The sequence below is a fragment of the Micromonospora sp. NPDC005252 genome (assembly GCF_042872475.1).
In the GTDB taxonomy this organism is placed as follows: domain Bacteria; phylum Actinomycetota; class Actinomycetes; order Mycobacteriales; family Micromonosporaceae; genus Micromonospora.
Genome location: NZ_JBIAKN010000001.1, coordinates 806,028 through 860,539 on the forward strand (window position 1 = coordinate 806,028; position 54,512 = coordinate 860,539).

Annotated in this window: 57 protein-coding genes and 3 pseudogenes (1 of these 60 only partly in view); 35 read left to right on the top strand and 25 right to left on the bottom strand. The window is 70.8% G+C overall.

Going from position 1 to position 54,512, the window contains the following annotated elements; all coding sequences use genetic code 11:
- Positions 1-145: 145 nt before the first annotated feature.
- Positions 146-268 carry a 50S ribosomal protein L36 gene (locus ACFYPH_RS03885; protein ID WP_030490864.1) on the bottom strand — a complete coding sequence of 41 codons (123 nt, stop codon included), beginning with the start codon at positions 266-268 and terminating at the stop codon, positions 146-148.
- Positions 269-408: 140 nt separating this feature from the next.
- Between ACFYPH_RS03885 and ACFYPH_RS03890 the strand changes: the two genes are divergently transcribed.
- A complete protein-coding gene (locus tag ACFYPH_RS03890) occupies positions 409-1,326 on the top strand; it encodes a lytic polysaccharide monooxygenase (protein WP_387178674.1) in 918 nt (305 codons plus the stop codon).
- Between the two features lie 28 nt (positions 1,327-1,354).
- On the opposite strand, the gene mgrA is transcribed toward ACFYPH_RS03890, so the two are convergent.
- Positions 1,355-2,350: an L-glyceraldehyde 3-phosphate reductase gene (gene mgrA / locus ACFYPH_RS03895; RefSeq protein ID WP_354860792.1), complete on the bottom strand. Its 996-nt coding sequence runs from the start codon at positions 2,348-2,350 to the stop codon at positions 1,355-1,357.
- A 70-nt stretch (positions 2,351-2,420) separates the two neighbouring features.
- Between mgrA and ACFYPH_RS03900 the strand changes: the two genes are divergently transcribed.
- From ACFYPH_RS03900 to ACFYPH_RS03935, 8 genes are all read left to right on the top strand, one after another.
- Positions 2,421-3,401 (top strand): aldo/keto reductase, encoded by a 981-nt coding sequence (locus ACFYPH_RS03900; RefSeq protein WP_387178679.1) that lies wholly within the window; start codon positions 2,421-2,423, stop codon positions 3,399-3,401.
- Positions 3,398-3,904: a hemerythrin domain-containing protein gene (locus tag ACFYPH_RS03905; RefSeq protein WP_354860788.1), complete on the top strand. Its 507-nt coding sequence runs from the start codon at positions 3,398-3,400 to the stop codon at positions 3,902-3,904. The genes ACFYPH_RS03900 and ACFYPH_RS03905 overlap by 4 nt, the downstream gene beginning before the upstream one ends.
- Positions 3,905-3,959: 55 nt before the next feature.
- Positions 3,960-5,204 carry a sensor histidine kinase gene (locus ACFYPH_RS03910; RefSeq protein ID WP_387178682.1) on the top strand — a complete coding sequence of 415 codons (1,245 nt, stop codon included), beginning with the start codon at positions 3,960-3,962 and terminating at the stop codon, positions 5,202-5,204.
- Positions 5,201-5,851, top strand: a complete 651-nt coding sequence (locus ACFYPH_RS03915; RefSeq protein WP_266249167.1) for a response regulator transcription factor — start codon at positions 5,201-5,203, stop codon at positions 5,849-5,851. Before ACFYPH_RS03910 ends, ACFYPH_RS03915 begins: the two co-directional genes overlap by 4 nt.
- 76 nt (positions 5,852-5,927) lie before the next feature.
- Complete coding sequence (locus ACFYPH_RS03920) at positions 5,928-7,007, top strand: hypothetical protein (RefSeq protein ID WP_387178686.1); 1,080 nt, start codon at positions 5,928-5,930, stop codon at positions 7,005-7,007.
- Between the two features lie 66 nt (positions 7,008-7,073).
- The gene (locus ACFYPH_RS03925; RefSeq protein ID WP_354860784.1) at positions 7,074-8,525 is read left to right on the top strand and encodes a sigma 54-interacting transcriptional regulator; all 1,452 of its coding nucleotides are present in this window, start codon (positions 7,074-7,076) and stop codon (positions 8,523-8,525) included.
- A 2-nt stretch (positions 8,526-8,527) separates the two neighbouring features.
- Positions 8,528-10,480, top strand: coding sequence for a VWA domain-containing protein (locus ACFYPH_RS03930; protein ID WP_387178689.1), 1,953 nt, complete (start codon positions 8,528-8,530; stop codon positions 10,478-10,480).
- A gap of 28 nt (positions 10,481-10,508) precedes the next feature.
- Positions 10,509-10,973, top strand: coding sequence for a hypothetical protein (locus tag ACFYPH_RS03935; protein WP_387178692.1), 465 nt, complete (start codon positions 10,509-10,511; stop codon positions 10,971-10,973).
- A 233-nt stretch (positions 10,974-11,206) separates the two neighbouring features.
- Here ACFYPH_RS03935 and ACFYPH_RS03940 read toward each other — a convergent pair whose 3' ends face one another.
- Positions 11,207-12,220 (bottom strand): DJ-1/PfpI family protein, encoded by a 1,014-nt coding sequence (locus tag ACFYPH_RS03940; protein ID WP_363938782.1) that lies wholly within the window; start codon positions 12,218-12,220, stop codon positions 11,207-11,209.
- Positions 12,221-12,291: 71 nt separating this feature from the next.
- On the opposite strand from ACFYPH_RS03940, the gene ACFYPH_RS03945 reads away from it, so the two are divergent.
- Positions 12,292-13,596, top strand: a complete 1,305-nt coding sequence (locus ACFYPH_RS03945; protein ID WP_387178696.1) for an MFS transporter — start codon at positions 12,292-12,294, stop codon at positions 13,594-13,596.
- A 1-nt stretch (position 13,597) separates the two neighbouring features.
- Here ACFYPH_RS03945 and ACFYPH_RS03950 read toward each other — a convergent pair whose 3' ends face one another.
- On the bottom strand, positions 13,598-14,308 hold the full coding sequence (locus tag ACFYPH_RS03950; protein ID WP_387179355.1) for an RICIN domain-containing protein: 711 nt from the start codon (positions 14,306-14,308) through the stop codon (positions 13,598-13,600).
- 76 nt (positions 14,309-14,384) lie between these two features.
- Positions 14,385-14,855, bottom strand: a complete 471-nt coding sequence (locus ACFYPH_RS03955) for a YbaK/EbsC family protein (protein WP_354860779.1) — start codon at positions 14,853-14,855, stop codon at positions 14,385-14,387.
- 93 nt (positions 14,856-14,948) lie between these two features.
- On the opposite strand from ACFYPH_RS03955, the gene ACFYPH_RS03960 reads away from it, so the two are divergent.
- The 4 genes from ACFYPH_RS03960 (at position 14,949) to ACFYPH_RS03975 (ending at position 19,205) form a co-directional block, all read left to right on the top strand.
- Entirely contained in the window at positions 14,949-16,346 is a 1,398-nt protein-coding gene (locus tag ACFYPH_RS03960) for an FAD-binding oxidoreductase (RefSeq protein WP_387178700.1), read from the top strand.
- Positions 16,343-17,686: a class I SAM-dependent methyltransferase gene (locus tag ACFYPH_RS03965; RefSeq protein WP_387178703.1), complete on the top strand. Its 1,344-nt coding sequence runs from the start codon at positions 16,343-16,345 to the stop codon at positions 17,684-17,686. The genes ACFYPH_RS03960 and ACFYPH_RS03965 overlap by 4 nt, the downstream gene beginning before the upstream one ends.
- Before the next feature lie 99 nt (positions 17,687-17,785).
- Positions 17,786-18,343 (top strand): helix-turn-helix domain-containing protein, encoded by a 558-nt coding sequence (locus tag ACFYPH_RS03970; RefSeq protein WP_354860773.1) that lies wholly within the window; start codon positions 17,786-17,788, stop codon positions 18,341-18,343.
- Positions 18,336-19,205, top strand: coding sequence for an SRPBCC family protein (locus tag ACFYPH_RS03975; RefSeq protein ID WP_355132983.1), 870 nt, complete (start codon positions 18,336-18,338; stop codon positions 19,203-19,205). Before ACFYPH_RS03970 ends, ACFYPH_RS03975 begins: the two co-directional genes overlap by 8 nt.
- 119 nt (positions 19,206-19,324) lie before the next feature.
- On the opposite strand, the gene ACFYPH_RS03980 is transcribed toward ACFYPH_RS03975, so the two are convergent.
- Both ACFYPH_RS03980 and ACFYPH_RS03985 read right to left on the bottom strand, forming a co-directional pair.
- Entirely contained in the window at positions 19,325-19,642 is a 318-nt protein-coding gene (locus ACFYPH_RS03980; RefSeq protein WP_354863257.1) for a helix-turn-helix transcriptional regulator, read from the bottom strand.
- On the bottom strand, positions 19,639-20,004 hold the full coding sequence (locus tag ACFYPH_RS03985) for a type II toxin-antitoxin system RelE/ParE family toxin (protein ID WP_387178707.1): 366 nt from the start codon (positions 20,002-20,004) through the stop codon (positions 19,639-19,641). The genes ACFYPH_RS03980 and ACFYPH_RS03985 overlap by 4 nt, the downstream gene beginning before the upstream one ends.
- A 102-nt stretch (positions 20,005-20,106) precedes the next feature.
- Here ACFYPH_RS03985 and ACFYPH_RS03990 point away from each other — a divergent pair, with 102 nt between their 5' ends.
- From ACFYPH_RS03990 to ACFYPH_RS04010, 5 genes are all read left to right on the top strand, one after another.
- Entirely contained in the window at positions 20,107-20,340 is a 234-nt protein-coding gene (locus ACFYPH_RS03990) for a zinc-ribbon domain-containing protein (RefSeq protein ID WP_007455911.1), read from the top strand.
- A gap of 7 nt (positions 20,341-20,347) precedes the next feature.
- The gene (locus ACFYPH_RS03995) at positions 20,348-20,521 is read left to right on the top strand and encodes a hypothetical protein (protein ID WP_354863255.1); all 174 of its coding nucleotides are present in this window, start codon (positions 20,348-20,350) and stop codon (positions 20,519-20,521) included.
- A 169-nt stretch (positions 20,522-20,690) separates the two neighbouring features.
- Positions 20,691-22,946, top strand: a complete 2,256-nt coding sequence (locus ACFYPH_RS04000) for a putative bifunctional diguanylate cyclase/phosphodiesterase (protein WP_387178711.1) — start codon at positions 20,691-20,693, stop codon at positions 22,944-22,946.
- Positions 22,947-22,996: 50 nt separating this feature from the next.
- Positions 22,997-23,755, top strand: a complete 759-nt coding sequence (locus ACFYPH_RS04005; RefSeq protein WP_387178714.1) for a MerR family transcriptional regulator — start codon at positions 22,997-22,999, stop codon at positions 23,753-23,755.
- 122 nt (positions 23,756-23,877) lie between these two features.
- On the top strand, positions 23,878-24,678 hold the full coding sequence (locus ACFYPH_RS04010) for a hypothetical protein (RefSeq protein WP_387178717.1): 801 nt from the start codon (positions 23,878-23,880) through the stop codon (positions 24,676-24,678).
- Between the two features lie 7 nt (positions 24,679-24,685).
- Here the strand turns inward: ACFYPH_RS04010 and ACFYPH_RS04015 are convergent, their stop codons facing one another.
- The gene (locus ACFYPH_RS04015; RefSeq protein ID WP_387178720.1) at positions 24,686-26,107 is read right to left on the bottom strand and encodes a serine hydrolase; all 1,422 of its coding nucleotides are present in this window, start codon (positions 26,105-26,107) and stop codon (positions 24,686-24,688) included.
- A 156-nt stretch (positions 26,108-26,263) separates the two neighbouring features.
- On the opposite strand from ACFYPH_RS04015, the gene ACFYPH_RS04020 reads away from it, so the two are divergent.
- Positions 26,264-26,548 carry a putative quinol monooxygenase gene (locus ACFYPH_RS04020; protein ID WP_387178723.1) on the top strand — a complete coding sequence of 95 codons (285 nt, stop codon included), beginning with the start codon at positions 26,264-26,266 and terminating at the stop codon, positions 26,546-26,548.
- Positions 26,549-26,563: 15 nt separating this feature from the next.
- Here ACFYPH_RS04020 and ACFYPH_RS04025 read toward each other — a convergent pair whose 3' ends face one another.
- Together ACFYPH_RS04025 and ACFYPH_RS04030 are read right to left on the bottom strand one after the other, a co-directional pair.
- Positions 26,564-28,126: an SLC13 family permease gene (locus ACFYPH_RS04025; protein WP_387179358.1), complete on the bottom strand. Its 1,563-nt coding sequence runs from the start codon at positions 28,124-28,126 to the stop codon at positions 26,564-26,566.
- A 171-nt stretch (positions 28,127-28,297) separates the two neighbouring features.
- Positions 28,298-29,851 (bottom strand): gluconokinase, encoded by a 1,554-nt coding sequence (locus ACFYPH_RS04030; protein WP_354855892.1) that lies wholly within the window; start codon positions 29,849-29,851, stop codon positions 28,298-28,300.
- 244 nt (positions 29,852-30,095) lie between these two features.
- Between ACFYPH_RS04030 and ACFYPH_RS04035 the strand changes: the two genes are divergently transcribed.
- The 4 genes from ACFYPH_RS04035 (at position 30,096) to ACFYPH_RS04050 (ending at position 34,484) form a co-directional block, all read left to right on the top strand.
- The gene (locus ACFYPH_RS04035; RefSeq protein ID WP_387178726.1) at positions 30,096-31,244 is read left to right on the top strand and encodes a hypothetical protein; all 1,149 of its coding nucleotides are present in this window, start codon (positions 30,096-30,098) and stop codon (positions 31,242-31,244) included.
- 46 nt (positions 31,245-31,290) lie between these two features.
- The gene (locus ACFYPH_RS04040) at positions 31,291-31,836 is read left to right on the top strand and encodes a hypothetical protein (protein ID WP_387178729.1); all 546 of its coding nucleotides are present in this window, start codon (positions 31,291-31,293) and stop codon (positions 31,834-31,836) included.
- Positions 31,837-31,979: 143 nt separating this feature from the next.
- Complete coding sequence (locus ACFYPH_RS04045) at positions 31,980-33,110, top strand: epoxide hydrolase family protein (RefSeq protein ID WP_387178732.1); 1,131 nt, start codon at positions 31,980-31,982, stop codon at positions 33,108-33,110.
- Between the two features lie 159 nt (positions 33,111-33,269).
- On the top strand, positions 33,270-34,484 hold the full coding sequence (locus ACFYPH_RS04050; protein WP_387178735.1) for a hypothetical protein: 1,215 nt from the start codon (positions 33,270-33,272) through the stop codon (positions 34,482-34,484).
- Between the two features lie 24 nt (positions 34,485-34,508).
- Here the strand turns inward: ACFYPH_RS04050 and ACFYPH_RS04055 are convergent, their stop codons facing one another.
- Positions 34,509-34,946, bottom strand: a complete 438-nt coding sequence (locus ACFYPH_RS04055; protein ID WP_387178738.1) for a VOC family protein — start codon at positions 34,944-34,946, stop codon at positions 34,509-34,511.
- A 287-nt stretch (positions 34,947-35,233) separates the two neighbouring features.
- Between ACFYPH_RS04055 and ACFYPH_RS04060 the strand changes: the two genes are divergently transcribed.
- From ACFYPH_RS04060 to ACFYPH_RS04070, 3 genes and pseudogenes are all read left to right on the top strand, one after another.
- Positions 35,234-36,349, top strand: a complete 1,116-nt coding sequence (locus ACFYPH_RS04060; RefSeq protein WP_387178741.1) for a ricin-type beta-trefoil lectin domain protein — start codon at positions 35,234-35,236, stop codon at positions 36,347-36,349.
- Positions 36,346-37,601: pseudogene (locus tag ACFYPH_RS04065) on the top strand (cellulose binding domain-containing protein). Before ACFYPH_RS04060 ends, ACFYPH_RS04065 begins: the two are co-directional and overlap by 4 nt.
- A gap of 473 nt (positions 37,602-38,074) precedes the next feature.
- Positions 38,075-38,323, top strand: a complete 249-nt coding sequence (locus tag ACFYPH_RS04070; protein ID WP_387178744.1) for a hypothetical protein — start codon at positions 38,075-38,077, stop codon at positions 38,321-38,323.
- Between the two features lie 898 nt (positions 38,324-39,221).
- Here the strand turns inward: ACFYPH_RS04070 and ACFYPH_RS04075 are convergent.
- The 6 genes from ACFYPH_RS04075 to ACFYPH_RS04100 all read right to left on the bottom strand — a co-directional run bounded on the left by ACFYPH_RS04075 (position 39,222) and on the right by ACFYPH_RS04100 (position 44,176).
- Positions 39,222-39,701, bottom strand: a complete 480-nt coding sequence (locus tag ACFYPH_RS04075; protein ID WP_387178747.1) for a very short patch repair endonuclease — start codon at positions 39,699-39,701, stop codon at positions 39,222-39,224.
- Positions 39,679-40,395, bottom strand: a complete 717-nt coding sequence (locus ACFYPH_RS04080; protein ID WP_387178750.1) for a GIY-YIG nuclease family protein — start codon at positions 40,393-40,395, stop codon at positions 39,679-39,681. Before ACFYPH_RS04080 ends, ACFYPH_RS04075 begins: the two co-directional genes overlap by 23 nt.
- Positions 40,396-40,440: 45 nt before the next feature.
- A complete protein-coding gene (locus ACFYPH_RS04085) occupies positions 40,441-41,571 on the bottom strand; it encodes a DNA cytosine methyltransferase (RefSeq protein ID WP_387178753.1) in 1,131 nt (376 codons plus the stop codon).
- Between the two features lie 297 nt (positions 41,572-41,868).
- A complete protein-coding gene (locus tag ACFYPH_RS04090) occupies positions 41,869-42,387 on the bottom strand; it encodes a flavoprotein (protein WP_387178756.1) in 519 nt (172 codons plus the stop codon).
- Between the two features lie 68 nt (positions 42,388-42,455).
- Entirely contained in the window at positions 42,456-42,995 is a 540-nt protein-coding gene (locus ACFYPH_RS04095; protein WP_387178760.1) for a cysteine hydrolase, read from the bottom strand.
- Entirely contained in the window at positions 42,992-44,176 is a 1,185-nt protein-coding gene (locus ACFYPH_RS04100; protein ID WP_387178763.1) for a helix-turn-helix domain-containing protein, read from the bottom strand. Before ACFYPH_RS04100 ends, ACFYPH_RS04095 begins: the two co-directional genes overlap by 4 nt.
- A gap of 209 nt (positions 44,177-44,385) precedes the next feature.
- Here ACFYPH_RS04100 and ACFYPH_RS04105 point away from each other — a divergent pair, with 209 nt between their 5' ends.
- The 5 genes from ACFYPH_RS04105 (at position 44,386) to ACFYPH_RS04125 (ending at position 47,399) form a co-directional block, all read left to right on the top strand.
- The gene (locus ACFYPH_RS04105; RefSeq protein ID WP_387178766.1) at positions 44,386-44,676 is read left to right on the top strand and encodes a hypothetical protein; all 291 of its coding nucleotides are present in this window, start codon (positions 44,386-44,388) and stop codon (positions 44,674-44,676) included.
- On the top strand, positions 44,673-45,734 hold the full coding sequence (locus tag ACFYPH_RS04110; protein WP_387178769.1) for an FAD-binding oxidoreductase: 1,062 nt from the start codon (positions 44,673-44,675) through the stop codon (positions 45,732-45,734). The genes ACFYPH_RS04105 and ACFYPH_RS04110 overlap by 4 nt, the downstream gene beginning before the upstream one ends.
- Positions 45,734-46,027, top strand: coding sequence for a hypothetical protein (locus ACFYPH_RS04115; RefSeq protein WP_387178772.1), 294 nt, complete (start codon positions 45,734-45,736; stop codon positions 46,025-46,027). Before ACFYPH_RS04110 ends, ACFYPH_RS04115 begins: the two co-directional genes overlap by 1 nt.
- A 270-nt stretch (positions 46,028-46,297) precedes the next feature.
- Positions 46,298-46,933: a hypothetical protein gene (locus ACFYPH_RS04120; RefSeq protein WP_387178775.1), complete on the top strand. Its 636-nt coding sequence runs from the start codon at positions 46,298-46,300 to the stop codon at positions 46,931-46,933.
- Between the two features lie 91 nt (positions 46,934-47,024).
- A complete protein-coding gene (locus tag ACFYPH_RS04125) occupies positions 47,025-47,399 on the top strand; it encodes a GIY-YIG nuclease family protein (RefSeq protein ID WP_387178778.1) in 375 nt (124 codons plus the stop codon).
- A 238-nt stretch (positions 47,400-47,637) separates the two neighbouring features.
- Here ACFYPH_RS04125 and ACFYPH_RS04130 read toward each other — a convergent pair whose 3' ends face one another.
- The 3 genes from ACFYPH_RS04130 to ACFYPH_RS04140 form a co-directional block, all read right to left on the bottom strand.
- Complete coding sequence (locus ACFYPH_RS04130; RefSeq protein ID WP_387178781.1) at positions 47,638-47,835, bottom strand: hypothetical protein; 198 nt, start codon at positions 47,833-47,835, stop codon at positions 47,638-47,640.
- A gap of 331 nt (positions 47,836-48,166) precedes the next feature.
- Positions 48,167-48,778, bottom strand: coding sequence for a hypothetical protein (locus ACFYPH_RS04135; RefSeq protein WP_363935081.1), 612 nt, complete (start codon positions 48,776-48,778; stop codon positions 48,167-48,169).
- Positions 48,775-49,866: a helix-turn-helix domain-containing protein gene (locus tag ACFYPH_RS04140; RefSeq protein ID WP_387178784.1), complete on the bottom strand. Its 1,092-nt coding sequence runs from the start codon at positions 49,864-49,866 to the stop codon at positions 48,775-48,777. The genes ACFYPH_RS04135 and ACFYPH_RS04140 overlap by 4 nt, the downstream gene beginning before the upstream one ends.
- 196 nt (positions 49,867-50,062) lie before the next feature.
- On the opposite strand from ACFYPH_RS04140, the gene ACFYPH_RS04145 reads away from it, so the two are divergent.
- Complete coding sequence (locus ACFYPH_RS04145) at positions 50,063-50,686, top strand: hypothetical protein (RefSeq protein ID WP_387178787.1); 624 nt, start codon at positions 50,063-50,065, stop codon at positions 50,684-50,686.
- Between the two features lie 5 nt (positions 50,687-50,691).
- Here the strand turns inward: ACFYPH_RS04145 and ACFYPH_RS04150 are convergent, their stop codons facing one another.
- Positions 50,692-51,060, bottom strand: coding sequence for a DUF4180 domain-containing protein (locus ACFYPH_RS04150; protein WP_354855861.1), 369 nt, complete (start codon positions 51,058-51,060; stop codon positions 50,692-50,694).
- The gene (locus ACFYPH_RS04155; RefSeq protein WP_355063159.1) at positions 51,053-51,502 is read right to left on the bottom strand and encodes a helix-turn-helix domain-containing protein; all 450 of its coding nucleotides are present in this window, start codon (positions 51,500-51,502) and stop codon (positions 51,053-51,055) included. Before ACFYPH_RS04155 ends, ACFYPH_RS04150 begins: the two co-directional genes overlap by 8 nt.
- 157 nt (positions 51,503-51,659) lie before the next feature.
- Between ACFYPH_RS04155 and ACFYPH_RS04160 the strand changes: the two are divergent.
- Positions 51,660-52,223: pseudogene (locus tag ACFYPH_RS04160) on the top strand (AAA family ATPase); the annotation flags it as partial.
- Here ACFYPH_RS04160 and ACFYPH_RS04165 read toward each other — a convergent pair.
- Positions 52,207-52,572: pseudogene (locus ACFYPH_RS04165) on the bottom strand (ATP-binding cassette domain-containing protein); the annotation flags it as partial. The pseudogenes ACFYPH_RS04160 and ACFYPH_RS04165 overlap by 17 nt on opposite strands.
- A gap of 174 nt (positions 52,573-52,746) precedes the next feature.
- Between ACFYPH_RS04165 and ACFYPH_RS04170 the strand changes: the two are divergent.
- Positions 52,747-53,265, top strand: coding sequence for a GNAT family N-acetyltransferase (locus ACFYPH_RS04170; protein ID WP_387178791.1), 519 nt, complete (start codon positions 52,747-52,749; stop codon positions 53,263-53,265).
- Positions 53,266-53,357: 92 nt separating this feature from the next.
- Here the strand turns inward: ACFYPH_RS04170 and ACFYPH_RS04175 are convergent, their stop codons facing one another.
- Both ACFYPH_RS04175 and ACFYPH_RS04180 read right to left on the bottom strand, forming a co-directional pair.
- Positions 53,358-54,209 carry an aldo/keto reductase gene (locus ACFYPH_RS04175; RefSeq protein ID WP_387178794.1) on the bottom strand — a complete coding sequence of 284 codons (852 nt, stop codon included), beginning with the start codon at positions 54,207-54,209 and terminating at the stop codon, positions 53,358-53,360.
- 97 nt (positions 54,210-54,306) lie between these two features.
- On the bottom strand, positions 54,307-54,512 hold the end of the coding sequence (locus ACFYPH_RS04180; RefSeq protein WP_354855853.1) for a LysR family transcriptional regulator. 754 nt of this gene lie beyond the right edge of the window; only the last 206 of its 960 coding nucleotides appear in the window; its start codon lies beyond the right edge, outside the window; it ends in the stop codon at positions 54,307-54,309.

Genomic DNA, 54,512 nt, shown 5'->3' on the forward strand with positions numbered 1-54,512 from the left:
GGGGGGGTACCCCCCCCCCCCGCCCGGCAAACCCCCCCCGGGGGCCGGGTCCCCGGGGGCCCCCCTCAAATTAACCCCGGGGGGGGGGGGGGGGGGCCCGGGCCCCCCCCCCCCCCCCGGCGGCGTATATCCGATAGGTCTGTTATCAGCCCTGACGGCTCTTCCACTGCGGGTTCGCGCGGTTCACCACGACCACCCGGCCGCGACGACGGACCACCACCGAACCCGGCTTCTGCTTCAGCGCACGCAACGAGCTACGTACCTTCATGTCTGCCTCCTCGGCCTGGGGGTCTGGCCTGAAATCCGTACCGCCTATCGAAACGCCGAGGCCCGCCGGGCGATTCCCGGGCCCCGGGCGGTCGAACCTTTGGCGTCCCGCGTCCGTACCACTGCGCGGGAGGTCAAGCCATGAGCGTGCGTCGAGTGCTCGCCGCTGTGCTGGTCGCGGTGGCGGCCGCACCGCTGGGCGCGGCGCCCGCCTGGGCGCACGGCGCCCCCACCGACCCGATCAGCCGGGCGGCGGCCTGTGGGCCCGAGGGCCGGCACGCCGCCAGTGCGGCCTGTCGGGCGGCGGTGGCGGCGGGCGCGGCGGTACGGGAATGGGACAACGTACGCGTCGCGGCCATCAACGGTCGGGACCGGGAACGGATCCCGGACGGTGAGTTGTGCAGCGGTGGGCTGTCCGCGTACCGGGGACTGGACCTGCCCCGCACCGACTGGCCGAGCACCGAGTTGACCACGGGCGCGACGTTCACCTTCCGATACCGGACGACGATCGAGCACCGGGGCACCTTCCGGCTCTACGTCACCAAGCCCGACTACGACCCCCGCAAGCCGCTGACCTGGTCGGATTTGGAGTCGCGTCCGTTTCTGACCCGGACCGACCCGCCGGTGCGGGGCGGGGCGTACCAGCTGGCGGGCCGGCTGCCGGCGGACCGCAGCGGCCGGCACCTGATCTACACGATCTGGCAGAACTCGAACACCCCGGACACCTACTACTCCTGCTCGGATGTCGTGTTCCGCACGGCGCGAAGCGGCGCGACGAAGAGTGCGACGAAGAGTGCGACGAAGGCGGCCCCGGCTGCTCCGCGTACCGCCGCGAGCCAGCCGGCCGCCACCGACCCGGCGGCGGTGGCGGCCGACCCGGGCGTGCCGGTGGCGTCGGTGACCGACCTCGGCGGGCGGTGGCCGGTGCTGGCCGGTGCGGCCGTCGTGCTGGTCCTGGCGCTGGTCGGCGTGGGCCGGCGACGACGCGGCGCGGCGGCACCGGTGGGACGGCAGTGCGAGGTCCGCAACCATCGGGCCGGGCGGCGCCGGATCTGGTGATCCGGCCCGCCGCTCGACCCGACGGCGCTCAGCTCAACAGCCGGTCGATCTCGGCCAGCTCCTCGGCGGTGAAGTCGAGGTTGTTCACGGCGGCGATGTTGGTCTCCAACTGCTCGACGCTGCTCGCACCGATGATGAGGCTGGTCATCCGTGGGTCGCGCAGCGCCCAGGCCAGCGCGAGCTGCGCGAGGGACTGGCCGCGCCGCTCGGCGACCGTGCCGAGCCCTCGGATGGTGGCCATCTTCTCGTCGCTGAGGTCGCTCTCGTTGAGGAAGACGCTGGTGCGCACCCGCGAGTCGGCCGGGATGCCACCCAGGTAGCGGTCGGTCAGCAGACCCTGAGCGAGGGGGCTGTACGCGATGCAGCCGGCCCCGACCTGCTCCAGCGTGTCGAGCAGGCGGTCGGCCTCGGTCCAGCGGTTGAGCATCGAGTACGACGGCTGGTTGATCAGCAGCGGCGTGCCCAGCTCGCGCAGGATCGCGGCGGCCCGCGCGGTCTGCTCCGAGTTGTAGTTCGAGACGCCCACGTAGAGCGCCTTGCCGGAGCGGACGATCGCGTCCAACGCACCCATCGTCTCTTCGAGGGGGGTGTCCGGGTCGAAGCGGTGCGAGTAGAAGATGTCGACGTAGTCCAGGCCCATCCGGCCCAGCGACTGATCCAGCGACGAGATCAGGTTCTTGCGCGAGCCCCACTCGCCGTACGGGCCGGGCCACATCAGGTAGCCGGCCTTGCTGGAGATGACCAGCTCGTCCCGGTACGGCTTGAGGTCCGTGGCGAGCAGCCGGCCGAAGTTCTCCTCGGCCGAACCGGGCGGCGGGCCGTAGTTGTTGGCCAGGTCGAAGTGGGTGACGCCCAGGTCGAAGGCGCGTCGCACGATGTCGCGCTGGCGGTCGAACGGGCGGTCCGGGCCGAAGTTGTGCCAGAGCCCGAGAGAGACGACGGGCAGCCGCAGGCCACTGCGTCCGCTGCGCCGGTAGGTCATGGTGTCGTAGCGGTCATCCGCGGCGAGGTAGGTCACGATCATGAGCGTAGCTCCGGCCGGTGGTGCCGGGGATCGGGCGTGGAAACCAGGACAACGGGGTAGTTTCGAGGCCATGCGGTTCATCGCCCTCGACACCCCGAAACCGCTCTCCAAGATCGGCCTCGGCACCTGGCAGTTCGGCTCCCGCGAGTGGGGCTACGGCCCCGACTTCGAGCAGCGGGCCGCCCAGATCGTCCGGCGGGCCGTCGAGCTGGGCGTGACCGTCTTCGACACCGCGGAGATCTACGGGTTCGGGCGCAGCGAGCGGATCCTCGGCGCGGCGCTCGGCGACGACCGGCCCACAGTCATGGTCGCCAGCAAGATCTTTCCCGTGCTGCCGGTGGCCGCGGTGGTGCAGCAGCGGGCGGTCGCCTCGGCGGCCCGCCTCGGCGTCACCAGCATCGACCTCTACCAGGTGCACCAGCCCAACCCGCTGGTCGCCGACCACACCACCATGCGCGGCATGCGGGCCCTGCAGGACGTCGGGCTGGTCGGTGAGGTGGGGGTGAGCAACTACGGGCTGCGCCGCTGGCAGGTCGCCGAGGCCGCACTCGGCCGGCGGGTGCTCAGCAACCAGGTCCGCTACAGCATGCTGGACCGCGCGCCCGAGCAGGACCTGCTGCCGTACGCGCGGCAGACCGGCCGGGTCGTCATCGCGTACAGCCCGCTGGCGCAGGGCTTCCTGTCCGGCCGGTACGACGCGAAGAATCCGCCGACCGGCGCGGTCCGCCGCGCCAACCCGTACTTCCTGCCGGAGAACCTGGAGCGGGGCGCCGTCCTGATCGACACGCTGCGCCAGGTCGCCGAGGCACACGACGCCACCCCCAGCCAGATCGCGCTGGCGTACCTCCTGCGTCACCCGAACGTGCTTGCCATTCCCGGCGCGTCGAGCGTGGAGCAGATGGAACGCAACGCCGCGGCGGCCGACCTCGACCTCACCGACGACGAGTACGCGGCGCTGGCCGAGGCCGCCAAGCGGTTCCGCCCGGTCACCGGGCTCGCCGCGCTGCCCCGGATGCTGCGTAACCGGATCGCCGGCCCGACGGAGAAATGAGCACAGTGGACGACATCACCGCACTGATCCTGGACGACCACGCCTCCTTCCGGCGCGGCTTCGCCCGCCTCGACGACGCCCGCGACGAGCAGGAGTTGCTGGCCATCTGGGAGGCACTCGCCCTGCACCTGGACATCCACGCCGAGGCGGAGGAGGCGATCCTCTACCCGCACCTGGTCAAGCACGGTGACGACGGCGAGGACGAGACCGCCGACGCGATCGGCGACCACAACAAGATCCGGGACGCCATCGCCGAGTCCAAGCTGCACCCGGTCGGCTCGAAGCCCTGGTGGGAGGCCGTCGGCACGGCCCGCCGGGAGAACAGCGAACACCTCGCCGAGGAGGAGGACGAGGCGCTGCCCGACTTCCGCCGGCACGCCAGCTTCGAACTGCGCGCCGAGCTGGGCCAGCGTTGGCTGATGTTCTACGGCGAGCACAAGAACGGCCGCGACCTGCGGTTCCGCGACAAGGACCCCCAGGGGTACGTCGCCGACCACCGCTGAGATCTCCCCGGTGCGGGGGAGTCGCACCTCGGGGTGACGGCAGCAGAATGACCGCATGACCTTCCGCGCGGCACTGGCCCCGCTGGTGGCCGGCAGCACCTGGCGACGCGGCGTGTTCCTGCTGCTCGGTGGTGTGCTGGCGCTGCCGTACGGGGTCCTCGCGGTGACCTTCGCGCAACTGCTCACCGACTCGACGATCCCCCGCCCACTGGTCTACGCCCTCCTGCTGATCGCGGCGCTGATCGCCGTGGTGCCGCTGCTGCTGGACGGCAGCCGGGCTCTGGAGATCGCCGCCGCACGGGCGCTGCTCGGCGTCGACCTGCCCGACCCCGCGCCGGGGCGCCGCGGCGACCGGGAGAGCCGCCTGCGCAGCGCGCTCTGGATCGCCACGCACCTCATCATCGGCGCTCTGGTGATGATCGCGCTGTTCGGTGCCCTGCCGATGGCGCTGGCGTTCATCGCCCAGCAGTTCGGTGTGGGCGCCGAGCTGACCAGCCAGGAGCGGTTCGGTCCGCTGGACGGACGGGACAGCGGCTGGCTGACGCTGACCGGGGTGGCCCTGCTGGTCGGCCTCGGCTACGCCGTCGCGGGGCTCGGCGCGCTCGCCGTCTCGATGGCGCCGGTGCTGCTCGGCCCCGCGCAGGCCGAGCGGATCGCCGCGCTGGAGGCGCGGGCCACCCGACTGGCCGAACGCAACCGGCTGGCCCGGGAACTGCACGACTCGGTCGGTCACGCGCTGACCGTGGCCACCCTCCAGGCCGGCGCGGCCCGCGAGGTGCTCGACAGCGATCCGGAGTTCGTCCGGCGGGCGCTCACCGCCATCGAGGAGGCCGGGCGGACCGCGATGGACGAGCTGGACCACGTGCTCGGGCTGCTCCGCGAGACCGGCGGCGACCGCCCCTCGGCGGCGCCGCAACGTACCCTCGCCGACCTGGACCGGCTGGTCGCCGACACCCGCGCGGCCGGGCTGACCGTGCACGCGCAGCGCGTCGGCGACCCGGCACGACTGCCAGCGATCGTCTCCCGGGAGGGCTACCGGATCGTCCAGGAGGGACTGACCAACGCCGCCCGCTACGGCCACGGGCCGGTGACACTGCGCCTGGACCTGCGGCCGGACGCGCTGGAGCTGGAACTGGTCAACACGATGAGCCGCCCCGACCGGGCCGACACGGGGCGGTCCGGTCGGGGTCTGGACGGCATGCGGGAACGGGTGCTGCTGCTCGGCGGCCGACTCACCGTGGGGCCGGACGGCGACCGCTGGCTGATCCGGGCCCGCCTGCCCTACGAGGATGCGCGATGACCACCGGTGTGCTGATCGTCGACGACGACGAGTTGATCCGGGTCGGGCTGCGGGCCATCATCGACGCCCAACCCGATCTGCGGGTGCTCGCCGAGGCCGCCGACGGCGCCGAGGTGCCGCCCCTGGTCGCCCGGCACCGCCCGGACGTGGTGCTGATGGACGTGCGGATGCCCGGCATCGACGGCATTCAGGCCACCCGGCACCTGCTGGCCACCTCCGCCGACCCGCCCCGGGTGCTGGTGGTCACCACGTTCGCCAACGACGAGTACGTCTACGAGGCGCTGCGCGCCGGCGCCTCCGGCTTCCTGCTCAAACGGGCCCGGCCGGCGGAGGTGGTCGAGGCGGTCCGGGTCGTCGCGGCAGGCGAGTCGCTGCTCTTCCCGGCCGCGATCCGCCAGCTTGTCGGGGCGTACGGGCCGGCGGGTGGCGACCGACTGCGTGCCGCCCGGCTCACCGAGCGGGAGGCCGAGGTGCTGCGGCTGATGACCACCGGCCGGTCCAACCCGGAGATCGCCGCGCACCTGGTGGTCGGGGTGGAGACGGTCAAGACGCACGTCGGCAACGTGCTGGCCAAGCTGGGTGTCCGGGACCGCACGCAGGCCGTGATCGCCGCCTACGAGTCCGGCTTCGTCACCCCGTCCGGCTGACCGGTCCCCCACCCGGGGGAGCGGGTTCACCGCCGGCCGGGAGGGATTCGACCGGCTGTCGGTCGAGGCTGGGAGCATGACGACGATCACTGCATCCCGACCCCGTTCCGACTCCCGCTGGCCGGACCGGCTCGCCCCACTGGCCGCCGGTTGGCTCGGCCTGTGGGGCGTACTCGCCCTGGTTGGCACACTCACCGGCGCCGGCTATCCGTTCGGCACGAACGACACGCACGGCGGCGACGTCAACCTGCTGCGCCTGGTGCCGGTGGACCTGGCCACCCCGCTCTTCGCCGGCGTCCTGCTCACCGCCGCGGTGGCCGCCCTGGCCATGAGCCGCCCGGCGGTCCGCCCGCCCGGTCCGCTGCGGGCGCTGCTGGCCGGCTACGGCTGGGCGGTGGCGTTCGGACTCGCCGTGGTCGTCCCGGACGCGCGGGTGCTGATCGTCCTCGGCTACCTGCCGATCCTGATCGTCGGTGCGCCGTTCGGCTGGCCGCCGGTCGAGTACTCCGACGTCTTCAACTGGGCGCTGTTCGGCCGGTTCGCCGCGCTGGCCGGCGGGCTGCTGCTGGCCGGGACGGTGCTCGTCTGGCAGCGCCGCACCGCCGGGGCCTGCGTCGGCTGCGGGCGGGACGACACCGACCGGGGGTGGACCACCCCGGCCGCCGCCGCGCGCTGGGGTCGGTGGGCCGCCGGCATCGCGGCGGCGATTCCCCTGACGTACGCGTCGACCCGGTTCGCCTGGGCGGCCGGCATCCCGCTCGGCATCTCCCGCGAGTTCCTGACCGAGATGCAGGACAGCGGGCTGGTCTGGGCCGGGTTCGGGCTGGGCGCGTTCGCCACCGTCGGCGCGATCCTCACCCTCGGGCTGGTGCAGCGCTGGGGCGAGCGGTTCCCGCGCTGGATGGTCGGGCTCGCCGGTCGCCGGGTGCCGGTGCTGCTGGCCGTGGTGCCGGCCACCCTGGTCGCCATCGCGGTGACCGCGGCCAGCCTGGGGCTGCTCAGCAACCCCAGGTTCTGGGAACTCACCGGCGGCGGCGTCAGCCTGACCGGGGCGCCGATGCTGCTCTGGCCGCTGTGGGGCGTGGCGCTCGCCGCGGCGACCTACGCGTACCACCTGCGCCGCCGGGGGGCCTGCGGGCGCTGCGGCCGGGGCTGACGGTGGCAGCGGGGGTGCCCCTCGATGCCCGGGGTGCCCCCGCGAATGTGAGCTAGCGTTACTCGGGTGACTGCGCCTACCCCGGTAATCCCGGTTCCACCGGCCGACCTGCCCGGCACGCTCGGCGCGCTGCGCGCGGCCGGTCACCAGTACCGCACCGTCAAGCAGGAACTCCGCGACAACCTTCTCTCCCGGATGCGCTCCGGCGAGACCCGTTTCCCCGGCATCGTCGGCTACGACGACAGCGTCCTGCCCGAGGTCGAGCGGGCTCTGCTCGCCGGGCACGACATGGTGCTGCTCGGTGAGCGCGGCCAGGGCAAGACCCGACTGATCCGCGCGCTGGGCGGGCTGCTCGACGAGTGGACCCCCGTGATTCCCGGCTCGGTGCTCAACGAGCACCCGATGCACCCGCTCACCCCCGCGTCGGTCGCCCAGGTCGCCGAGGCCGGCGACGAGTTGCCGATCGGCTGGCTGCACCGCTCGATGCGCTACGGCGAGAAACTCGCCACCCCCGACACCAGCGTCGGCGACCTGATCGGTGACGTCGACCCGATCCGGATCGCCCAGGGACGCACCCTCGGTGATCCGGAGACCATCCACTTCGGGTTGGTGCCGCGTACCAACCGGGGCATCTTCGCCGTCAACGAGCTGCCCGACCTGGCCGAGCGGATCCAGGTGGCGCTGCTCAACGTGCTGGAGGAGCGGGACATCCAGGTCCGCGGCTACCAGCTGCGGCTGCCGCTGGACCTGCTCCTGGTGGCCAGCGCCAACCCGGAGGACTACACCAACCGGGGCCGGATCATCACCCCGCTCAAGGACCGGTTCGGCGCCGAGATCCGTACCCACTACCCGGTCGACCTGGAGTTGGAGCTGGCGCTGATCCGCCAGGAGGCCGACCTGGTGGCCACCGTCCCGGAGCACGTGCTGGAGGTGCTGGCCCGGTTCGCCCGCGCGGTGCGGGAGTCCCCGTCGGTGGACCCGCGCTCGGGCGTCTCCGCCCGGTTCGCGATCGCCGCCGCCGAGACGGTCGCCGGTGCCGCGCTGCGTCGCGCCGGCCTGCTCGCCGCCTCCGGCAACCCGGACGGTCGGCCCGAAGCCGCGGTGGCACGGGTCGGCGACGCGGTGTCGGTGACCAGCACGCTGCGCGGCAAGGTGGAGTTCGAGAGCGGCGAGGAGGGGCGGGAGATCGAGATCCTCGCCCACCTGCTGCGGACCGCCACCGCCGAGACGTTCCGCGCCCACCTGGCCGGCCTGGACCTGTCCGGGTTCACCGCCCTGGTCGAGGACGGGACGGCGATCGAGACCGGCGAGCTGGTCGGTTCCACCGAGCTGCTGCGCCAGGTGGGCACCGTGCCCGGCCTGGCCAAGGTGCTGGACCGGCTCGGTCTGGGCGACGCGCCCACCCCGGAGGAGGCCGCCGCCGCCGTCGAGTTCGTGCTGGAGGGGCTGCATCTGACCCGCCGGCTCGGCAAGGACGTGACCGACTCGGGTCGCACCGTCTACGGCGGCCGGGGCTGACCATGGCCGGCAACCGGTTCCGGTACGGGCAGTGGAACGGCGGGCCCGACCCGCTCGCACCCCCGTACGACGTGCGCGAGGCGGTGGACGCGGTCGGCGCCGAGGTGCTGGCCGGCGGCAGCCTGCGGGAGGCGCTGCGCGACCTGCTGCGCCGTGGCCCGCAGGGGCGTGGCGGGCTCGACGACCTGGCCGCCCGAGCGCGACGGCTGCGCCGCGAGGCGCTGCGCCGTGGCGATCTCGACGGCGCGGTGACCCGAGCCCAGGCGCTGCTCGACCAGGCGCTCGCCGCCGAGCGCGACGAGCTGCGGGGCCGCGACGACGACGGCGCGCGGTTCGCCGAGTCGGTGCTGGACAACCTGCCCCGCTCCACCGCCCGGGCGGTCGAGGAGTTGTCCGGCTACCAGTGGGCCAGCGAGGCCGCCCGCCGCTCGTACCAGCAGATCCTCGACCAGCTCCGCGACGACGTACTCGGTCAGCGGTTCGCCGGGCTGCGCGACGCGGTGCGCGCGTCCGCCGATCCGGCGGCGCAGCAGCGGCTCGCCGAGATGATGCGGGACCTGAACGACCTGCTGGCCCGGCACGGCCGCGCGGAGGACACCACCGACGCGTTCGCCGAGTTCATGCGCCGGCACGGTGACTTCTTCCCGGAGCGGCCGGAGACGGTCGACGAGCTGATCGACGTGCTGGCCCGTCGCTCGGCGGCCGGTGAGCAGCTGATGAACTCGCTCTCCGAGCGGCAGCGCGCCGAGCTGGCCGGCCTGATGCAGCAGTCACTCGGCGACCGTCTCGCCGGGGAGCTGTCCGCTCTCGACGCGAACCTGCGGGCGCTGCGACCGGATCTGCGGTGGGGGCGTGGCGAGCGGGTCCGGGGCGAGCAGCCGCTGGACTACGCCGACGCGGCCGGGGCACTGGGTGAGATCGGCGAGCTGGACGACCTGCTGGACCAGCTCGACCAGGAACACCCCGGGGCCACGCTGGACGACGTGGACGTCGACGCGGTGGCCCGGACGCTGGGCCGCGACGCCGCCGACGACGTCCGCCGGTTGCGTGAGCTGGAGCGGGAGCTGCGCCGGCAGGGCTGGGTGAGCCGGGACGCGGACGGGCTCACACTGAGCCCGAAGGCGTTGCGCCGCCTCGGTGGGACCGCGCTGCGGCGGGTCTTCGCCGAGCTGACCGCCGGGCCGCGCGGCCACCACGACCTGCGCTCGGCGGGCGCCGCCGGCGAGGTCAGCGGCGCGTCCCGCCCCTGGGAGTACGGCGACGAGCAGCCGTTGGACGTGGTCCGCACGCTGACCCGGGCGGTCCGCCGGGCTGGTCCGACAGTTCCGCTTCAGCTCGCGGTGGACGACTTCGAGGTGGTGGAGACCGAAAAGCGGGCGTCTGCGGCGGTGGTGCTCTGCGTCGACCTGTCGTACTCGATGATCTCGCAGGGTCGTTGGGGGCCGATGAAGCAGACGGCGCTGGCGTTGGCGCACCTGATGGAGACCCGTTTCCCACAGGACGCCCTGCAGATCGTGGGCTTCGGCCGGGAGGCGATGACCCTCACCCAGCAGGAGCTGGCGGCGGTGGAGCCGGACATGGAGCAGGGCACGAACCTTCAGCACGCGCTGCGGCTGGCCGCTCGGCACCTGCGCCGCCATCCGGACGCCGAGCCGGTGGTCCTGGTGGTCACCGACGGGGAGCCGACCGCCCACCTGGACCCGGACGACGGTGAGGCGCTGTTCCACTGGCCGCCGCTGCCGGAGACGATCGAGGCGACCGTCCGCGAGGTGGACAAGCTCAGCCGTTACGGCGCCACCCTCAACCTGTTCATGCTCGGCGACGACCCGGGTCTGCGCCGCTTCGTCGACGCGGTGGCCCGGCGCAGCCGGGGCCGCATGTTCACCCCGGACACCGACGACCTGGGCGAGTACGTGGTCAGCGACTACCTCCGCTCCCGCCAATCCCGCCGCTAACCCCCGGTGGGGCGGGTTGACTGGGGGGATGGAGAGCGGGGGATTGCGGCGGGCTTACGGCGCCCTGTTCGCGGAGGTCGACGCTGGCGGGTTCGGTCCGGCTCCGGAGGGGCAGCTCAGCGCCGAGCAGATCGTCGCGCATCTGGTCGCCAACGACGAGCTGATGATCCAGGCCACCGAGGCGTTGCTGGCCGGGTCGCCGTTCGCCTACTACGAGATGGAAGAGGACATCCACCGTCCGCAGCTCGACTCGCTCGCCGCCGAGCAGGGTGGTCTGCGTGGCCTGACCGCGCTGCTGCACGGCACCAGCGACCGGCTGTGCGGGCTGGTCGATCAACTCGGCCTGGCAGCGGAGACACCGGTCGAGACGCACCTCCGCGAGGGCTTCGACCTCATCGTCGACGAGCCGCTGCCCTGGTCCCGCACCCTGGACCTGCACACCCGTGTCCACCTCCCCAAACACCAGGCCCAACTGCACCTGCTCCGCACCTGAGCCGCCTCGGCCCCGGCCTCGGTCGGCCCGGCCCGGCCCGGCCCGCGGTCGGCTGTTGGTGGCGTTCCCCGGGGTGTCGGTCTGCTGAGCGGTATACCTGTGAGTCATTTCTATGACTCACAGGTATATCGCTTCTCGCAGCGATGCCTCCCGCAGGACCGTCGTGTCGTCTTTGGGTGAAGAGCGGCGGCGACAGCGGCCGGCAGCCGACGCCGCGCCCGGGCCGGCGGCGATCAGACCGGGGTGCGGACCGCGGGCGACGTGTCGACCAGCTCGGGGCGGGGGTGGAAGGTGCGGCGGTAGGTGGACGGGGCCACGCCGATGCGTTGGTGGAGTTGCTGGCGTAGCGCGGCCGTCGTGCCGAAGCCGCAGCGGTGGGCGATCTGGTCGACGGAGAGGTCGGTCGTCTCCAACAGCAGTCGCGCGTGGTCGGTGCGCTGTTGCAGCAGCCACTGGGCCGGGCTCAGGCCGGTCTCCGAGCGGAAGCGTCGGGTGAAGGTGCGCACGCTCATCCGCGCCTGCTCGGCCAGGTCGCGCAGCGCGATCGGCTCGTGCAGTCGCTGCCGCGCCCACTCCCGGGCGCCCGCCGTGCTGGTGTCGGTCGCCTTCGGCACCGGCTGCTCGATGTACTGCGCCTGCCCACCGTCGCGCCATGGCGGCATCACGCAGCGGCGGGCCGCCCGGTTGGCGACCTCGCTGCCATGGTCGAGGCGGATGACGTGCAGGCAGAGGTCGATGCCGGCGGCCACTCCGGCCGAGGTGAACACCCGGTCGTCGACGATGAAGAGCACGTCCGGGTCGAGATCCACCCGGTCGTACAGGCGGCGGAACCGCTCGGCGTACGCCCAGTGGGTGGTGGCGCGGCGTCCGTCGAGCAGGCCGGCCGCGGCCAGCACGAACGCCCCCGTGCAGATCGACATGATCCTCGCGCCCCGGTCGTACGCCGACCGCAGCGCCTCGGCCACCTCCGGATCGATGCCGCCCGAGGTCAGCGCGGCGCCGTCGTGGATGCCCGGGACGATCACCGTGTCGGCGGTGTCGAGCAGTTCCAGCCCGTGGTCGGGGAGCACCTGGAAGCCGGCGGTGCTGCGGACCGGCCGCCCACCCGGGGTGCACACCCGCACGTCGTAGCGGTACTCGTCGTCCGCGCCCCGGGCGGTGCTGAAGACCTGGGACGGGGTGCCCAGATCGAGGCCGACGACCTGGTCGAGGGCGAGGACGGCGATCCGGTGCGGGCCAGTGCTCATGGCCCGATTATTGCGCCTGATGGCTTTCCGGCCACTCGTCGCCAGCGAGGACGCCACCCAGACTGATCAGCGTGACCAAGAACCGTCGCCTGCACCCCGCCTGGCTCGTCGCCGCCGTTGCCTTCGTGGCTCTGGTCGGCGCGGCCGGCTTCCGCGCCACCCCGTCGGTGCTGCTGCACCCGTTGCACGCGGAGTTCGGGTGGCCGCTCGCCACCATCTCCGCGGCGGTCTCGGTCAACCTGCTCCTCTACGGGCTCACCGCGCCGTTCGCCGCCGCGCTGATGGACCGGTTCGGCATCCGCCGGGTGGTCTCGGTGGCGCTGCTGCTGGTCGCCGCCGGCAGTGGCCTGACGGTCTTCATGACCGCGAGCTGGCAGTTGCTGCTGTGCTGGGGCGTCCTCGTCGGCCTGGGCACCGGCTCGATGGCGCTGGCGTTCGTGGCGACCGTCACCGGGCGCTGGTTCGTCCGACGACGGGGCCTCGTCACCGGGGTGCTGACCGCGGGCGGGGCGGCCGGCCAACTGATCTTCCTGCCGCTGATCGCCGTGCTGGTGCGCGACCACGGGTGGCGCACGGCGGCGCTCGTCGTGGCCGGAGCCGCCCTGGCGGTCGTACCCCTGGTGGTGTGGCTGCTGCGCGAACACCCGGCGGATCTCGACCTGCCCGCCTACGGCGCGACCGAGGTCGTCGCGGTGCCGCCGCCGACCGGCGGCGCGGCGACCCGGGCGCTGGGCGCGCTGGCCGCCGCGGCCCGGACCCGGCCGTTCTGGCTGCTGGCCGGCGGGTTCGCGATCTGCGGCGCCACCACCAACGGCCTCGTCGGTACGCACTTCGTGCCGGCCGCGCACGACCACGGCATGGCCGAGACCACGGCGGCCGGGCTGCTCGCGCTGGTGGGGCTCTTCGACATCGTCGGCACGATCGCCTCGGGCTGGCTCACCGACCGGGTGGACAGCCGGTTGCTGCTCGGCGCCTACTACGCCCTGCGCGGGTTGTCGCTGCTGGTGTTGCCGAGCCTGTTCGCGGGGACGGCCGAGCCGAGCATCCTGGTGTTCATCGTCTTCTACGGCCTGGACTGGGTGGCCACCGTGCCGCCGACGGTCGCGCTGTGCCGGGAGTACTTCGGCGGCGCCGGGGCGGTGGTGTTCGGCTGGGTGTTCGCCGCGCACCAGTTCGGGGCGGCCATCGCGGCGACCGGCGCGGGGCTGGTCCGCGACCGGCTCGGCGACTACGCGCTGGCCTGGTACGTGGCCGGCGCCTTGTCGATCGGCGCCGCCGGGCTGTCGTTGCTGCTGCGCCGACGGCCGGGCCGGCCGGTGCCGGAGGCCGTCCTGGTCGCCGCGACCGCACCCCGTGCGTGGAGCTTCCGGGGCTAAGTCAGCCCAGCGTCCACTGCTGGGCGGGCCGGCCGTCGCAGGGCCGCTGCCGGATCTCGTCCCCGGCCTCGGCGCCGTCGTCGTCGGCCTGCGCGCACTTACCGCTGTGTACCGCGACGACCAGCACCGGGCCGGTGCCGGTCGGGCTCAGCCGCCACTGCTGGTTGGCCTCACCGTGGCAGGGGAACTGCTGCACCGTCGCCCCGTCGTCACCGCTGCCGCCCTCGACGTCGAGGCACTGCCCGTGGGCGGCGTTGGTCAACGTCACCGCGTCCGTTCCGATCGGGTTGACGACCCACTGCTGCTCCGGGCCGCCGGTGCAGGCGGCCAACTCGGCCTGCGCCTTCTCACCGTCACCGTCGAGCCCGAGGCAGAGCCCGGAGGGCGACCGCAGCACGCGGGGCCCGGTGGTCGGGACGGCCGGGGTGGCCGACGGGGTCGGCGACGGCTCGACCGAGGGGGTCGGGCTCGGCTCGGCCGCCGGGATGGTCGGCTCGGCCACGCTGGACGGCGCGGTGACCGCGGCGGGCACCACCGCTTCGTCGTCGCCGTCGAGGAGGCCGGTGGCGAAGACCAACCCGAGGAGTACGCCCACCAGCCCGACCGCCAACGCCACCCGCAGCAGCGGGTCGGCCAGCGGCCCGGAACGAGCTCTCCGCCGACCGCCGTAGACGGTGCCGGCGGGATCGGGGCGTTCCTCGGGCAGGGACATACGGGCCATCCTCACCCACCACGGCGGGCCGGGGCCAGCCCAGCCACGCCGGCCGGCCGCAGCCAGCCCGGTGCGATCAGCGGGTGGGCTGCGGGTCGGTGACGTCGGCCACAGTCGCGCCGAGGGCGGTGATGGCCGCGTCGGCGTCGACCGCGACGGCGAGACCGCGCTCGCCCGCGCCGAGGGTGATCTCCCGGCCGCGCAGTCGCTCGTCCGCGATCACCGGCCACGCGGTGCTCGCGCCGAACGGGGTGATCGTGCCGCGCTCGTACCCGGTGGCGGCCAGGGCGCCCGCCGCGTCCGGCATGGAGATGCGCTGCACACCGAGCAGGGCGCGCAGCTTGGGCCAGGAGACGACCCGGTCGCCCGGGGTGAGCACGAACAGGTGATCGTCGGCACCCCGGCGGACGACGATGGTCTTGACCACATCCGGGACGGCCACGCCCCGGGCCGCGGCGGCCTCCGCGAGGCTGCCGACCGCACCGTGGCTGACCAGCCGATATGGCAGTCCGGCGGAGTCCAGGGCGGCGATCGCGGGCGACGGCATGCCCGCCACGGTAACCGTCGAACCTGGCGTCGGACGGGAAACAGCAGGCGTCGACATCCCACCGTTTTCGGGGTCCGGGCGTAAGGTGATCACATGCGCGCTGAGCGTGTGGATCACCCCATTGACCATGATGAAGCGGTGGACACGCTGCGGCGGTCGTACGCCGCGGTGCCCACGGGCGAGCCTGTCCGGCTGGCCAAACGCACCTCCAACCTGTTCCGCCCCCGGTCCGCTCCCCGGACCCCGGGCCTCGACGTGAGTGGCCTCAACCGGGTGCTCGCGGTGGACGCGACCGCCCGGACCGCCGACGTGCAGGGCATGTGCACGTACGAGGACCTGGTCGACGCGACGCTGCCGCACGGGCTGATGCCCCTGGTGGTGCCGCAACTGCGCACCATCACCCTGGGTGGGGCGGTGACCGGCCTCGGGATCGAGTCGACCTCGTTCCGCAACGGCCTGCCCCACGAGTCGGTACGCGAGATGGACATCCTCACCGGCTCCGGCGAGATCGTCACCGCCCGGCCGGACGGGGAGCACGCCGACCTGTTCACCGCGTTCCCCAACTCGCTGGGCAGCCTCGGGTACGCCACCCGGCTGCGCATCGAGCTGCAACCGGTCGGCCGGTATGTGGCGTTGCGCAACATCCGGTTCACCCAACTGGAGGCGCTCACCGACGCGATCGCCGAGGTGACCGCCACCCGGTCCTGGGCCGGCGAACCGGTCGACGTGATGGACGGCGTGATGTTCAGCCCCGGTGAGGCGTACCTGATCCTGGGCACCTTCACCGACGCGGCCGACCCGCCCAGCGACTACACCGGCCAGGAGATCTACTACCGGTCGCTGCGCCGGCGCACCCGGGACGTGCTGACCGCGTACGACTATCTGTGGCGCTGGGACACCGACTGGTTCTGGTGTTCGGCGGCGTTCGGCGCGCAGCACCCGGTCGTGCGCAGGCTCTGGCCGGCGCGTTACCGGCGCAGCGACGTCTACCACCGACTGGTCCGCCTCGAGCACCGGCACCAGGTGGCGGCCCGGATCGACCGGCTGCGCGGCCAGCCGGCCCGCGAGCGGGTCGTGCAGGACGTGGAGATCCCGCTGGACCGCACGGCCGACTTCCTGCGCTGGTTCGCGGACAACGTGGGGATGACCCCGGTGTGGCTCTGCCCGTTGCGGTTGCGCGAACCGGAGGGTCCCGGTTCCGCGCGGTCGTGGCCGCTGTATCCGCTCCACGCGGGGCAGGACTACGTCAACATTGGTTTCTGGGGGAGCGTGCCGATCGCGCCCGGCGCCGCCGACGGCGACGTCAACCGCACGATCGAACGCAGGGTGTCGGAGTCGGGCGGGCACAAGTCGCTCTACTCCGACGCGTACTACGACCGGGACGCCTTCGATCGCCTCTATGGCGGCGAGACCTGGCGCGCGGTGAAGGACCGCTACGACCCGGACCACCGGCTGACGGGACTGTACGAGAAGGCGGTAGCACGAGCATGAGCCTGACCGATCGAGACCAGGGGGCGGCGAGCGTTCCCGCCACCCCGCCGGCGGGGGGCCGGCGCACCGGTCCGACCGTGGCGGACGTCGTCCGCGCGGTCACCGCCGGGCCGCTGCCGGTGCGGATCACCGGGTACGACGGCAGCGCCGTCGGCCCGGCCGACGCCGGCATCACCCTGTCGATCCGTTCCGAGCGGGGTTTGTCATACCTGCTCACCGCCCCCGGTGACCTGGGCATGGCCCGGGCGTACGTCAGCGGTGACCTGGCGTTGCAGGGGGTGCATCCGGGTGACCCGTACGAGGCGCTGCGGGTGCTCAAGGACGAGTTGCGGCTGCGCCCACCGTCGGTGGCCGACGGGGTGGCGCTGGCGCGCGGGCTGGGCTGGGAGCGGCTGCTGCCCCCGCCGGCCCCTCCGCAGGAGGCCCTGCCGCGCTGGAAGCGGGTGATGAACGGGCTGCGGCACTCGCGGGTGCGCGACAGCACCGCGATCTCGCACCACTACGACGTCTCGAACGCCTTCTACGAGAAGGTGCTCGGCCCGTCGATGACGTACACCTGCGCGGTCTACCGGTCCCCGGACGACACGCTGGAGCAGGCCCAGGCGGCGAAGTACGACCTGGTCGCCGGCAAGCTGGCGCTCAAGAAGGGCATGCGGCTGCTGGACGTGGGCTGCGGCTGGGGTGGCATGGTCCGGCACGCCGCGCGGGAGTACGGCGTGAAGGCGCTCGGGGTGACCCTGTCGAAGGCGCAGGCGCAGTGGGCGCAGGCGGCGATCGAGCGGGAGGGGCTGACCGAGCTGGCCGAGGTGCGGCACCTGGACTACCGGGACGCGCCGGCGGAACAGTTCGACGCCATCTCCTCGATCGGTCTGACCGAGCACATCGGGGTGCGCAACTACCCGTCCTACTTCGGCGCGCTGCGGTCGCGGCTGCGTACGGGTGGGCGGCTGCTGAACCACACCATCACGCGGGCCGACAACCGGGCGCCCCACCGCTCGGGCGCGTTCATCGACCGGTACGTCTTCCCGGACGGTGAGCTGGCCGGCCCGGGTCGGCTGATCAGCGAGGTGCACGACGCCGGGCTGGAGGTGCACCACGAGGAGAACCTGCGCCAGCACTACGCGCTGACGCTGGCCGCGTGGTGTCGCAACCTGGTGGAGCACTGGGACCTCTGCGTCTCGGAGGTGGGCGCGGGCACGGCCCGGGTGTGGGGGCTGTACATGGCCGGGTCGCGGATGGCGTTCGAGCGCAACGGCATCCAACTGCACCAGGTGCTGGCCACCCACAACGGCCCGGACGGTGTGAACGGCTACCCGCTGCGCCCGGACTGGTTGCCCTGACCACCTGCTGAGCGTCGCCTGAAGCCGCGTCGGGAAGTCGGCGCGGCTTTTCGCGAAGCGATTGACAAACAAGTTTTGTACGTACAAACTGATTTTGCCATGAGAGACGTCCTGTACCTGGAGCAGATCGAGCAGGCCGAAGTCCTGCTCAAGCCGCAGCGTGTCGAGGTGCTGCGGCAACTCGCCGAACCGCGTACCTGCACGGAGGTCGCGGCCCGACTCGACCAGACGCCGCAGCGCGTCTACTACCACGTCAAGCAGCTCGTCGCGGCCGGCCTGGTCGAGCTGGTCAACGAGCGCAAGGTCCGCGGCATCACCGAAGGCATCTACCAGGCCGCCGCCCGGTCCTACTGGCTCTCCCCGCGGCTGGTCGGCCGGATCGGGCTGCGCCGGGCCCGCGACGAGCTGAGCCTGGGCTACCTGCTCGACCTGATGGAGGAGGTCCAGGCGGACGTCGCCGCCCTGGACCGGGCCGCGCCCGAGCTGCCATCGATCGGGGTCTCCGGGGAGATCCGGGTGCCCGCGGAGCAGCGCCCGCAGTTCCTGCACGACCTGCAAACCGCACTTCAGGACCTGTTCGCCCGTTACGGCGGCAGTGAAGGAGACGCCTTCAAGCTCGCCGTCGCCTGCTATCCGAAAGGAAACGACAATGAGTGAAGCGTTGAAGGTCCAGGCCCGTCTCTCCGCGCCCGTCGGGCGCGTCCGCGAGGCCCTGACCGACCCGGCCGAGCTGCGACTCTGGCTGGCCGAGCACGCCGAGGTCGAGCTGCCTCAGCGGTACGAGTTCTGGGGTCGCTACACGCCCGAGGGTGACGCCCCGCACCAGCGCCTGCTGCACGCCGACGACGACACGCTGCGCTTCGGCTGGTTGCTCGACGGGGTGGAGACCACCACCGAGCTCCAGTTGACCGCCGAGAGCACGGACAGCACGGTGTTGACGCTGACCCAGAGCCACTTCGACTTCGCCGAGGCGATGAGCGGTTCCAGCATCCGGGGCGTGCTCCAGACGTTCTGGGCGCTGTCCATCGCCAACCTGGCCGCCCACCTGGAGGGTCGGCCGCTCCTGCCGCGTACCGACTTCACCTCCGCCGACCTGCGCGGCGAGCTGGTCATCGCCGCCCCCATGGACAAGGTGTGGGAGTCGCTTACCGACTCCGAGCAGGCCAGCGCCTGGTTCGGCTACCCCATCGGGATCGAGCCGTGGGTCGGCGGCCGGTACGCGATGGGCGGCTTCGAGACCGGGTACGCGGCCAAGATCGTCGACCTGGAGCCGGGCCGGAAGATGTCCGTGGACTGGGGACCGACAGGCGTCACGAACTGGGAGCTGGCCGAGTCCAACGGCCGGACCACGCTGACCTTCGTGCAGAGCGGCTTCGACGAGACCAACCCTCCGTACGCTGCCTGGAGCGGGTCGGTGTCCGGCCTGGCCGAGCTGCGCCGCTTCCACGAGGTGCCGGGCTGGCAGCCGATCTGGATCTCGACCGAGGTGCCCGGCCTGGAGCCCGAACCCGCCAGCTGACCGTCGCGCCTTGATCGTGCTCGATCAGGGATGTAGTCGCCTCGTTCACGCCAGAGGCCATTACATCCTGGATCGAGCACGATCTTGTGGGTGGGGAGAGGGTGCTGTCGGCAGGCGGCTCACGCGATGGCGGCGATATCACCGTCGTCGAAGTAGATGGCCTGGTGGAGTCGGCCGCCGAGGGCGACGGCGTACCGGGCAACCACTTCCTGGCCGGAAATCCGGCCCTGCTCGATCTGGGAGACCCGCCCCTTGGTCACCCCCATGCGCTCGGCCACCTGCTGCTGAGTGAGGCCGCGGGCGCGTCGTACCTCGGCGAGGCGATGCCCGACGACTTGCGCGAGCAACTCCTGCTTTCCGGCCGCAACGGCCTCCTCGCCGCCGGCCCGCTGTACGTACTCCGACCGAATATCCGACCACCGCACATGTCCACTCACCGCTGGCCCCCCTCCTGCTGTGCGCGTTCCTTCAAGTAGATCTCATAGCGTTGTTCGGCGAGCGGGATGGCCTGTTGGTACCAGCTCTGCCACTGGCCCGCCTTGTCGCCCGCGACCAGCAGGATGCTGGCGCGCCACGGGTCGAAAACGAAGAGGATGCGGACGGTGCCGGGTCGCAACTCCTTGAGATTCGCCAGCGACGACCCCCTGATCGTGTCGACCAGGGGGCAGCCCAGCCCCGGTCCTGCTTCGGCGAGCGCGTCGATGGCCTGGACGACCCGGACGAATGTCGCCTCGTCGAGGCTGTCGATCCAGGCACGGACCTCGTCGACGACGAAGACGTCCCACTCATCCTGCGGCACCCGAGGAGTATACCAATAGCTATACACTGTCACTGCGACTGTCGAACCGATCGGTGCCCCGGGTTCGGTGACTTTTCGGGGTGGAGTGGGTACTGCCGGGCGATGTTCTTCATCTTTGGTCTGCGTACCAAGGTCGACCGGTCCGGTGTCGTGCAGCAGGTCTGCCGCCACTGCGGTAACCACGCCGCGCAGGTGATCACCCGCCGGTCGACGAAATTCACCCTCTTCTTCATCCCCCTCATCCCGATCCGCACCCGGTACGCGCAGCAGTGCACGTTCTGTGGGGCGCAGTACGAGATCGCCAAGTCCGACGCCCAGCGCCTCCCGGTCGGCTGAGCCGCAGATGGCCCGCTTCCTGTGCTGGCTGATCGGTCGACCGTCGTCGACCGGACCCGTCGTGCACACCGCCGCCCGCCCGCCGTGCACCCCCGGCCGGCGTCTGCGTCGACCCGTGCGCCGCCCGCTGGCCGGCACCGCGCTGCCCCGCTCACCCTGGAACCGCTCCGCCGGCCGCTGACCTGACCCGCCGGCCGGTGCGCGACACAGGCCGTCACGAAGGCCCGGGCAGACCGCATCGACCTGGATGTTCGGCCCTGGCGGCGTTCCCGGGCGCTGGCTAGGCTTTCGGGGTTTGCCGTGGACCGGTCCGCCCGACTGTGCACACACGACGAAGAGCCGGAGCGACCGTGTCGCGACAGGACGTGAAGCAGGCCGCGGGGCAGCTCAAGCCCATCGGCCCGATCGTCGCGGTTGCGGTCCTGGTCGTGGAGGCCGGCTGGTTGGCCGCCGCGCTGCCCGGCGCCGCGCTGGTCAGCGACGTGGGCGCGCTGTTGGTGGCCGGCTGGGCGACCGTCGCCTGTGCCGGCGTGGCCCGTCGACACCCGGCCCCGCTGCGCCGATTCTGGACGCTGCTCGCGCTCACCATGGCGCTCGCCGCGCTGGGCCGGGCGACCTGGACGGCGCAGCGGCTCGTCGGCGGAGACCTGCCGCACACCCCGCTGGTCGGGGTGGTCTTCACCGCCGGCATCCTCACCGGCACCGCCGCGCTGCTCAGCTCCCCGTCCGGGCCCCGGACCGGGGTGGGGCGGGCCCGGACGCTGCTGGACGGCGTGATCGTCGCGCTGGCCCTGGTGCCGATCGGCTGGGTGCTGGTGTTCCGCGGGGTCGCCGCCGCCGAGCTGGCCGACCCGGCGCGCACGCTGGGGCTGCTCTACCCGATGTTCGACCTGATGCAGCTCACCATCCTGGTGGCGGTGGCCGGGCCGACGCGACCACTGTGGCGGCCGATGAGCGTGCTCGCGGTGAGCCTCACCATCCGGGTGGTCGCCGACGTCGTCTACGTCTCGCTGGTCGCCCGCGGTGACTACGCCGCCGGTCACCCCATCGACCTGTGCTGGCCGCTGAGTTACCTGCTGATCGGCCTGGCCACCGGAAACCGGCCGCCGCCGGACTGCGACGGCACCGACGAGACCGCGGAGTCGCCGCTGCCACCGTGGTGGCGGGTGGCGCTGCCGTACCTGCCGGTCGGTGGAGCGATCATCGCGGTGCTGCTGGCCCGCCGGCCCACCGGCCAGACCCCGCCGCTGGTATTCGTGTCCATGATGGCGTTGCTCGCCGCTCTCGCCGTGCGTCAGGGGCTGGCCGCCAACGAGAACCTGCGCCTGGTGGCGCGACTGCGTCGGCTCGCGTACGGCGACCAGCTCACCGGCCTACCGAATCGGCTGCTGTTCAACAGGCTGCTGCGCCTGGCTCTGCGCGACGGCCGGCCGGTGGCCGTCCTGTTGCTCGATCTCGACGGGTTCAAGCAGGTCAACGACCGGTTCGGGCACGCCACCGGCGACACCCTGCTGACCGGCTTGGCGGCTCGGATGCGGACGGCGGTGGGTGGCGACGGCACCATCGCCCGGCTCGGCGGGGACGAGTTCGCGGTGCTGGTCGAGGGGGAGGGGCCGGTGTCGCCGGAGCGGCTGGCCGAACGTCTGCTGGACGCCCTGCGGCCCTCCGACGGTGACGAGGACGTGGGCGTACACCCGTCGGCGAGCATCGGCATCGCCGAGTACGGGCCGCAGCACGCCTCGCACACCGACCTCCTGCGCGACGCCGACATCGCCATGTACGCGGCGAAGGCGGCCGGCAAGTCCGCGTACCGGACGTGCACCCCGGGCCTGCGCGAGTCGGCCGTGTCCCGGGCGGAGTTGATCGCCGACCTGCGCCGGGCCGTCGACGAGGAGCAACTGCACCTGGAGTTCCAGCCCATCGTCGACCTGTCCAGCGGCGCGGTCCGCAGCGCCGAGGCGTTGGTGCGCTGGCGGCACCCTCGGCTCGGGATGCTGCCGCCGGCGAAGTTCCTGCCGCTGGCCGAGGAGACCGGGCTGATCCTCCCGATCGACCGCTGGGTGATCCACGAGGCGTGTCGGGCGGCGGCGACCTGGCGGGCCCGCGCGCCGGAGGCGACGGTCGCAGTGAACATCGCCGCTGCACACCTGCGCCGGCCCGACCTGATCGCCACGGTCACGGCGGCCACCGCCAGCGCCGGGCTGGCGCCGCGCGCGTTGACGCTGGAGTTGACCGAGTCGGCGTTGATCGAGGGGACCGACGCGGTGCTGGAACGGCTGCACCAGCTGCGGGAGCTGGGCATCCAGATCGCCATCGACGACTTCGGTACGGGCTACTCGTCGTTGAGCTACCTGCACCGCATCCCGGCCACCGAGCTGAAGATCGACCGGTCGTTCGTGGCGCGGCTGGGCACGGACGACCGGGCGTACGCCACCGTGGAGATGGTCACCCGGCTGGCCGGCGCGTTCGACCTGGCGGTGGTCGCCGAGGGCGTGGAGACCGAACGCCAGCACGACGCGGTCACCGCGATCGGCTGCCCACGCGGCCAGGGCTATCTGTACGGGCGTCCGGACAGCCCCGCCACGGTGGGTCAGAATCGGGCTTGACCCTGACGTAACGGCAGGCGGGAGTCTGGTTCCCGGAAGGGAGGGGAACCATGGCGTACACGGTGGGTCAGGTGGCGAAGATCGCCGGCGTAACGGTACGGACGCTGCACCACTACGACGAGATCGGCCTGCTCTCGCCCAGCGGCCGGACGCCGACCGGCTACCGCCGCTACGACGACGCGGACCTGCAACGGTTGCAAATCGTCCTGTACTACCGCGAGCTGGGTTTCCCACTTGAGGAGATCACCGCGATCATCGACGACCCGGCGGCCGACCCGGCCGCGCACCTGCGCCGACAGCACGAGCTGCTGACGGTACGGATCAAGCGGTTGCAGGAGATGGTCGCGGCGGTCGAGTTCGCGATGGAGGCGAGCAAGTTGAACATCCAACTCACGCCGGAGGAACGGTTCGAGGTCTTCGGCGACTTCAGGCCGGAGGAGCACGAGGCCGAGGCGGAGCGGCGCTGGGGTGACACCGACGCGTACCGGGAGTCGAACCGGCGGGTCGCCGGCTACCGCAAGGACGACTGGCTGCGGCACAAGGCCGAGAACGAGGACTGGGGCCGGCGGATCGTCGCGCTGCTGGCCTCGGGCGCACCGGCGGACGGCCCGGAGGCGACGGACCTGGCCGAGGAGCACCGGCAGCTCATCAGCCGCTGGTTCTACGAGTGCTCGTACGAGATGCACACCGGGCTGGCCGACATGTACCTGGCCGACGAGCGGTTCACCGCGTACTACGAGAACATCGCCCCCGGCCTCGCGGCGTACCTGCACGAGGCGATCCACGCCAACGCGATCAGCCGCGCCTGATCGATGAGGTGGCCGGCCGGAAACGGCGGTCGGTGCGGTCCGGCTACTCTGGCCGGACCGCACCGCGGTACGCGTCGATCGGCGACCGGCCGGCGGGCGCGCCCCGCTCAGGGGAGATGACCGTGCAGAAGCCCAAGCTGGTCGCCGTCGGCGCTGTCCTCGTCGTGGCGGTCGCGGCCGGCGTGTGGGCCCTGGTCGCCGCCGGTGACGAGCCGGAGGCGGGCCGCCCGTCCGCCGGCACGTCGACCGCGGCGACCGGCGCGGCTCCGGCCCCGACCGATCCGGCCGGTGTGCTGGTCGCCGCCGCCGCGAAGGTCGACGAACAGCCGTACCGGTTGACGGTGGGCAGCGGCGGAACGGCCGAGGGGGACACCACGGTCCTGGTGTGGGACCCGAAGGCGCGACGCGGCACGGAGACCACCTCGCTCAAGGTGCCCAACGGCGAGGTGAAGATCGAGCGGCTGAGCACCGGTCCGGACGTCTACGTGCGGGTCAGCGCCCCGGACCGCCGGATCCCGGTCTGGGACGGCAAGACCTGGTGGCACGTCGGCAGGCCGGGTCGGCCGGTCACCAACAAGGGCCTGGACAACACCCGGCTGGCCAGCACGCTGACCGCGCCGGCCGCCGTCCGCCAGACCGGCACCCGGGAGTACGCGGGCACGCTGGACCTGCGCGACAGCGCCGCCGTCCTGGGCGGCGGGATCGGCGGAGTGCTCGGCGACCGGGCCGCGAAGGTGCCCTTCACCGCCAGCGTGGACGAGCAGGGCCGGTTGGTGCGTTACCGGATCGAGCTGGCCACCGAGCAGGAGAAGACGGCTCAACTCGACCTGACGTACTCGGATTTCGGGCTGCCGGTGACGGCCGATCCGCCGGCGGCCGACCTGGTCGGGGAGGACCCGCCGGCGAACATCCCCGGCGCCTGACGCCGGTTCACTCCTCCACCGATCCGTCGCTCGGGGTGACCAGGAAGTCGTAGACGGTCCGGGCCATCCGGCGGACGGTCTCGTCGCCGGTCGCCATCGGGCCGGCGGTGAGGAACGCAACGGCGGTCTCGGTGCCGGGGATCAGGTAGTAGCCGACGTCGTGGGAGGCGTCCGGCAGGTCGCCGGTCTTGTGGGCCACCGGAACTCCGGGTGGCAGCGCCGCCGGGATCTTGGTGTTCAGGGTCTGCTCCCGCATGAAGCCGATCATCAGGTCGCGGGAGGCCGGAGTGAGGATCTCGCCGTCCCAGACCGCGCCGAGCAGCGACACCACGTCGTCCGGGCTGGTGTAGTTCTCCTCGCCGCGCTGGGCCGCCGCGCTGTCGAGCATCCGGCGGGCCAGGATGGTGGACCGCTGGTTCATCGAGTCGATCAGCGCGTTGACCGGGGCGAACCCGCCCAGGTAGGTGATCAGCACGTTGGCCGCGACGTTGTCGCTGTACTTGATCAGGTACCGGGCGAGCCGGTACAGCGTGACCACCTGCGGGAACGTCTCGAACTGGAGCTGGCCGGTGCCGCCGACCACGTCCGCCGGGGTGACCAGCACGCCGTCGTCGAGCGAGACCTGTCCACAGTCGACCCGGCGCAGCAGCTCCACCAGGATCCACAGCTTGATGACGCTGGCGGCCTTGGGGCGCAGCGCGCCGTTGACCGAGATCTGCTGGTCGCCGTACCGGCCGGACAGGTCCCGGACGGTGGCGCCGGACGGGTTGAGGCTGGCGTCGGCGACCACCCGGGCGAGCTGCCCGCTGAGCGGGAACAGCCGGGCGCCCTCGACCGGGTCGGTGGGTGGCTGCGGGCTGGTGACCACCACGCCGGTCAGCTCCACCGGCTGAGCCTGCGGCCCGGACACCACGAGCGTGCCCGCGCTGCGCCCGATCAGCGGCACCCGGTAGCGGAAGCTCCTGCCCTCGACGGTGACCTCGCCGCTGGCCACCCCGGCGGCGACCAGCATGTCCGGATCGGCGACCCGGCCGGTGTCGCCGTCGCAGGCCCGGTATCGCACGGTGTGCCCGAGCGAGTCCACCGCGAACGCACCGCCGGGAAACGACAGCCAGGACACCTCACTGGTCGGCGCCCGCTCCGGCGCGGGCTCCACGCCCGGCTCGTCGCTGCGCCCGCCCCCGTCCACCGGCCCGTTCCCGTCGACTGATCCGCCGTCGGCCGGTCCGTCGTTCCCCGCCGGTCCGTCGTTGGCTGGCTCGGTTCCGTACCCCGGCGTGCTCTGGCGGTCCGGCCCGGGGCCGTCGGCGGTGGCCGGCCCGGTCGTCGCGACGACGACCAGGGCGACCGCCGCCGCCAGCCACCCGAGGGATACGTGGGGGTGCGGCGCGAACAGGGAAGATGAGTGCTTCTTGTCGCTTTTTCTCACGTTTGCACGATAAGAAGCGTGGGAGGCGGATGGGGCGGCCGGGACCGCCGTCACCCGTCCGGGCGCTGATGTCCCCGGGAGCGACATACCTCAGAGGTATAAAGATGACTCTGCGGTATCAGGGGCATCAGCGATGCCCGGCCCGGGGAGGCACCTATGTTGATCATTGCCGGCAGTCTGCTCGTCGAGCCGGGCGCCCGCGACGACTACCTCGCTGGTTGCCGGCAGGTCATCGAACAGGCCCGCGCGGCGGCCGGCTGCCTCGACTTCCTGCTCGCGACGGATCCACTCGACCCGGGCCGCATCCACGTCTTCGAGCGCTGGGAGTCCCCGGAGCAGTTGGCGGCGTTCCGCGGCGCCGGGCCGGGCGACGCCCAGACGGCGGCCATCCTCGACGCCGACGTGCACCGTTATCTGATCTCCGGCGTCGAGGCGGCCTGACCCCCGCCCCGGGCGCTACACCAGCAGATCGAGCAGGAGTACGCCGGCGAAGCCGACCACCGAGATGAGCGTCTCCATCACCGACCAGCTCTTGATGGTCTGACCGACGGTCAGGCCGAAGTACTCCTTGACCAGCCAGAACCCGGCGTCGTTGACGTGCGAGAAGAACAGCGACCCACAGCCGATGGCCAGTGCCAGCAGGGCCACCCCCGGCCGGTCCAGCGTCGCGGCGAGCGGTGCCACGATGCCCGCCGCCGTGATGGTGGCGACCGTCGCCGAGCCGGTGGCCACCCGGATGCCGACCGCGACCAGCCAGCCCAGCAGCAGCGGCGAGAGGTTCGCGTCCTTGGCGGCGTCGGCGACCAGGTTGCCCACCCCGGCGTCCACCAGCACCTGCTTGAACCCGCCGCCGGCCGCCACGATCAGCAGGATGCCGGCGATCGGGGGCAGCGAACCGCCGAGCACCGAGGAGACCTGGGACCGGCTGAATCCGGCCTGGTAGCCGAGGGTGAACATCGCCAGGATCACCCCGGCGAGCAGCGCCACGATCGGCGTGCCGACGATGTCGAGCGTCTTGCGGCCCGCCGTGCCCTCGTCCAGCGTCAGCTCGCCGACCGCGCGGAGCAGCATCAGCACCACCGGCAGCAGCACGGTGATCACCGCGGGCCAGAACGCCGGGGTACGCCGGGCGGTCTCCGTGCCGCTGTCGTCCACCGGCTCGCCCGGTTGACCGCCGCCCGGGTTGACGAGATCGTCGTCGGTGAGCAGGTCACCGTCCACATCGCGCCGGTCCGGCGCCCCGGCCGTGCCCGTCGTTCCGGCGGTGCCTGTCGTTCCGGCGGTGCCTGTCGCTTCGGTTGTGCCCGCGGGGGTGGCGGGCTGGCGGCGGGTGGGCAGCAGTGCGGCCGGTGCGGTCGCCGGCACGTACCGGGCGATGAAATTGCCGAAGACCGGCCCCGAGATGATCACCGTAGGGATCGCCACCAGCAGGCCCAGCCCGAGCGTCAGGCCCAGGTCGGCGTTGAGCGACGAGATCGCCACCAGCGGGCCGGGGTGCGGTGGCACGAGGCCGTGCAGCACCGAGAGGCCGGCCAGCGCCGGGATGCCGAGTTTCATCAGCGGTACGTCGGTCCGCATCGAGACGAGCAGCACGATCGGCACCAGCAGCACCACGCCGACCTCGAAGAAGAGCGGCAACCCGATGAGCGCCGCCACCCCGGCCATCGCCCAGGGCAGCGCGCGGCCGGACACCCGGCCGACGACCCGGTTGACGATGCCGTCCGCGCCACCGGACTCGGCGAGCAGACCGCCGATCATGGCCCCCAGCGCGATCAGCAGCCCGACGCCGCCGACAGTGGTGCCGACGCCACCGGTGAACGAAGTGATCATCTTGTCGGGCGCGACGCTGGCGACCACGCCGAGCACCGCCGCGCCGAGGATCAGCGACAGGAACGGGTGGACCTTGGCCCAGGCGATCAGCAGCACCACGGCGACGATGCCGAGCAGTGCGGCGACGACGAGTTGGCCGTCGCCGGCGGTGGTGACCGGCTCGGCCGGTGCAGCGAACGAGGCCGGCAACGCGAACGAAGCCGGGGCCGCGAACGAGGGCGGCGTCGCGAGAGGGGCCGGCGCGGTGAGCCAGGCCGGCGTGGCGAGGGAGGTCAGCGGTTCGGCGAGGGCGAGGGGTGGAAGCACGGCGATCACGACCTTCGGGACGGGGGTCGGCCCTGGGCGGGCCGGCCGAAGGGCCTACATCGGTGGTCCTGCGGGGGTGGCCGGCTCGGCGGGCAGGCCGGGCGCCAGCCGACGCATCGACGTGAAGGTGGGCACCAGCGCGTCGTACAGCTCGGCGAAGAGCGGCAGCAGCGCCGCGTACGTGGCGGCGGCGGCCGGGTCGGGGCGGATGACCTCCTCGATGCGGACCAGGTCGGCCGCCACGTCGATGCTGGGGATCAGGCCCAGCGCCTGCATGCCGAGCAGCGCGGCACCGAAGCTCGACCCCTCGCGGCCGGCCGGGAAGCTCACCGGCATGCCGAGCACGTCGGCGAGCATCTGCCGCCACAGGCCACTGCGGGCGAAACCGCCACCGGCCCGGATCTCACGGACCTCGTTGCCGGCGGCGCGCACGGAGCTGAGCACCAGAGCGAGCTGTTGGCAGACCCCCTCCATCGCGGCCCGGACGAGGTGTTCGCGGCGGTGCCCGTGGGTCAACCCGACGTACGCGCCGCGGGGCAGCGCGCTCCAGTGTGGAGCGCGTTCGCTGTGCAGGTACGGCAGCATGATGAGCCCGCCCGAGCCGACCGGGGCGCGGGCCGCGAGGGCTACCAGCTCCTCTTCGGGGTGCTCGCCCAACTCCGGCGCGAGCGCCGCGCCCGCCCACTTGAGGACGATGCCGCCGTTGTTGATCGCGCCGCCGACCGCCCAGCGGTCCTCGGTCAGCGCGTAGCAGAACACCCCGCCCAGCGGGTCCACGCCGGGGCGTTCGACCATGACCCGCATGGCGCCGCTGGTGCCGATCGAGCAGGCCACCATGCCGGGGTGCACCGCGCCCAGGCCCAGGTTGGCCAGCGGTCCGTCACCGGCGCCGACCACCACCGGGGTGCGTGGCGGCAGGCCGAGGGCGGTGGCGGCCCGCGGGGCGAGGCCGGGCAGGACGGCGGTGGTGGCGACCAGTTGGGGCAACTGCTCCTCGGTGATGCCGGCGATGGTCAGCGCCTCGGTGTCCCACTCGAGGGTGTGGATGTTCATCAGGCCGGTGGCCGAGGCGATCGAGTGGTCGGTGACCAGCGCGTCGCAGAGTCGCAGCAGCACCCATTCCTTGATGCCGACCCAGTGCGCGACGCGCTCGAAGAGCTTGGGCTCCTGCTCGGCGAACCAGAGCAGCTTGGGCAGCGGTGACATCGGGTGCATGGGCGTACCGGTGCGTCGGTGCAGGGCCAGCCCGGACGGCACGGCCCGCAGCCGCTCGGCCTGGCGGGTGGCGCGGGAGTCGGCCCAGGTCACCGACGGCGTGAGCGGGTTGCCGGCCGCGTCGAGCCCGATGAGGCTGTGCATGGCGGAGCAGAAGGCCAGGCCGGAGACCGGAACGGTCAGCTCGGTCACCACGGCCCGGATCGACTCGACGACGGCGGCGAGGATCACCTCCGGGTCCTGCTCGGCGTACCCGGGGTGCGGATCGTCGAGGGGGTAGGCGGCGGAGTGGCTGGCGAGCAGCCGCCCGTCGGTGTCGTACGCCATGGTCTTGGTGCTCGTGGTGCCGATGTCGACCCCGACCACCACACCGGGCAGGGTGTCTGGCGGCATGACCCTCACCCCCTCCGTGCGGGCGGTGCGGCGGCGTCGCCACCCGGCTGCGGCTGACGTTACCGAGACAGCGACCGCCCCGCACGACACGACGGAAGGTGAATCGACGCAGCAGTATCGCCCTATCGTCCGGGTTGCTCCGCCATTCGGATAGTTCGCCCGTCCTGGCGTGTCCCGGCCGACCGTCAACACTGTTAATCCGAGTGCACCCCGGATTGGTGGCCTGCGCGGCGAAGGAGTCGGCGTGGCAAAGACTGAATCGACGGGTTCCACGTGGCGGTACCGCTGGGCGCAGCGGCAGAACGTGCGGCGGGTCAGCACGTACCGCGGCGCGGAGACGGCCTGGCGGCGACGCGACGACGAGTTACGGCGGCTGCGCGCCCTGGCCGCCGACTTCCAGGGCTCCGCGGCGGCCGGCGCGGGCCTCCCACTTGAGCTGGTCGACGACGAGGTCGTGCTGTGGGCACTGCCCGCCGCGCAACTGGTCGAGGTGCGACACACGACAGTGCTGCCCGCGCCGGACCTGACGGTCGCCGCGCCGGCCGCGCCGCTGCGCCCACGCCGGCCCGACGGCGTACGCGTCACCGATGCCGGCATGGCCGTCATCACCAGCCGTCGGCTGGTCCTGCTCGGCGGACGCGGCCGGCGCGACTGGGCGTACGGCCGGATGACCGGCCTGGCCCACGACCCGGCGGCGCCGGTGACCCTGATCCAGGTGCTGGACCGGCGGCGTACCTCCGGATTGTTGCTGCCCACCGACGCGGCGGCGGACTTCCGGTTCAAGCTGACGCTGGCCTTCGCCGACGCGATCGAGCAGCGCGCCGCGGTGCTCGACCAGCTCGACGAGCTGATCGCGGAGCACGACCAGCTCAAGCCGTTCCGGCCAGCGGTGACCACGCCGGCGCAGGCCCGGCTCTCCTCGCTCGTTCCCGGTGGCCGTCGGACCATCGCGGTCGCCGCGGGCATCGCCCTACTGGTGCCGGCGGCGCTTCTCGACTCGAACCCGTCGGGCCCGACCCGCGGCGCGGAGGTCGCGGCGGCGGCCACTCCGGCGTCGACCCCCAGCGCGCTCCCCGCGCTGCTGCGCCCGGTGTCCCCGCCGCCCGCGCGCACCACCGCGCCGAAGCGGCCGTCGTCGCCGCGCCCGTCGTCCACCGCGACCGCCGGGCCGCGCTGCGGCGCGCCGGAAAATCCCCTGGGGTACGACTTCTGTGCCGGAACCCGGATCCGCCGGCCGGCCGCCGAGGTCTGCGACTGGTTCGACTGCGTGCCGCAGTTCTGGGCGGGCCGGGGCTATCTGGTGCAGTGCCGGGACGGCTCGGTCAGCCTGACCGGTGGCCGGGCGGGCGCGTGCGCCGAGCATCGAGGCGTCCGGCGGGCCATCACTCAGTAACGTGATTTGGGGGTTATTGTCCGCTTCGGTCGGCCAGAATGATCGGGTGGAGATCCGGTCCGATGATGGTGCCCGGGTGCGGATCCGCCCGGTCGGCTACCAGCCTGGCATCGACCCGCCCGACGATCCCGAGCGGGCCGCGCCGGGATGGCAGGACTGGCTGCTCATCGAGGTGGACGCCCGCACCGCCGACGGCCAGACCTGGTCGCACCACTACCCGAGCCTGATGGTCGAGGAGGCCCGCGCGCTGGGCAGTTGGCTGCACGGCCAGGCGACGGCGGCCGGCGGGCCGAGCCCGCCGCCGGCGATGGTCCGCTTCACCGAGCCCAACCTGGCCCTGCGCACCCGGGCGATCCGCCGCCGTCGGCTGGAGTTGACCGTCGAGTTCTCCGCCGAGTCGCTGCCCCCGTGGATGCGTCGGCCGGCCAATGCCATCTATCCGCTGGTCCTCACCGTCTCCGCGGACGCCCTCGCCGTCGCCGCCGACCAGTGGGCCGGGCACTGCGAGGCGTACCCGCCGCGTACCCGGTCGCGGTTTCCGGCCGACGGCCCACTGCTCGGCCCCCTGCCCCATCGGCGGCGCGCGGGCTGACTGGAGTACGGTGATCCGCGTCAGCGACGAGAAGGAGGTGAGCCCCGTGAACACCAGTTGTCACGTCTGGGCGCCCTTCTCGTCCGTCCCCCTCAGCTGACGTCTTCGCGTCGGGGAGTGCGCCCTCCTTCATCGGAGGACACATGTCTGTTTCACCGTTCCGCATCGACGTCTCCGATGCGGTCCTCGACGACCTGCGGGCCCGACTGGCCCGTACCCGCTTCACCGACCGCAGCGGCGACCGACCGTGGCAGGGCGGCACCGATCCCGACTACCTGCGGGACCTGGTGTCCTACTGGCACGACGGGTTCGACTGGCGTGCCCGTGAGGCCGCGCTCAACGCGTACCCCCAGTATCTGGCGCTCGTCGGCGGCCGGAAGCTGCACTTCCTGCATGTCCGCGCGGCCCGCCCGGCCGGTACGCCCGCGCCGCCGCCGTTGCTTCTCAGCCACGGTTGGCCCAGCAGCTTCGTCGAGATGCTGCCCCTGGTCGACCGGCTGACCAGCCCTCTCGGGGGCGCGTTCGACGTGGTGGTGCCGTCACTGCCCGGCTTCGGCTACTCGGAGCTGCCCGACGTGCCGCTGACCCGGGCGGTCCTCGCCCGGACGCTGCACGAGTTGATGACCGACGTGCTCGGCTACGAGCGGTACGGCGCCTTCGGCGGTGACGTCGGCGGTGTGGTCACCGGTTGGCTCGGTGCCCGGTATCCGGAGCAGGTGGCCGGCATCCACATGATCCATCCACCGTTCCCGGCCAGCTTCGACGACCGACCGCTCTCGGCGGCCGAGCGGGCGTTTCTGGACGCCGAGTCCACGTACGACGAGACCGACGGCGGCTACAGCGCCATCATGGGCACCCGGCCGGACACCCTCGCGGCGGCGCTGGCCGACTCCCCGGCCGGGCTGGCCGCCTGGCTCGTCGACAAGTACCGGGACTGGAGCGACAACCGCGGCGACCTGTCGAACAGTTTCGACACCGACACGCTGCTCACGATCATCACGCTCTACTGGGTGACCGGCACGATCGGCTCGTCGTTCCGGCAGTACGTCGACTTCGGCCACAACACGCCACGGCCCGACATCACCGTGCCCGCCGCGTTCACGGTGAGCACCGAACCCTCGCAGGCCAACTTCCCGCGGGAGATCGCCGAGCGGGCCTGCACCGACATCCGGCACTGGAGCGAACCCGGCCGAGGCGGGCACTTCATGCCGCTGGAGGAACCGGACCTGCTCGCCGGTGAGCTGAGGGAGTTCTTCACCTCGCTGCGCTCGTAGGGGCTGCCGCTACCGCTGCCGTCCTGATCGGCGGCTGCTCCGGTCTCTGCCGGAGCAGCCGCCGGTGCCCGTCAATTCTCTCCTTTCGGGCGCAACGGGAGACATCGATTCGACGAGCGTTGCCTGTCACGTACGTGAGCGGTTGTACCGCGTGTGACCGTGACCGCACTGCTGGCACCTCCCTCCTGGCGGCTCGCCTGGGCCGAGCGCGAGAACAAGCGGCGTCAGCGCGCGTACCGCGACGCCACCGCCGCCTGGCGCCTACGCGGGGACCACCTGGTCCGGCTACGGATCGAAGCCGCCGGGTTCCTCGGGTGTACGCAGCCACGTACCGGCCTCCCCGTCGACCTCGACGTCGACGAACTCGTCTTCCGGGTCGTACCCGTCGCAGAGCTGGTCGAGGCGGAGGCCCGGCACGTCGCCGGCCTGCCCACGCCCGGCGGCTGCGCCTTCACCGAGACACCCGACGCGGCCCTGCCGGCGGGCCTGCGGAGCGTCGACAGTGGCATGGCCGTCGTGACCAGCCACCGCGTGGCCTTCGCCGGCCGCGAGCACCGGCGCGAGTGGCGGTACGCGGACCTGCGCGGCGCCGCTCACCACCCCGGCGTGCCCGTCACCCTGCTGCACGACGACGGCCGACTCTCCGGGCTGCTGGTCCCGGCCAGCACCGCCGTGAACGTCCGCTTCTATCTCACCCTCGCGGCTGCTTCGGCTGCCGGGGATCGTGCCGCCGTCACCGCGCAGCTCGACGCCCTGCTGGCCGCGCACCAGGCATCCCCGCCCGTGCCACTGCCGGCGGTCGGGCCGGCCGACGCGCCGCTGACGGCGGTACGCCCCGACCGCCGGGCGCTCGCCGTCGCCGCCGTCGCGGCTGTGGTGTTCGCGGCGCTGGGCCCCGGTGCCGTGGGACCGTCGCAGACCGGCCCCCTGCGGCGGGCGGAGGCGGCGACCATCGCGCCCATCGAGCCGGCCGTGCGGAGCACCAGTGTGCTCGCCCCGCTACGGGCGCCCGCCGTCCTGGTGGCACCGCCGGCCCTGGTCCCGCCCGCCCGTCCGACCGAGCCGGCGCGGGCACCGGCGGCCGCCCCGCCCCGGCCCGTCGCGCCCGTCCCGTCCGCCGTTGTTGCTGCCGCTCCGGTCCCGACCACCGCTGCGGTTCCCTCCACCGAGCCGGTGCCCTCGAGCGCCCCCACCCCGTCGGCCAGCGCGTCGCCGACGTCCGCTCCGACGCCGACGGCTCCGCCCACGGCAGCCCGGCCCGCCGCACCGTCCCCGTCACCCACCACGACGCCCGATCCCACCCTGTTGACGGTGTGCCTGGATCCGCTGATACCGCTGGTGGACCGCCTGCTCTGCCCGCCCGCCGGGCCGTGACCTCGGGCTGCTGCTGCGGTCGGGTCAGGTCGTGGCGCCGAAGTCGGGCAGGGTGAGCGAGCCGTCCGGGCCGAGCGTGAAGCCGGGGTTCCAGGCGATCTCCCAGACGTGACCGTCCGGGTCGGCGAAGTAGCCGGCGTAGCCGCCGTAGAACGTCTCCCGGGCCGGTTGGGTCACCTCGGCGCCGGCTTCGCCCGCGGTGGCCAGCACCTCGTCGACCTCGGCCCGGGAGCGGACGTTCTGGGCCAGGGCCATTCCGCCGAAGCCGCCGGTGTCCGGGTTGGGGACGTCCGCGTCGGCGGCCAGCTTGTCGCGGCTCCACAGGACGAGGGCCAGGCCGCCGGCCTGAAAGAAGACAGTCCCCTCGACCTCCTGGCCGCGCCAGCCGAGGCGCTCGTAGAACGCCTTGGCGCGTGGCAGGTCCGAGACGCCGAGGGTGATCAGGCTGATCCGCTGCTCCATCTTCGTAACCTAACGCGGGAGCCCTCGGCAGCCGGCCCCGACGTTGCCGGTAGACCAGAGCAATCCAATGTATCTACAATCATCGCTGTTAACGCTCACACTCGTCCCAGTGCTGAGGCAGTGACGCCGTGCCGATGTGACGATCGGCGCGCGCCGGGTGAACGCCCGGCAGGCGGAGGCTGCTCGGTCCGGCCGGCCCCGCTCCCAGACGGTTGCCGGCTGCCCGTGGCGGCCCCACCGGTCGGCCCATGCCCTCGGCCAGCTCGACCAACCCAGGGGAGAAAGCTATGCGAACGAGGGCACGATGGCTCGCGGCGCTCGCCGCGCTCGGTGTCGTGGTCGCCGGGGTGGTGACGCCCACCGGTCCGGCCAGCGCGGAATCCAACGGCGGGGTGCGGGTGATGCCGCTCGGCGACTCGATCACCGAGGGCACCCAGGTGCCCGGCGGGTACCGCATCGGGCTCTGGCAGCGTCTCGCCGCCGGTCGGTACACCGTGGACTTCGTCGGATCGCAGTTCAACGGGCCGGCCAGCCTCGGCGACCACGACCACCAGGGGCATCCCGGCTGGCGCATCGACCAGATCGACGCCAACATCGTCGGCTGGCTGAACACCCAACGACCGCAGACCGTCCTGCTGCACATCGGCACCAACGACATCCTGCAGAACTACAACGTGAGCACCGCGCCGAACCGGCTCTCCACGCTGATCGACCACATCACCAGCACCGTGCCCACCGCCGAGGTCTTCGTGGCGCAGCTCATTCCGCTCTCCAACAGCGGCCAGGATGCGGCCGCCCGCACCTTCAACGCGGCGATCCCCGGCATCGTGCAGAGCAAGGTGAACGCCGGCAAGCGGGTGCACCTGGTCGACATGCACAGCGCTCTCACCACCGCCGACCTGATCGACGGCGTCCACCCCACGGCCGGCGGCTACGACAAGATGGCCGCCCGCTGGTACAGCGCGTTGCAATCGGTCCCCGGAAGCATCGGCAACCCGAGCAGCGGCGGCGGCGGACAGACCACCACGCTCGTGGGCACCCGGTCCGGCCGGTGCGTCGACGTCCCCGGCTCCTCCACCACCAACGGCACCCAGGTGCAGCTGTGGGACTGCCACGGCGGCACCAACCAGCAGTGGACCTACACGTCCAGCAAGGCGCTGACCGTGTACGGCAACAAGTGCCTCGACGCAGCCGGCTACGGCACCTCCCCGGGTACCCAGGTCACCATCTACGACTGCCACGGCGGGACGAACCAGCAGTGGAACGTCAACGCCAACGGCACCATCACCGGAGTGCAGTCCGGCCTCTGCCTGGACCCGTACAACCAGGGCACCGCCAACGGCACGAAGCTCGTCCTCTGGACCTGCACCGGCCAGGCCAACCAGCAGTGGAGCCGCAGATGAAGCAGCCAACACGATGGCTGACGGCCGCGCTCGCGCTGGTCCTCGGCTTGGCGATGGCGACAGCGACACGGGACGCGGCCGCCGCGGACAGCCCGTACCAACGGGGGCCGGATCCGACCCCGACCAGCATCGCCGCCACCCGCGGCCCGTTCGCCACGACGCAGGCGACAGTGCCCGCCGGCAACGGCTTCAACGGCGGGTACGTCTACTACCCGACCGACACCAGCCTGGGCACCTGGGGCGCGGTAGCGATCGTTCCCGGCTACTCCGCCCTGTTCGCCAACGAGGAAGCCTGGATGGGCCCCTGGCTGGCGTCCTTCGGGTTCGTGGTGATCGGCATCGAAACCAACAGCCGCACCGACGGCGCCGACGCCCGCGCCACCCAGCTGCTCGCGGCACTGGACTACCTCACCCGCACCAGCCCGATCCGCAACCGGGTCGATCCCAACCGGCTGGGCGTCATGGGCCACTCGGCGGGCGGGGCCGGAACCCTCCTCGCCGCCCTCCGGCGGCCGACCCTGAAAACGGCGGTCGGCCTCGCACCCGGCACCCCCGGAACAACCTGAACATGTCCACCACCCAGGTCCCCACCATGCTCCTGTCGGGACAGAACGACGGCACGGTCACGCCCTCCTACGTGCAGGGCATCTACAACACCCTGCCAGCCGGCGTGGAACATGCCTGGGCGGAGCTGGCCGGCAACGACCACCTCTCGTTCACCAGGTCGAACCCCACCGAGATGCGACTCCTGATCCCGTGGCTCAAGACGTTCCTGGACAACGACACCCGCTACACCCAGTTCCTCTGCCCACTGGCGGACAGCACAGGCGTCTCGCGGTACAGCGCCACCTGCCCCCTGGTGCCACCGGACGGGCCGACGTCACCACCCACGACCACCCCGCCGCCCACGTCCACTCCGCCCACCACGAGTGCGCCGACCACGCCACCACCCTCCGGCGCCGCCTGCACCGCGACCTACCGCACCATCAACTCGTGGTCCGGCGGCTTCCAGGGCGAGGTCACCGTGACCGCGGGCACCGCCGCCATCAACGGCTGGACCGTCACCTGGAACCTCAGCAGCGGCCAGAGCATCAGTCAGGTCTGGAACGGGACGTTGAGCACCAGCGGCTCCACCGCGACCGTCCGCAACGTCTCCTACAACGGGTCGCTCGCCCCCGGCGGCACGACGACCTTCGGCTTCCTCAGCTCGGGTACGCCAGCCGCCACATCACCGACCTGCGCGAGCCCGTGACCAGCCGTAGGTTTTGAACGCGCGCCGCTTGGCTCGGATCGGAGCCACCGGTCGATCGCCGCGCCCTCGGCCAGCGCCGAGGTGCGCGGCGAGGCTCGCCGACGTATTTTTCTCGGCGCGCTCCGCCAACGGTGCCTGGCGTCACCAAAAGTCGGCGACAAGCCGATTGACGACACGCGCCCGGATGAAGCTCTGGGGCGGCCTCGCTAACGGCACCTCGCTTGTCAACTCGCCGGTTTCGTCTGCTGCGCGGCGTCTCCGGCAGCAGCAGAGAGGGCTCCGTTAGGTTCACAGAACCTTCGAGAGCCGCGTCGAGACCCATGGTGTCGGGAGGTGGCCGGTTCGCCTCTCTAGGGCGACAGTCGATGACGTGTCCGATAAACGACAAAACTCCGGCTGGTGCAGCCAACAACAGGATGCGATGCATAGGATTCCCGGACGCGAAGACGAGTTGACCTCATATTGGAGGGGACATGTCAGGATCGACGCCCAAGTACCTCCGACTGACGCTCGACGTTCAGCTCGGCGAGCGAAACCAGCACGCCAATCGCATCAACCAAGCTGCTGACACCGCCATAGCCGCCGCCACCGAAGCCTTGGAGGAGAACCTGCTTGAAGGCAGCATTGTGAACATCGAGCAGGGTGTTGAGTTCTCTTACCGCTGGATCGCGCGGACCTCTTGGCTGGGTGGTGCTGCCGCGAGTGATGGGGACGAGCTGTAGCACGCGCGACTCATTAGGTAAGGACGGCGAAGATGGAAATGCCCTGATTCCTCATCTTGAGGGTGGATATCAATCAAGTGATTGCTTTGCACGGAAATGCGGACAAGGGCGGCGACCACGCATTCGATACCTGGCGAGCATCGATGTATCGGCTCACCATGGAGCGGTCCGCAGCTCGCGCCTGGCGGCACCGAAGGTACAGCTTCGCCCACCGCCTTGGTGAGGCGCTGGTGGGACCTACTGATACTCAGCCGCCGATTAGGGGCCCGGTGATCTACGGAGTCTGGCTGCGTTGGGGGCTACTGTACGTCGGCCAGACCAGCGAGGCAGAACGGCGGTTACGTGACCTAGCGATAGGTGAAAGCCACCATCTGGCCAACACGTTTCCACCCGAGATATGGCACAAAGTTGCGGTCGTGACATGGCCTGAGCTACCTCAAGCCCGATCACTCGTCGGAATCCTCGACTCAAAGAGGGTTGGACTGGCGCTTGAGTACGCGTTGCAGGAGGATTTGGGCCCACTCGTCAACTCGGAGCGGCGGAAGCGTAACGGTGGATGGAGTGAGGTCGTCCGGCAGAACAGCAGGTCCCGTGGCGCCAAGGAGGCTGAGAAGGTTATCGACGTTGTTCAGGCGATTCGTGCCCTATGGGACACGATCCCGTCAGGGCCAGCAGCTGGAGAGGCGCCGCCGGCGGCGTGTCGGGTTGTCTTCCCCGAAGGGCTGCTACTGCCGCATCCCTCGGCCTCGTGACTGTGGTCGGGCAGGGCCTGTTGGGAGCAGGCCAAAATGTGCAGCAACGCGAGATAAAAGTTGCGATCGGAGGTGGCTGAGAATGACCTCAGCACCCTACGTCGACGCGCCCGATCTAGGACGCTTAATAACTTCCACCGGGGCGGTCAGCTGGTAGTCGGTTGCTGCTTTGAGAGGGCTACCCTGATTATGCTAACGGCATCGTCAATGGAAGTGTGTTCCCAAATCCGGATGACGCTCCACCCCTCCGTCTCCAGGGACCGGGTCACTAGAGAGTCACGAATTTGATTCCGAGCGATTTTCTGGTGCCAGTACCCTGTCGGATCAGAGGGCATGCGGCAATGGTGGGGGCATCCATGCCAGTAGCATCCGTCGACGAAGACGGCGACCCTCTTCCGAGTAAAGATGATGTCCGGGCGAGTGCTTCCACCCTTCATGGCGACCCGTAGTCCTACGCGATAGCGAAGGCCTTGAGCGAAGAGTGCGCGTCGAATCCTGAGTTCAGGCTTCGTATCCCTGCTACGGTTTGCCTTCATTGTCGCGGTTGCCCCGGACGGTGGAGGCGTAGGGAGCGTGTCCGCTCCCATCTCCGGGTTCAAGTTCCTAGAAGAGCGGTTCGGGCTCATCTACCGCGCCTTCAGGGCCTTCTTCTTCCACGATGTCGCCCAGCGCCTCAAACCGGGCGCGGGCTAGCGCGTTAAGCCGCGCCGTTTGGGTTGCTAAAGTGCGACGGAGGCCCATCGATACCTTACGTTCGCTGATATTCTTGGCCAGCAATGAAATGGTCTGTGCTCGTCGAGCGATTCTTATGTCGGGGTGGTTGCGATCCGGAAATATCTCGTTCGGGATGATAACCTCGGTTACCGATTCAGGCAATTGCTGGAGAAGTCCCACGGGGATGTCGCCCTCGTTGAGGATCGCCCGGTAGGTGCTCGTCTCGAGAAGCTGTTGGTATACCGTATACTCGAATGGATTCAGCGCCGCTTTGCGCTGCTTCTCGGGAAGGTCGCCGATATGTGGCAGCGACCACATAGAAATTGTGTGAACCTCAAAGGGATCCAGAACATACTTGGCCACAGCGTCTGATCGCTGGCCGGTCAAATGACGCCCTATTCGAACGCTGAATCCCTCTGCCGTCTGTCCAACGTAAATCGGTTCGCCATCGTAATCATAGAAAGCATAGATGCCTGCCTTCGCCTGTCCGATGGTCTGGGTTGGACGCGAAGGGTCAGGTGTCTTCAGCGCACGGGCTATAGACCTGCGGATGGCCTGCACCTCTCGAGGAAGCGCGGTCGTGGCAAGGTTGATTTGGTTAGACAACGCTGATGCCTCCCTAGCCCGAACAGACTGGCGAGAGACAGGCTACTAGGCGTTCGTCGATTTGTCAGGCCGCAGGACCGGCACAAGATAGTGTTTCCCGATCCAACGGACGACGTCAACGACGACAGCATCTCCAAACCCGAAGAGCTGCTGATTGGCGGTTCCAGCAACGAGCTTGTATGAGCCGGCACCCATGAGGTTGGCATACTCGCGTGGTGTCATCCAACGGATTCTGGGCTCTCGACCGAAGCCAAGTTCGACCAGTGCCTGTTTGCTTGACCCGCCTCCGGTCGTCCTTAGGCAGCCGGCAATGGCGTCACGGCGGAGCTCCCACATCGAGATGCCCTGCCGTGTACGTCGGTAGGCGCTCCGGTAGGACAAGCTTTCGGCTGTGCGGAGGGCCTCAAAGCGAGCCCTTTGTCCGTCGCTGAGTGAATCAACAAAAGCCTGGACTCGGTCTTCGGTCCACCATAGCTCCGCGGCTACGTTTACCTCGACTACCGCAGTCAAATCAGTTGGACCACTGGGGAGGGTTGGCAAATCCACGTAATGCATGTTGGCAGTTTCGCGATGCCGGGCATGAATATCGCGTACCCATGCGGGTCTGACATCACTCACCTCGGGCGTGCCTAGGTGAGCATTCTTTGGAAGCTCCTCCTTGTTGATCCCGACGATGAACATGCGCGGCCGAGATTGCGGCACAAAGTGCCGAGCATCAATCGCAATGACATCCAGAGAGTAGCCAAGGCCTGACAGGCAATGCAGTGCATCCTCTAGATCCTTGCCACCTTTGCTCGTAGCAAAGCCGTGCACATTCTCAAGAAGGATGATCGAGGGTTGACTAGGCATCTCTTTGAGGACTCGCGCGAACTGCCAGAACATTCCTGATTGCTCGCCGACGAGACCGCGCCTGTTTCCTGCGAGGGATAGATCAATACAAGGAAAGCTGCTGGTAGCCAACTGGATATCGGGGGGGAGCTGCTCGCCTTTGACTTCACGAATGTCGCCGATTCGGAAGTGCTGAAGGGCGTCCGGATGGTTGGCGGCGTATGCCTCGAACTTTGCTTGCTTAATATCGTTGGCCCACTCCACCTGCACGCCCAAGGGCTCGAGGGCTGTCCGAACTAGACCGATGCCGGCGAAGAACTCCGCGGCTCTAATGGGTGTAGTCTCCATGCGTCCTCCCCTGGCCGGCCTCCGATGCAGCCTATAGGTCGCCCGGCCTCGGCCTCGAGCTGCGACACCCATCTGTGATCCTTCGATCATCCGTACGAGCGGGACGCCGACGGCTGGCGGGCTGTGCCGTGCCGACCGGGCGGCCCAGGCAGGCTTGACGACGACAACCACCCAACGTGCGCATCGAACGCTGTGCCCCGATTGAGGCTGGGCCGTCATCTGGGTCCGGCTTGCGACTTGGCGCTTCGGCTCCGTCTACGACGCTCGGCAGTACGAGGTTCCGACCGGAAATGGCCGTCAAGACGAGCGGGCCAAGCGCGCCGCCTCGACGACCGCGCCCCATTGATCCCGCCCGGCCGCCGGGTGCAGCGCTCTCCCGTCCGCGATGACAACGCCCGCATGGCGCAGCACCGCCACGTGACTCGCATACGCCGGATGGGCGGCCAGTTCTGCCTTGACGTGTGGAAAGGCGACGAGCGGTAGGCCCGAGCCCAGCGACTCGTTGAGCACGCCGAGCGCCAGCGTGTCGTTGATGCCCAGCGCCCACTTCGTCACCGTGTTGAACGTGACCGGCGCAGCCACCACCACATCGGCCGGCGGATGCGGCTCCGGGTCGCCGGGCATCCGCCACTCGACGCGTACGGGATAGCCGGTCTTGTCTTGCAGGGCCGCCCGATCGAGCCACGGCGCGGCGGTGGGACTGACGATCATGCACACCTGCCACCCGTCGGCGATCAGCAGGTCGACCAGCTCGTCGATGTGCTCCGCGGGGCCGGCAGCGCAGACGACCAGATACAGCACCGGGCGTTCCGTCATGACCGCAGTCTGCCCGAGTCGGACGACGTGCGATCGACTGGATACGAGCCGGGTCGTCGTGGCGTCTCTCAGAATTTGACGCGCACGTCGTCGGTGCTGATGAGCTGCCCGGCTCCGATGAACCGGCGGGCAACCAACAGGCCCGCGTCGTGTGCGGGTTGTCCTCCGTGGCTGGCGGACGCGTCCGTCATGAACCACGGTGTCAGGTCACGTTCGAAGGCGTCGACCGCTGACTTCAACACGCAACTCTCCGTCGCTACACCACAGAACAGCAGGTCGGTCCATCCCTCCTGTTCCGTCAGGGCGGCGCCATCGGATGAGAAGTACGAGTAGATCTTCTTGTCGATCACCGCTCTGGCACGGCTCGCATGCTCCGCCAGCTCGGGCACGATTTCCGTCTCGGGAGGATGCTGCACCGAGGACCAATGGATCAGTCGTTCGAATGGGCTGCCCGGGTAGTTGTGATAGCGAGTGAACACCACCGGCCGCCCGGTCGCCTCCCAATGCTCGACCAGCTCGACGACCTTCGGGATGACGCCCCGGCTTCGATCGTTGATGAAGCCGTTTTGCATGTCGATGACGATCAGCGCGGCGCGTCTCTCACTCATCCGTCGACTCTGCCACTCAACGCCGCAGTCTCGCGAAGGGCGACCTGCGCCTGCATCAGACGTGCCGGTAGGCCGCTCGTTGAGAGCGTCGCCTCGCGCATCATGCAGTGCTGCGCCGTCTCACGGGCCCTGGCTGTCGTCAATCGGGAGTGGGCAGCGCGCAGAAAACGCCAGCCGAACTCGGGCGGCACGACCGGGTCTCGCCCGTCTTCGACCTGGCGCTCGATGTGGCGGCAGTAGGCCCAGAGCATCTGCACGTCCACCTCACAGGACACCAGGTCGTCAACCATGAGCGCCCGCTCGGGTGACAGGGCATGGTAGGCGACTCCTGCCCAACTGGCGTAGCCGACCGAGACTCCCTGCACGCCGAAGGGCTGAAGGGAGGGCTGATCGAAGCCTAGGGCTAGCAACCGGCGCTCGACGTGGTCACCCACTGGTTCGGGACAGGACTTTGCGTGACGGTTGACCAGCACGGACGGCAGGCTCATCAAGCGCAGGGCGTTCTCAAGCTCGTCCCCGGTCCAGGCCGACTCCTCCAGGACGTACATCGACAGCACGTACTCGGGCCCGACGTTGGCGGAGGAGGGAAGAGGCGAGAGAAGTCTCGCAACCTGCTCGGCTGCCCAGGGCACGTCATTCTCGTAGCTGGCGTATCGCCATGCCGCCAGGGCGGCCAGAGCAGAAAAGTGCAGCTGCTGCGCGATGTGCAGCACTATGACACCGCAGGCGAAGACGTGAGCGGTACACATTCCCCCTGGATGGGGCAACCCCGCGACTGCGACCTCCAGCCACTCGTGGTGACGTGGCTGGAAGGCTCCTTGCGCCACCAACTCCGCGGCTGCGGCTGCGCCCACATAGGCCGGAATGAACTTGTGGGACTGGACCCTGTAACCCGTACTGACCGTGCTGGGCTGGGGGGCGGCTCTGCTGGTGGTGCTGACGAAGCGATCTGCCACCTGGCTGTCGGCTCTACTCAGCACAGTGTCTAGAGCGGCCTGCATCTCCGGTCGAGGATGAACCGCTTCTCGGCCTGCCTCCCACTTGGAGACGGTGCGCTCACTGACACCGAGGTTCTCCGCGAAGTCGCGAATGCTCATCCGCAGCGCTTGGCGCAGCGCACGGGTTTCGCGACCTGTCCACGCCTCGACAGTCGGCAAAGCTCTCGCCTCCCATCGCATCATGGCCGCTTCCGGCAGCCTATCGGCTCCCGGTGCAGCGTAGGTACAGCGCAGATACAGCGAGTAGTCATACCGGGAAGCCAAGGGCCTGGCCAGGGTGGACGCATGGCCCGGGGCGGGTGCTGGCTCCGGAGCTGCGCCGGCCCTCAACGGCGCAGTCCCGCACCCGCCCGCCCCGGCGCCACTCGATCCGTCGACGTCTCGGAGCCGCCATGACCACCCCTGAGCAACCCACGACACCGGCCGACCTGGTCGCCCGCTGGCTGCGCCTGGTCGCGGCGGACGCGGAGTTGTCGCCGTACCTCATCGGGGTTGACCTGGGCCGGCTCGCCGCGCACCTGGCGACCGTGCTCGACGGGAACGCAACCCAATGGTGCGGTCTGGGGCTGTCGGAGGCGCAGCACCGGCGGGTCGTCGACTACCTGGAGGGCGTCCTGCGGGCGGCCGAGCTGCCGGACGGCCGGATTGCCCAGGTCAGGCGGGCGTTCGAGGTGGCCGCATGAGCCTCGCCGCCGCTTGGGCGTCGGTCGACGACCGGGCGGCCGGCGACTTCTGGTGCACCCTGGAGGACCGCCGCCCCGGCCTGCTGCCGCAGCGCGAGGCGTCGCTGTTCTTCGCCGCGCTGGGCGGTCTCGTGGCCGGCGACGATGACCGGGCGGGCCGGGCGGCGCTGCTCATGGTGCTCGGCCGCGCGTACCGCCGCTACGACCTCCTCCCACACGCCACCACCCTCGGCGACGCGCTGCTCGCCACCCTGGCCCGCCACGCACCGCATCCCCTGTGGACGACCGTCGGGGAGCGCGCCGTGGACCGCGCCACGCACGCCGTCCGTCGCGCCGCCGCCCGCGTCGGCGACGGCCCGGCCTGGTGGCCCGCCCAGGTGATCGGCCACGAACGGCCGTCACCCGGCATCGCCATCGTGACGGTACGTCCCTGGCGGCGGCTGCCCCACCACCCCGGCCAGGCCGTCCCCGTCTGCACACCACGCCTGCCCGGCCGCTGGCGCTGGCTCTCCCCGGCCAACGCCCCACGCGCCGACGGCACCGTCGAGCTACACGTCCGCGCCGTACCCGCCGGCGCCGTCTCCCACCGCCTGGTCCATGACGTACGCCCCGGAGAGCTGCTCTGGCTCGGCCCACCCGGCAACACCGGCCTACGCCTCGACCCGGCGCGTACCGGCGACCTGCTGCTCGTCGCCGGCGGCACCGGTCTCGCGCCGCTGCGCGCCCTGGTCGAACAGGTCGCCGCCGCACCGGACGGCCGACGGGTGACCCTGGTCGTCGGCGTCCGCGCCTTTGTCGACCTGTACGACGCGATAGCGCTCGACAAGCTGCAATGCGCCCACGACTGGCTGACGATCGTGCCGGCATTCTCCGACGACCCCTGCGCCGAGCCGGCCGAGCAGGGCGACGCCCTCACCATCGCCCTCGACCACCATCAGCCCGACCAGGACATCTACCTGTGCGGCCCGCCCGCGATGCTGGCTGCCGCGCGACCACGGCTGTTCGCTCTCGGTGTCCCCGCCGCCCGCATCAACCTGCCCGAGAGCTTCACCCGCTGATGGCCGTCTACCGCAGTCGACACACCCTGACCGGGCCGCTCACCCCCGACCGGGTCGCCGCTCTGAACCTGCCCCGCACCCGACTCGGACGCCGTGGCTACGAACCCGAGCACGTCAACGCGCTGCTCCACCGCCTCGCCCACGAGTTGCACGAACAGGGCCGCCAACTCGACCTCGCCCAGGCCGAGAACCACCGCATCAAGAGCGCCCTGCGCACCTGGCAGACCCGACAGACCAGGACCCGGCACGACATGTCGCGTACGCCGGACGTTGCAGGAGGTCCGGATGCGTGAGCTGCTGGATGCGGCGACGCGGCAGCGGCTCAGTCTTGCCGAGTACGACGCCGACTTTTACGGCGACCGTCGAGTCGACCGACGGCCCCATCCTCAAGAGCGAGCGGACCCAGACGTTTCGCGAGCCGGGCAGCCCCAGTTGGGAGGCATACGCCGATGGCCAGTGGGAGGAGCTTCGGATCGCTGTCGAGCCGAATCCGGAGGCGTTAAGGCCCATTCGGGCACCACGAGCCGAGCATGTCGGTCCAACTATTCGGTACCACCGCACAAATGATCAAGGCCCTGGGTTGGCTGATTGCTGATTATGGTCAACCATCCAGGCGATGGCCCATTCAGGATCGGACCACCGAGGGTGTTCCTGTGCAAACCAATCCGTCACCTGACGCGGGCAATGGTTACCCGCAGCCATCGGACCCGACCCAGCCGATCTCACCACCCGCGTCGTACCCGACCGCGCCCGGCCAATATCCACCGCCGCAGGCCGCGCCGTATTCCGGCCCGCCCGCCGTTCATCCGCCGCAGTCGGCTGTGCCGTACTCGGGCCCGCCGGTGGGTTACCCGCCGCAGTCGGCTGTGCCGTACCCGGGCCCGCCGGTGGGTTACCCGCCGCACTCGGCTGTGCCCTACTCCGGCCATCCGGCCGCGTATCCGCCGGGGCCGTACGCGCCCCAACCGCCGATTCCGCCCCACCAGGCATACCCGTACCCGGCCCAGCAGGCGCCCTATCCGCCGCAGTTCGCCGCGCCGATGCCTCCACCCGTCTACACCAGGGACTACATCGGCACCGGGTTCCACGTAGCCCACATCACGCTCTCCGTGCTCACCGGTGGATGCTGGCTGCCGGTATATGGCTTGCTCTACTACAAAAAGTCTCGACCGAAGACCGTGACCACCTACGGGCGGTGACGTCGAGTCATTTGCCTCCGACGGTATGACGACGGGCATCCCCGGCGCTGACGGGATCACGGAAACGGATTCGCATCGGTAGCGTTCGGGGATGCCCGATGCCGTAGATCTGCTGGCCGACTTCACCGCACCGCAGCCGTACACCAGGGACACGGTTGCCCGCGCTCCCCGCTCACCCGGCGTGCATGTGGTCCTGGAGCACGGTGTGGTCATCTATGTGGGACGAACGAAAAATCTCCGGGAGCGCCTTCGGCAGCATCTGACCGGAGACCGAATCGCGTCGGTCCTGCACGAACAGGTCGGCCACGAACTCGACAAGCGAGGCGCCGAGGCGACCGCCTCCGACGTTGCGGACTGGTTGGCTCAGCGCGAGGTCCGCTGGCACGAAACCGACAACCCGGAGGGCGCGAAGGAATCCCTGGTAGTGGCCTTGAAACCCCGCTTCAACCGACAGGTCCCCAAGTAGCAGAGATGCGTCGGGAGAGAGGGGCACCGTTAAGCGTCGAGGTGGCGCCGGATCTGAACGCTTCCGGGAGAAATACATGCGTACCAAGAAATAAGCCCAGCGGGTCGGTCCGAGCGTCCGTACGCGTGCTCGGTCTCGTCGTGGCCGGAGCGGTGATCGCCCCGGCGAGCCCGGCATCCGCGGCGGTCCCCGGCCTGGTGCGAGTCTGCGCCACCAGCGTCAGCAACTCCGCCGACTCTCACAGCGCCACGGCGACCTGCCCGGTCGGGAAGGTGCTGACCGGTGCCGGGTACGAGCTGAACGGTGTCACCAGTGAGTGCATTGTGGACGACTTCCGTCCCAACGATGGTCCCGCGACCGCCCCCACGTCGGCCGCCTCGGGTGCGTAGGAGAAGGACCCGTTCGCCGGCAACTGGTCCGACACGGCGTATGCCATCTGCGCCACGGCGTAGCAGTCACTCATCCGGTGTGGCCGCCCCGCGCGTTCGCGGGGCGGCTGCGCCGTTGACCGGTCGGCTCAGGAGCCGCCCTGGCGCTGGACCCGTCCGTCGCCGGAGACCTTGGCCCGACCCAGGTCGCGTTCAGTGCCAGCGGGGCCGGTCGCGGTACGGCTGTGTCGTTGGTCGGGCGAGTGCTCCACGGGCGAACCCTGACGGCCCCGAGCGCCGCTGCCCGGATGGCGCTGGCCTCGTGCCGACTCGCCGCCGCTGTCGTGTTTGTTCTGCTTGTGGCTACCCATGGCTTGCGCGTACCCGGTCACCCTGCGGCTAGTCATGGACCCAGGTCGGCGGCCGTGTCGGACCCGGAATGTAGGGCGGACGGCCGATCTGGAGCAGCCCGGCCTTTCGTGCGTATGAGGGAAACTCCGCCCCGGTACACGGCAGTCGGTGCTGTGTCTCGCGCAGTGCGTCGATGATGGCACCGGCGTTGACTTCGGTGAGCCTGCCGGATCGGCACCGATCTGCGAGAAGCCAGATCGTCCCGTGCACCTCCAGCCCGTAGGCACGGCCCACTTTGGTGGCAATGCGGTCATCGGTGACCGCCGTACCGCCGTGTATCTCGGCCGCTGCGAAGACGCTCGCCTCACCGACGTCTCGTCTGTCGGCGCCGATACGACGTACCCAATCCGAAAAGCACCGGATCTCGGTGATTGTGTCGAGTGCGATGACGTCGATCCAGGCAAGCTTCAGCGCCGCGGTGAGAGCCGGCTCCCGCTGCGCACTGGTGCGGAGCTCATCGAGCACGACGGCGGTGGTAGCCGCGCGCCTTCCAACGATCAGGTCCGCCAGCACGTCGAGCCGGTCGGCGAGGGCGAAATGGTGCAGCACGGTGGTGTCGAAGACGAGCAGTGGCTCGCAATCCTGACCTGCGTTGCTCACGGTGCCAGGTCTGTTTCATCGCGCGCGGGCAGGTCATCCAGCCCGATCTGGCCATGTAGGAGTTCGACCGCGCGGGCGTCCGATACGAGATACCGGCGCCACGCCTCCATGACGGCGTGCGAATAACCCGGCGGTACGCGAATGGCGTCGAGATCTGGCTGGGGGGCCCAGCCAACCGCATCCATGATCTCCGCCCGGGTTGGGGTGGTTCGGCTCCAGCGCGCCGCTGACGCATCGAGCCACCCAGCGCGTTCCGCCTGGCGCACGGTCAGGGACCATGACGTGCGGTAGCGCGCGGTGAGCTGGATCATCTCTTCGCGGGAGGCTGGACGGCTGTTGACATCGCCGAACGCGGCGACTGGAAGGAGCAGCTCGGCGGCGAAAGCGTTGATCAGACTTTCCCGATCGGCGCGGGAAACGTGTACCGCCAGATCGCTGGAGTATTCGTCGCCCAGAACCAGGTGGCCCAGCTCGTGGGCGGCGGTAGCTCGACGCCGGCCAGGATCTCCCTCCAAGCTGACGACCGACACTGCCAGGTCCCCGTCCACCATCGATGCGCCTTCTCCCGGAAGGTCACTGACGAGGACGTACTGGCCGCTGCGTTCACAGAACTCCATCAGGGTGTCAATCGGCTCCGTACCAATCCCCCGCCTGTCACGCAGCCATCGAGCAGCGATACGGGCGTCATCATCGGAGGTGACACTCCCCTCGTACCGGACGGGACTGACGAGGGTGAGGGTGCCGGCGTCAAGTAGCTGGCGGACGTCCCTGAGCCAGGAGGCGAGTGTGATCTCCAGTCGTTGAGAACGCCTCGCCACGTCTGTGTCGTTGTCTTCGGCCATGAGTTCCGAGCGGCGCGAGATCACCGCCGATCGTCGCTCAAGCAGGTGATCGATAGGTACGTCGAGTGCGGCCGCGAGCCTGATGAGTTCCAAGGCGTCTACCCGCCGAACGCCGGACTCGATCTTGGCGATCATCGTTCGATCGAGGCCGAGTTGAGCACCCAGTTCGGCCTGAGAGAGGCCAGCCCCCAGTCGGGTCTGGCGCACCTGCTCGCCGACCGTCGTCCAGTCGCCGGTTTCGGTCATGGTGCGATAATCGCACGCGCCCTTGCTCTACGTCTCGACCGTAGCGAATCGACATTACGGATCTAGATGGCGTTTACGCTCCTCGATACCCCGACATGGCGTTCTCGGCCGCCGGATGGTCGAGGCCGGCCATAACCTGCGGGCAGCGGAGATCCCCACGTAGGGCGGACTGCTCCGCGACTTGAGGGAGGTAGACATGCCCAGGCCATTACCGGGGGAGCAGGCCCCGATCACCGTAAAGCTGGACCGGTGGCGGGCGGGGTTGCCGCCGGACGCCTGGCCCGACAACTTCCCATCGAGCGGCGAGGTCTGGCGGCGCGACGCCTTCGCGGTGGCCGATGCGTACCGAGCCGGCTCGGCCACCGCCCGGCAACTGCTGACCGCTGTGCTGGTCTGGGGTTACGGACCCATCGGGTACGGGCCGTGGCGCACCGCCAGGTCGCTCGGCGCCGACCCCGATGGCAAACGCCTGGCGTACGCGCTTGAGGAGGTGTCCGCGTCAGCACCCGACGAGGACGCGTTGCGCACCGCGTACCGCCGCTTCCGCGACCCCAACCACGCTCGCCTGCCGTGGTTGGGGCCGGGATTGTTTACCAAGGTCCTCTACTTCGCCGGCTACCGGCGAGGGGTTGGCGGCGTGCAGCCGCTGATCCTCGACCGCGTCGTGGCCAGCCGTCTCCCCAGCGAGGCCGGCGTCGGCCGCCTATCGGGCTGGCTGTCCGAGGAGTGGCTCGCGTACCTACGCTGGGCGGCCGACCAGGCGCAGGCCAAAGGCGTTGAGCCGGACGCGGTCGAGATGGCCGTCGTCAACGACCACTGAGACGGCTACGACACAGCGCGCAGGCGGGCGTCGAGGGCGTCGAGGTCGGGGACGAACCAGATGTGCCCGGCCTGGTTCGACTCGTGCACCAGGGCCCGTAGCGCCGAGCTGCCGTCCAGGTGCGCCGAGATGTCACCGACGACGGCGAGCCGCAGCCGGTAGTTGACGAACTTCTGCATCACGTCGCCGGCGAAGCGGGTGCCCAGCGAGAAGAAGCGTTCGTCGAGTCGGTTGGCCGGCACTGCGACCACCTGTGCGCCGGCGAAGGCCGCGCCGATCAGGTCCAGCGCGTCCTGTTCGGTGGCGACGGTCGGGCCGGCCGGGTCGCAGATCAGCACCGGCACCCCGGCGCGTTCCTGGATCTCGTCAGGCATCGTGGACCTCCCGGTCGAGTAGGCCGTTGTCGGCATTGAGGACGGCGTCGAGCAGGTGCAGCACCTCGGCGGTGCCGGCGGGATCACCGAGGATGATGATCTTCAGGCGGCGGCGGTCATCGTCGTGCACGGTCTGCACGCGCAGCGGCCGGGCCGGGTCGTGCCCGGTGTTGACGCTGGCCAGCACGAGCGTGCCGAGCCGGTCGGCGGCGACCCGGTCGACACCGTCGATCTGCACGATGCTCGACACCTCGGCCTGGCCGGCCACGGTGGCGGCGGGCGGCCGTCCGGTGAGCGCGTCGAGGTCACTGGCGGCGATCCGGTACTGCTTGCCGATCCGCACGGCGTGCAGCCGGCCGGAGCGGATGTAGCCGCGCACCGTCCGCACGTGCAGGCCGAGCCGGTCGGCAACCTGCTCTACCGAGTACATTTCTTCCGTCATCGTTCCCTATCCTACCTCTACAGGGAACGATGAGGAATCATGCGCCTTAGGCTGTCACATCTCGACGCTCAGCGTCGGTGGGGTCCAGTACCGTCTGGGACCCATGGACGCGCGGGTCGGCGACGCCATCATCGGGCGGGATCACCCCGCGGCTCTGCTGCGCGCCGAGCTGGATTGGGCCGCCACCAGCCACGGCGGTTTTGTCCTGGTCACCGGTGAGCCGGGCATCGGCAAGACCACCCTCGTCACGTCGGTGGCGCGGGAGGCCCGCCGGCGCGGCGCGCTCGTGCTCGGCGCGGCCTGCTGGGATTCCGACAGCGCCCCCGGCTACTGGCCGTGGGTGCAGGTCTTGCGCGCCCTGCGCCGCTCCGCCGACGACTGGGCGCTCGCCCGACCGGACGCCGAGCCGGCCCTCGCCGCCCTGCTCGGCGAGACCGGCACCGGTGACGTGCCCGGCCTCGCCGCCACCTGGACCGCTCCGGACGAGGGCAGCCACGTCGCCGACCAGGAGGCGTTCGCCCTGTACGACGCGGTGACCGCCGCGCTGGTCGCGGTCTCGGCGCGCCGACCGGTGGTGGTCGTCCTCGACGACCTGCACTGGGCCGATCCGGCCTCGCTGCGGCTGCTGGCGTTCGCCGCCCAGCACACCTGGTTCGAGCGGCTGTTGCTGATCGGCACGTACCGCGCCGCGGAGGTCGAGGCGCCGCCGCACGCTCGCCGGCGGCCGGCTTGCGCAGGCCGAGCAGGCGGGCGAGGAGCACCAGGTTCTCCGTACCGGTCAGGTCCTCGTCGACGGAGGCGTACTGGCCGGTGAGGCTGACCCGGCTGCGGACCTGGTCAGCCTCGGTGACCACGTCGTGCCCGAACACCCGCGCGGTGCCGCCGTCGGGGCGCAGCAGCGTCGCCAGCACCCGGACCGCGGTGGTCTTGCCCGCCCCGTTCGGGCCGAGCAGGCCGTAGACGGTGCCGGCGGGCACCCGCAGATCCATGCCGGCCAGCGCCCGGGTCTCCCCGAACGAGCGGGTGAGCCCTTCGGCCTCGATGGCCAGTCCGGTGGAGCGTCTGTTCATCATCCGTACCTCTCGTCCGATGGCCGGGACGTCGTGGTTGGTGAGAGCAACGACGCCGCCCACTAAAGGGCGCGAGGTGAGGACCGACCGCCCGCTAGATCGGAACTAGCGGGCGCCGTTCCGGGCCGGAATGTCGGTGGGATCGGCTTGACTGGGGTCGACGAAGGGGACGGAATGGCGCAGGTACGCATCGAGCCGTGGCACGAGGATGATCTCGACCTGCTGCGGCAGCTCAACTCACCGGACACGCGCAGACACACCGGCGGCCCGGAGACCGACGAGCAGGTGCTCGCCCGACACGACCGGTACGTGCACTTCGCCGAGGGCGGGCAGGGGTGCATGTTCACAGTGGTGCTGCCCAACGGCGCGCGGGCGGGCAGCGTCGGCTACTGGGCCCGCGAGTGGCGCGACCAACCGGTGTACGAGCTGGGCTGGGCGGTGCTGCCCGCGTACCGGAGGCAGGGGCTGGCCACCGCCGCGGTGCGCGCGGCTCTCGACGTGGTCCGCGCCCGACGGGACCGGCGCTACGCGCACGCGTACCCGTCCGTCGACAACCCCGCCTCGAACGCGGTCTGCCGCAAGGCGGGCTTCATTCTGCTGGGCGAGACGGATTTCGAGTACCCACCCGGGCACCTGATGCGTGCCAACGACTGGCAGCTCGACCTGACCGCCCCGCCGGCCGACGGCTCCTGACCCGGGCGAAGAGCGCCATACCGCAGAGTCGTCCGGACGGCTCTGCGGTATGGCGCTCGAAGGACAGGTGCCCGCCGGGCGGCGGGCTCAGATCAGCGGGGCACGTAGGCGAAGGTGTCCGGGTTCGGGCCCTGCCGCCCGGCCTCACCCTTGTTCAGTGCGGTGATCCGCTCCATCGCCGCGTCGTCCAGCTCGAAGTCGAAGATGCGGGTGTTCTCCTCGATCCGCTTCGGCGTGGTCGACTTCGGGAAGATGATGTCGCCGCGCTGCCCGTGCCACCGCAGCACGACCTGCGCCGGGGTGCGACCCACCTGCTCGGCGATGTCGACGATGGTCGGGTCGTCCAGCACCTTGCCCTGCGCGATCGGCGACCACGCCTCGGTGGCGATGTCGTGCTCGCGGCCGTAGGCGCGGACCTCGTCGTTGGTGAAGTACGGGTGCGCCTCGATCTGGTTGACCGCCGGCACCACGCTCGCCTCGTCGATCAGCCGCTGCAGGTGCGGCACCTGGAAGTTCGACACGCCGATCGAGCGGGCCCGACCGTCGCGCTGGAACTCCTCCAGCACCTTCCAGGTCGAGACGTAGTCGCCGTCGTACAGCGTCGGCAGCGGCCAGTGGATCAGGAACAGGTCGATGTAGTCCATCTTCAACGCGGCCAGCGTCGAGTCGAACGCCTTGCGCGCGTCGTCCGGGAGGTGGAAGCCGTTGTTCAGCTTGCTGGTCACGTAGACGTCGCCCCGGTCGAGGCCGGACATGCGGATCGCCTCGCCGACCTCGGCCTCGTTGCCGTACATCTCGGCGGTGTCGATGTGCCGGTAGCCCGTCTCCAGGGCCGTGGTCACCGCCGCGACGGTGTCCTTCGGCTCGATCTGGAACACCCCGAAGCCGAGCTGCGGGATGGTGGTGCCGTCGTTCAGGCTGATATCAGGAATCGTGACTGCCACTGCGGCTCCTTCGCGTCTTCGTTACCCATCATCCATACCCGCGCGGGTGGACGATTCACCGTCCAACGCGAGGTGACGAGCGCAACGTTGGCCCGCTTCACCCGGTTGTGTCGAACAACACCGGCCAGGGCCGTGCCGCCGGCACCGAGGGCGGCGTGGGCGGCGCCGGCTCGGCGACGGCCAGCACCTCGGCGGCGAGCTGCCCGACCATCGGGGCCGCCGGATGCGCCGACCGTTGCGGCCAGACCGCCGAGGTGCGCTTCGTCAGCGAGGTGTCGGCGATCGGTCGCCACGCGATCCGGG

Bases quoted from the DNA above. Each gene is read 5' to 3' on its own strand.
- ACFYPH_RS03885 (WP_030490864.1), bottom strand. From the start codon at position 268: ATGAAGGTACGTAGCTCGTTGCGTGCGCTGAAGCAGAAGCCGGGTTCG.
- ACFYPH_RS03890 (WP_387178674.1), top strand. From the start codon at position 409: ATGAGCGTGCGTCGAGTGCTCGCCGCTGTGCTGGTCGCGGTGGCGGCC.
- mgrA (WP_354860792.1), bottom strand. From the start codon at position 2,350: ATGATCGTGACCTACCTCGCCGCGGATGACCGCTACGACACCATGACC.
- ACFYPH_RS03900 (WP_387178679.1), top strand. From the start codon at position 2,421: ATGCGGTTCATCGCCCTCGACACCCCGAAACCGCTCTCCAAGATCGGC.
- ACFYPH_RS03905 (WP_354860788.1), top strand. From the start codon at position 3,398: ATGAGCACAGTGGACGACATCACCGCACTGATCCTGGACGACCACGCC.
- ACFYPH_RS03910 (WP_387178682.1), top strand. From the start codon at position 3,960: ATGACCTTCCGCGCGGCACTGGCCCCGCTGGTGGCCGGCAGCACCTGG.
- ACFYPH_RS03915 (WP_266249167.1), top strand. From the start codon at position 5,201: ATGACCACCGGTGTGCTGATCGTCGACGACGACGAGTTGATCCGGGTC.
- ACFYPH_RS03920 (WP_387178686.1), top strand. From the start codon at position 5,928: ATGACGACGATCACTGCATCCCGACCCCGTTCCGACTCCCGCTGGCCG.
- ACFYPH_RS03930 (WP_387178689.1), top strand. From the start codon at position 8,528: ATGGCCGGCAACCGGTTCCGGTACGGGCAGTGGAACGGCGGGCCCGAC.
- ACFYPH_RS03935 (WP_387178692.1), top strand. From the start codon at position 10,509: ATGGAGAGCGGGGGATTGCGGCGGGCTTACGGCGCCCTGTTCGCGGAG.
- ACFYPH_RS03940 (WP_363938782.1), bottom strand. From the start codon at position 12,220: ATGAGCACTGGCCCGCACCGGATCGCCGTCCTCGCCCTCGACCAGGTC.
- ACFYPH_RS03950 (WP_387179355.1), bottom strand. From the start codon at position 14,308: ATGTCCCTGCCCGAGGAACGCCCCGATCCCGCCGGCACCGTCTACGGC.
- ACFYPH_RS03955 (WP_354860779.1), bottom strand. From the start codon at position 14,855: ATGCCGTCGCCCGCGATCGCCGCCCTGGACTCCGCCGGACTGCCATAT.
- ACFYPH_RS03960 (WP_387178700.1), top strand. From the start codon at position 14,949: ATGCGCGCTGAGCGTGTGGATCACCCCATTGACCATGATGAAGCGGTG.
- ACFYPH_RS03965 (WP_387178703.1), top strand. From the start codon at position 16,343: ATGAGCCTGACCGATCGAGACCAGGGGGCGGCGAGCGTTCCCGCCACC.
- ACFYPH_RS03970 (WP_354860773.1), top strand. From the start codon at position 17,786: ATGAGAGACGTCCTGTACCTGGAGCAGATCGAGCAGGCCGAAGTCCTG.
- ACFYPH_RS03975 (WP_355132983.1), top strand. From the start codon at position 18,336: ATGAGTGAAGCGTTGAAGGTCCAGGCCCGTCTCTCCGCGCCCGTCGGG.
- ACFYPH_RS03990 (WP_007455911.1), top strand. From the start codon at position 20,107: ATGTTCTTCATCTTTGGTCTGCGTACCAAGGTCGACCGGTCCGGTGTC.
- ACFYPH_RS03995 (WP_354863255.1), top strand. From the start codon at position 20,348: ATGGCCCGCTTCCTGTGCTGGCTGATCGGTCGACCGTCGTCGACCGGA.
- ACFYPH_RS04005 (WP_387178714.1), top strand. From the start codon at position 22,997: ATGGCGTACACGGTGGGTCAGGTGGCGAAGATCGCCGGCGTAACGGTA.
- ACFYPH_RS04020 (WP_387178723.1), top strand. From the start codon at position 26,264: ATGTTGATCATTGCCGGCAGTCTGCTCGTCGAGCCGGGCGCCCGCGAC.
- ACFYPH_RS04030 (WP_354855892.1), bottom strand. From the start codon at position 29,851: ATGCCGCCAGACACCCTGCCCGGTGTGGTGGTCGGGGTCGACATCGGC.
- ACFYPH_RS04045 (WP_387178732.1), top strand. From the start codon at position 31,980: ATGTCTGTTTCACCGTTCCGCATCGACGTCTCCGATGCGGTCCTCGAC.
- ACFYPH_RS04055 (WP_387178738.1), bottom strand. From the start codon at position 34,946: ATGGAGCAGCGGATCAGCCTGATCACCCTCGGCGTCTCGGACCTGCCA.
- ACFYPH_RS04060 (WP_387178741.1), top strand. From the start codon at position 35,234: ATGCGAACGAGGGCACGATGGCTCGCGGCGCTCGCCGCGCTCGGTGTC.
- ACFYPH_RS04070 (WP_387178744.1), top strand. From the start codon at position 38,075: ATGTCAGGATCGACGCCCAAGTACCTCCGACTGACGCTCGACGTTCAG.
- ACFYPH_RS04075 (WP_387178747.1), bottom strand. From the start codon at position 39,701: ATGAGCCCGAACCGCTCTTCTAGGAACTTGAACCCGGAGATGGGAGCG.
- ACFYPH_RS04085 (WP_387178753.1), bottom strand. From the start codon at position 41,571: ATGGAGACTACACCCATTAGAGCCGCGGAGTTCTTCGCCGGCATCGGT.
- ACFYPH_RS04090 (WP_387178756.1), bottom strand. From the start codon at position 42,387: ATGACGGAACGCCCGGTGCTGTATCTGGTCGTCTGCGCTGCCGGCCCC.
- ACFYPH_RS04095 (WP_387178760.1), bottom strand. From the start codon at position 42,995: ATGAGTGAGAGACGCGCCGCGCTGATCGTCATCGACATGCAAAACGGC.
- ACFYPH_RS04100 (WP_387178763.1), bottom strand. From the start codon at position 44,176: ATGATGCGATGGGAGGCGAGAGCTTTGCCGACTGTCGAGGCGTGGACA.
- ACFYPH_RS04105 (WP_387178766.1), top strand. From the start codon at position 44,386: ATGACCACCCCTGAGCAACCCACGACACCGGCCGACCTGGTCGCCCGC.
- ACFYPH_RS04110 (WP_387178769.1), top strand. From the start codon at position 44,673: ATGAGCCTCGCCGCCGCTTGGGCGTCGGTCGACGACCGGGCGGCCGGC.
- ACFYPH_RS04115 (WP_387178772.1), top strand. From the start codon at position 45,734: ATGGCCGTCTACCGCAGTCGACACACCCTGACCGGGCCGCTCACCCCC.
- ACFYPH_RS04120 (WP_387178775.1), top strand. From the start codon at position 46,298: ATGATCAAGGCCCTGGGTTGGCTGATTGCTGATTATGGTCAACCATCC.
- ACFYPH_RS04125 (WP_387178778.1), top strand. From the start codon at position 47,025: ATGCCCGATGCCGTAGATCTGCTGGCCGACTTCACCGCACCGCAGCCG.
- ACFYPH_RS04130 (WP_387178781.1), bottom strand. From the start codon at position 47,835: ATGGCATACGCCGTGTCGGACCAGTTGCCGGCGAACGGGTCCTTCTCC.
- ACFYPH_RS04140 (WP_387178784.1), bottom strand. From the start codon at position 49,866: ATGACCGAAACCGGCGACTGGACGACGGTCGGCGAGCAGGTGCGCCAG.
- ACFYPH_RS04145 (WP_387178787.1), top strand. From the start codon at position 50,063: ATGCCCAGGCCATTACCGGGGGAGCAGGCCCCGATCACCGTAAAGCTG.
- ACFYPH_RS04150 (WP_354855861.1), bottom strand. From the start codon at position 51,060: ATGCCTGACGAGATCCAGGAACGCGCCGGGGTGCCGGTGCTGATCTGC.
- ACFYPH_RS04155 (WP_355063159.1), bottom strand. From the start codon at position 51,502: ATGACGGAAGAAATGTACTCGGTAGAGCAGGTTGCCGACCGGCTCGGC.
- ACFYPH_RS04170 (WP_387178791.1), top strand. From the start codon at position 52,747: ATGGCGCAGGTACGCATCGAGCCGTGGCACGAGGATGATCTCGACCTG.